At 59.1% G+C, this 57,032-nt stretch carries 49 protein-coding genes and 3 pseudogenes (2 of these 52 only partly in view); 22 read left to right on the plus strand and 30 right to left on the minus strand.

Translation table 11 applies throughout. The features are described 5' to 3' along the window. Nucleotides 1–170: the 3' end of a TonB-dependent receptor PqqU gene (pqqU, locus tag C2E16_RS10525; protein WP_376783270.1), read on the plus strand. 1,978 nt of this gene lie to the left of the window's left edge; only the last 170 of its 2,148 coding nucleotides appear in the window; its start codon lies beyond the left edge, outside the window; it ends in the stop codon at nt 168–170. Nucleotides 171–224: 54 nt separating this feature from the next. On the opposite strand, the gene C2E16_RS10530 is transcribed toward pqqU, so the two are convergent. Further along, the gene (locus tag C2E16_RS10530) at nt 225–773 is read right to left on the minus strand and encodes a helix-turn-helix domain-containing protein (RefSeq protein ID WP_038626110.1); all 549 of its coding nucleotides are present in this window, start codon (nt 771–773) and stop codon (nt 225–227) included. An 80-nt stretch (nt 774–853) separates the two neighbouring features. On the opposite strand from C2E16_RS10530, the gene C2E16_RS10535 reads away from it, so the two are divergent. After that, nucleotides 854–2,032, plus strand: a complete 1,179-nt coding sequence (locus C2E16_RS10535; protein WP_052133897.1) for a benzoate/H(+) symporter BenE family transporter — start codon at nt 854–856, stop codon at nt 2,030–2,032. 478 nt (nt 2,033–2,510) lie between these two features. On the opposite strand, the gene C2E16_RS10540 is transcribed toward C2E16_RS10535, so the two are convergent. Beyond that, on the minus strand, nt 2,511–2,693 hold the full coding sequence (locus C2E16_RS10540) for a con-10 family general stress protein (protein ID WP_038626107.1): 183 nt from the start codon (nt 2,691–2,693) through the stop codon (nt 2,511–2,513). Nucleotides 2,694–3,008: 315 nt separating this feature from the next. Here C2E16_RS10540 and C2E16_RS20830 point away from each other — a divergent pair, with 315 nt between their 5' ends. The 4 genes from C2E16_RS20830 (at nt 3,009) to C2E16_RS10555 (ending at nt 10,121) form a co-directional block, all read left to right on the plus strand. Further along, nucleotides 3,009–3,179: a hypothetical protein gene (locus C2E16_RS20830; protein WP_156462394.1), complete on the plus strand. Its 171-nt coding sequence runs from the start codon at nt 3,009–3,011 to the stop codon at nt 3,177–3,179. 170 nt (nt 3,180–3,349) lie between these two features. Then, nucleotides 3,350–4,729, plus strand: coding sequence for an SrfA family protein (locus C2E16_RS10545; protein WP_038626106.1), 1,380 nt, complete (start codon nt 3,350–3,352; stop codon nt 4,727–4,729). A gap of 2 nt (nt 4,730–4,731) precedes the next feature. Further along, complete coding sequence (locus tag C2E16_RS10550) at nt 4,732–7,701, plus strand: virulence factor SrfB (RefSeq protein ID WP_104951495.1); 2,970 nt, start codon at nt 4,732–4,734, stop codon at nt 7,699–7,701. After that, on the plus strand, nt 7,698–10,121 hold the full coding sequence (locus C2E16_RS10555; RefSeq protein ID WP_104951496.1) for a virulence factor SrfC family protein: 2,424 nt from the start codon (nt 7,698–7,700) through the stop codon (nt 10,119–10,121). The genes C2E16_RS10550 and C2E16_RS10555 overlap by 4 nt, the downstream gene beginning before the upstream one ends. Before the next feature lie 99 nt (nt 10,122–10,220). On the opposite strand, the gene C2E16_RS10560 is transcribed toward C2E16_RS10555, so the two are convergent. From C2E16_RS10560 to C2E16_RS10575, 4 genes are all read right to left on the minus strand, one after another. Further along, entirely contained in the window at nt 10,221–10,481 is a 261-nt protein-coding gene (locus C2E16_RS10560; RefSeq protein ID WP_103790976.1) for a barstar family protein, read from the minus strand. 12 nt (nt 10,482–10,493) lie between these two features. Then, the gene (locus tag C2E16_RS10565) at nt 10,494–10,943 is read right to left on the minus strand and encodes a ribonuclease domain-containing protein (protein WP_038626099.1); all 450 of its coding nucleotides are present in this window, start codon (nt 10,941–10,943) and stop codon (nt 10,494–10,496) included. Nucleotides 10,944–10,991: 48 nt separating this feature from the next. Beyond that, nucleotides 10,992–12,347, minus strand: a complete 1,356-nt coding sequence (locus C2E16_RS10570; protein WP_052133896.1) for a glycoside hydrolase family 28 protein — start codon at nt 12,345–12,347, stop codon at nt 10,992–10,994. A gap of 136 nt (nt 12,348–12,483) precedes the next feature. Continuing rightward, nucleotides 12,484–12,837 (minus strand): helix-turn-helix domain-containing protein, encoded by a 354-nt coding sequence (locus C2E16_RS10575; protein ID WP_038626097.1) that lies wholly within the window; start codon nt 12,835–12,837, stop codon nt 12,484–12,486. A gap of 247 nt (nt 12,838–13,084) precedes the next feature. Here C2E16_RS10575 and C2E16_RS10580 point away from each other — a divergent pair, with 247 nt between their 5' ends. Next, nucleotides 13,085–13,327 (plus strand): hypothetical protein, encoded by a 243-nt coding sequence (locus C2E16_RS10580; protein WP_038626095.1) that lies wholly within the window; start codon nt 13,085–13,087, stop codon nt 13,325–13,327. Nucleotides 13,328–13,362: 35 nt separating this feature from the next. On the opposite strand, the pseudogene C2E16_RS21130 reads toward C2E16_RS10580, so the two are convergent. The 4 genes and pseudogenes from C2E16_RS21130 to C2E16_RS10600 all read right to left on the minus strand — a co-directional run. Beyond that, nucleotides 13,363–13,557: pseudogene (locus C2E16_RS21130) on the minus strand (alpha/beta fold hydrolase); the annotation flags it as partial. A gap of 156 nt (nt 13,558–13,713) precedes the next feature. Next, the gene (locus tag C2E16_RS10590; protein WP_038626093.1) at nt 13,714–14,199 is read right to left on the minus strand and encodes an RrF2 family transcriptional regulator; all 486 of its coding nucleotides are present in this window, start codon (nt 14,197–14,199) and stop codon (nt 13,714–13,716) included. A gap of 221 nt (nt 14,200–14,420) precedes the next feature. Then, nucleotides 14,421–15,610: pseudogene (locus C2E16_RS10595) on the minus strand (MFS transporter). A 14-nt stretch (nt 15,611–15,624) separates the two neighbouring features. Beyond that, a complete protein-coding gene (locus C2E16_RS10600) occupies nt 15,625–16,485 on the minus strand; it encodes a helix-turn-helix transcriptional regulator (RefSeq protein ID WP_052133894.1) in 861 nt (286 codons plus the stop codon). 116 nt (nt 16,486–16,601) lie between these two features. Between C2E16_RS10600 and C2E16_RS10605 the strand changes: the two genes are divergently transcribed. From C2E16_RS10605 to C2E16_RS10615, 3 genes are all read left to right on the plus strand, one after another. Further along, entirely contained in the window at nt 16,602–18,026 is a 1,425-nt protein-coding gene (locus C2E16_RS10605; protein WP_038626091.1) for an MFS transporter, read from the plus strand. 364 nt (nt 18,027–18,390) lie between these two features. Then, nucleotides 18,391–18,645, plus strand: coding sequence for a hypothetical protein (locus C2E16_RS10610; RefSeq protein WP_038626089.1), 255 nt, complete (start codon nt 18,391–18,393; stop codon nt 18,643–18,645). Nucleotides 18,646–18,906: 261 nt separating this feature from the next. Next, the gene (locus C2E16_RS10615; RefSeq protein WP_038626087.1) at nt 18,907–20,088 is read left to right on the plus strand and encodes a sugar transporter; all 1,182 of its coding nucleotides are present in this window, start codon (nt 18,907–18,909) and stop codon (nt 20,086–20,088) included. A 149-nt stretch (nt 20,089–20,237) separates the two neighbouring features. Here C2E16_RS10615 and rhaM read toward each other — a convergent pair whose 3' ends face one another. From rhaM to rhaB, 4 genes are read right to left on the minus strand one after another with little or no spacing between them, the layout of a single operon-like run. Further along, nucleotides 20,238–20,552: an L-rhamnose mutarotase gene (rhaM, locus tag C2E16_RS10620; RefSeq protein WP_038626086.1), complete on the minus strand. Its 315-nt coding sequence runs from the start codon at nt 20,550–20,552 to the stop codon at nt 20,238–20,240. Further along, complete coding sequence (gene rhaD / locus C2E16_RS10625) at nt 20,542–21,384, minus strand: rhamnulose-1-phosphate aldolase (protein WP_038626085.1); 843 nt, start codon at nt 21,382–21,384, stop codon at nt 20,542–20,544. The genes rhaM and rhaD overlap by 11 nt, the downstream gene beginning before the upstream one ends. Before the next feature lie 10 nt (nt 21,385–21,394). Continuing rightward, nucleotides 21,395–22,651 (minus strand): L-rhamnose isomerase, encoded by a 1,257-nt coding sequence (locus tag C2E16_RS10630; RefSeq protein ID WP_038626084.1) that lies wholly within the window; start codon nt 22,649–22,651, stop codon nt 21,395–21,397. Continuing rightward, on the minus strand, nt 22,648–24,120 hold the full coding sequence (gene rhaB / locus C2E16_RS10635; protein WP_038626083.1) for a rhamnulokinase: 1,473 nt from the start codon (nt 24,118–24,120) through the stop codon (nt 22,648–22,650). Before rhaB ends, C2E16_RS10630 begins: the two co-directional genes overlap by 4 nt. Before the next feature lie 298 nt (nt 24,121–24,418). Between rhaB and rhaS the strand changes: the two genes are divergently transcribed. Both rhaS and rhaR read left to right on the plus strand, forming a co-directional pair. Beyond that, on the plus strand, nt 24,419–25,243 hold the full coding sequence (gene rhaS, locus C2E16_RS10640) for an HTH-type transcriptional activator RhaS (protein WP_038626082.1): 825 nt from the start codon (nt 24,419–24,421) through the stop codon (nt 25,241–25,243). 12 nt (nt 25,244–25,255) lie between these two features. After that, entirely contained in the window at nt 25,256–26,128 is an 873-nt protein-coding gene (gene rhaR, locus C2E16_RS10645) for an HTH-type transcriptional activator RhaR (protein ID WP_084970984.1), read from the plus strand. Between the two features lie 52 nt (nt 26,129–26,180). On the opposite strand, the gene rhaT is transcribed toward rhaR, so the two are convergent. Beyond that, nucleotides 26,181–27,215: an L-rhamnose/proton symporter RhaT gene (gene rhaT / locus C2E16_RS10650; protein ID WP_038626078.1), complete on the minus strand. Its 1,035-nt coding sequence runs from the start codon at nt 27,213–27,215 to the stop codon at nt 26,181–26,183. 396 nt (nt 27,216–27,611) lie between these two features. Between rhaT and aldA the strand changes: the two genes are divergently transcribed. Further along, the gene (gene aldA / locus C2E16_RS10655; protein WP_038626075.1) at nt 27,612–29,054 is read left to right on the plus strand and encodes an aldehyde dehydrogenase; all 1,443 of its coding nucleotides are present in this window, start codon (nt 27,612–27,614) and stop codon (nt 29,052–29,054) included. 114 nt (nt 29,055–29,168) lie between these two features. Here the strand turns inward: aldA and C2E16_RS10660 are convergent, their stop codons facing one another. The 5 genes from C2E16_RS10660 to C2E16_RS10680 all read right to left on the minus strand — a co-directional run bounded on the left by C2E16_RS10660 (nt 29,169) and on the right by C2E16_RS10680 (nt 34,946). Then, nucleotides 29,169–30,092, minus strand: a complete 924-nt coding sequence (locus tag C2E16_RS10660; protein ID WP_038626073.1) for a LacI family DNA-binding transcriptional regulator — start codon at nt 30,090–30,092, stop codon at nt 29,169–29,171. Between the two features lie 27 nt (nt 30,093–30,119). Beyond that, nucleotides 30,120–31,514 carry a glycoside hydrolase family 1 protein gene (locus C2E16_RS10665; RefSeq protein WP_038626071.1) on the minus strand — a complete coding sequence of 465 codons (1,395 nt, stop codon included), beginning with the start codon at nt 31,512–31,514 and terminating at the stop codon, nt 30,120–30,122. A gap of 13 nt (nt 31,515–31,527) precedes the next feature. After that, nucleotides 31,528–32,862 carry a PTS sugar transporter subunit IIC gene (locus C2E16_RS10670; protein ID WP_084971367.1) on the minus strand — a complete coding sequence of 445 codons (1,335 nt, stop codon included), beginning with the start codon at nt 32,860–32,862 and terminating at the stop codon, nt 31,528–31,530. Continuing rightward, nucleotides 32,862–33,182, minus strand: coding sequence for a PTS sugar transporter subunit IIB (locus C2E16_RS10675; RefSeq protein ID WP_038626067.1), 321 nt, complete (start codon nt 33,180–33,182; stop codon nt 32,862–32,864). Before C2E16_RS10675 ends, C2E16_RS10670 begins: the two co-directional genes overlap by 1 nt. Before the next feature lie 180 nt (nt 33,183–33,362). Further along, a complete protein-coding gene (locus C2E16_RS10680; RefSeq protein WP_084971365.1) occupies nt 33,363–34,946 on the minus strand; it encodes an ABC transporter substrate-binding protein in 1,584 nt (527 codons plus the stop codon). 124 nt (nt 34,947–35,070) lie between these two features. On the opposite strand from C2E16_RS10680, the gene pepT reads away from it, so the two are divergent. Then, entirely contained in the window at nt 35,071–36,297 is a 1,227-nt protein-coding gene (gene pepT / locus C2E16_RS10685) for a peptidase T (protein WP_084971363.1), read from the plus strand. Between the two features lie 4 nt (nt 36,298–36,301). Here pepT and C2E16_RS10690 read toward each other — a convergent pair whose 3' ends face one another. Both C2E16_RS10690 and C2E16_RS10695 read right to left on the minus strand, forming a co-directional pair. Then, the gene (locus C2E16_RS10690) at nt 36,302–37,084 is read right to left on the minus strand and encodes a transporter substrate-binding domain-containing protein (protein WP_084971361.1); all 783 of its coding nucleotides are present in this window, start codon (nt 37,082–37,084) and stop codon (nt 36,302–36,304) included. An 18-nt stretch (nt 37,085–37,102) separates the two neighbouring features. Then, nucleotides 37,103–38,272: a methionine aminotransferase gene (locus tag C2E16_RS10695; protein ID WP_084971359.1), complete on the minus strand. Its 1,170-nt coding sequence runs from the start codon at nt 38,270–38,272 to the stop codon at nt 37,103–37,105. A 124-nt stretch (nt 38,273–38,396) separates the two neighbouring features. Between C2E16_RS10695 and C2E16_RS10700 the strand changes: the two genes are divergently transcribed. Next, nucleotides 38,397–39,251, plus strand: a complete 855-nt coding sequence (locus C2E16_RS10700; RefSeq protein WP_038626057.1) for a LysR substrate-binding domain-containing protein — start codon at nt 38,397–38,399, stop codon at nt 39,249–39,251. A 1-nt stretch (nt 39,252) separates the two neighbouring features. On the opposite strand, the gene C2E16_RS10705 is transcribed toward C2E16_RS10700, so the two are convergent. The 4 genes and pseudogenes from C2E16_RS10705 to C2E16_RS10720 all read right to left on the minus strand — a co-directional run bounded on the left by C2E16_RS10705 (nt 39,253) and on the right by C2E16_RS10720 (nt 45,670). Next, on the minus strand, nt 39,253–40,920 hold the full coding sequence (locus C2E16_RS10705; RefSeq protein WP_104951634.1) for a methyl-accepting chemotaxis protein: 1,668 nt from the start codon (nt 40,918–40,920) through the stop codon (nt 39,253–39,255). A gap of 176 nt (nt 40,921–41,096) precedes the next feature. After that, on the minus strand, nt 41,097–42,611 hold the full coding sequence (locus C2E16_RS10710; protein ID WP_084971279.1) for a carboxylesterase/lipase family protein: 1,515 nt from the start codon (nt 42,609–42,611) through the stop codon (nt 41,097–41,099). Between the two features lie 270 nt (nt 42,612–42,881). Further along, nucleotides 42,882–44,224: pseudogene (hglS, locus tag C2E16_RS10715) on the minus strand (2-oxoadipate dioxygenase/decarboxylase HglS). Nucleotides 44,225–44,359: 135 nt separating this feature from the next. Continuing rightward, on the minus strand, nt 44,360–45,670 hold the full coding sequence (locus tag C2E16_RS10720; RefSeq protein WP_038626052.1) for an MFS transporter: 1,311 nt from the start codon (nt 45,668–45,670) through the stop codon (nt 44,360–44,362). 325 nt (nt 45,671–45,995) lie between these two features. Between C2E16_RS10720 and C2E16_RS10725 the strand changes: the two genes are divergently transcribed. Next, complete coding sequence (locus tag C2E16_RS10725; protein WP_084971281.1) at nt 45,996–46,919, plus strand: LysR substrate-binding domain-containing protein; 924 nt, start codon at nt 45,996–45,998, stop codon at nt 46,917–46,919. Nucleotides 46,920–46,959: 40 nt separating this feature from the next. Here the strand turns inward: C2E16_RS10725 and smrA are convergent, their stop codons facing one another. Next, nucleotides 46,960–47,523 carry a DNA endonuclease SmrA gene (gene smrA / locus C2E16_RS10730; RefSeq protein WP_038626048.1) on the minus strand — a complete coding sequence of 188 codons (564 nt, stop codon included), beginning with the start codon at nt 47,521–47,523 and terminating at the stop codon, nt 46,960–46,962. 32 nt (nt 47,524–47,555) lie between these two features. Here smrA and C2E16_RS20555 point away from each other — a divergent pair, with 32 nt between their 5' ends. The 3 genes from C2E16_RS20555 (at nt 47,556) to uspE (ending at nt 49,744) form a co-directional block, all read left to right on the plus strand. Beyond that, complete coding sequence (locus C2E16_RS20555; protein WP_144380559.1) at nt 47,556–47,816, plus strand: hypothetical protein; 261 nt, start codon at nt 47,556–47,558, stop codon at nt 47,814–47,816. A gap of 104 nt (nt 47,817–47,920) precedes the next feature. Then, nucleotides 47,921–48,673 carry an FNR family transcription factor gene (locus C2E16_RS10735; protein ID WP_038626046.1) on the plus strand — a complete coding sequence of 251 codons (753 nt, stop codon included), beginning with the start codon at nt 47,921–47,923 and terminating at the stop codon, nt 48,671–48,673. Between the two features lie 117 nt (nt 48,674–48,790). Next, nucleotides 48,791–49,744 (plus strand): universal stress protein UspE, encoded by a 954-nt coding sequence (uspE, locus tag C2E16_RS10740; RefSeq protein ID WP_038626045.1) that lies wholly within the window; start codon nt 48,791–48,793, stop codon nt 49,742–49,744. A gap of 83 nt (nt 49,745–49,827) precedes the next feature. Here the strand turns inward: uspE and pntB are convergent, their stop codons facing one another. Both pntB and pntA read right to left on the minus strand, forming a co-directional pair. After that, the gene (gene pntB / locus C2E16_RS10745) at nt 49,828–51,216 is read right to left on the minus strand and encodes a Re/Si-specific NAD(P)(+) transhydrogenase subunit beta (RefSeq protein WP_038626043.1); all 1,389 of its coding nucleotides are present in this window, start codon (nt 51,214–51,216) and stop codon (nt 49,828–49,830) included. Nucleotides 51,217–51,227: 11 nt separating this feature from the next. Continuing rightward, the gene (gene pntA / locus C2E16_RS10750) at nt 51,228–52,757 is read right to left on the minus strand and encodes a Re/Si-specific NAD(P)(+) transhydrogenase subunit alpha (RefSeq protein ID WP_038626041.1); all 1,530 of its coding nucleotides are present in this window, start codon (nt 52,755–52,757) and stop codon (nt 51,228–51,230) included. Nucleotides 52,758–53,270: 513 nt separating this feature from the next. Here pntA and ydgH point away from each other — a divergent pair. Together ydgH and C2E16_RS10760 are read left to right on the plus strand one after the other, a co-directional pair. After that, entirely contained in the window at nt 53,271–54,224 is a 954-nt protein-coding gene (gene ydgH, locus C2E16_RS10755) for a DUF1471 family protein YdgH (protein WP_038626039.1), read from the plus strand. Between the two features lie 210 nt (nt 54,225–54,434). After that, nucleotides 54,435–55,826, plus strand: coding sequence for an amino acid permease (locus C2E16_RS10760; RefSeq protein ID WP_038626037.1), 1,392 nt, complete (start codon nt 54,435–54,437; stop codon nt 55,824–55,826). Here the strand turns inward: C2E16_RS10760 and C2E16_RS10765 are convergent, their stop codons facing one another. After that, nucleotides 55,827–56,240, minus strand: a complete 414-nt coding sequence (locus C2E16_RS10765) for a hypothetical protein (RefSeq protein WP_038626035.1) — start codon at nt 56,238–56,240, stop codon at nt 55,827–55,829. It abuts the gene before it with no gap. A 178-nt stretch (nt 56,241–56,418) separates the two neighbouring features. Here C2E16_RS10765 and rstA point away from each other — a divergent pair, with 178 nt between their 5' ends. Then, on the plus strand, nt 56,419–57,032 hold the 5' portion of the coding sequence (gene rstA, locus C2E16_RS10770; RefSeq protein ID WP_038626033.1) for a two-component system response regulator RstA. 112 nt of this gene lie beyond the right edge of the window; 614 of the gene's 726 nt are visible here — the first part of the coding sequence; the start codon lies at nt 56,419–56,421; the stop codon falls past the right edge of the window.

A 57,032-nucleotide genomic window follows, 5' to 3' on the forward strand; every position in this document is an offset into this window, starting at 1 on the left:
AGTTCCGTTCCGGCGGCTGGGTGCTGGATCTCTTTGGCCGCGTCGATAACCTGTTCGACCGCAGCTATGTCGGCTCGGTGATCGTTAATGAAGGCAATGGCCGCTACTTTGAACCGGCGCCGGGCCGCAACTACGGCGTGGGCGCTTCACTGAGCTGGGAATTTCAGTAACGCATCGTCAGGCCGGACAATCCGGCCTGACGGTTTCACCGTTTTGTCCGGCTTTTACGGACGTGGATAGTGGATCAGATCGTGGATCAGCGTCCGCCCGTCACTGCGATTGCGGTAGGCGTGCGGCGCATCGGCGTTGAAACGCAACACCTCGCCCTGCCGCAGCAGATGCCAAACGCCTGCGATCTGCACCTCCAGCTCGCCGTCGATCACCACCACATGCTCGATCACGCCCGACGCGTGAGGCGCGGACTCGCTGAACGCGCCTGCGGCGAACTCAATCGCCAGCAGATCGAACCCCAGTTCTGCATCGAAATCGACCAGCGGCGTCACTTTCATCTGTGCGTTCTGCTGCTGAAACGGCGGCCGCTGCGCTGCGCCGCTGTTGACGTCTGCGGGCGTGATAAAGCGTGAGAACGGCACCGCGAAGCCGGTGGCGATTTTCCATAAGGTCGCCACCGTCGGGCTTGATTCGCCGCGTTCGATCTGTCCCAGCATCGCCTTGCTGACGCCGCTTCGCTCCGCCGCCTGCGTCAGACTCCAGCGCCGCTCGGCGCGCAGCGCCTTCAGCGTCTGCGCCAGGTGTTGCGCTAAAGCTTCCATCTTCTCTCCCGTGGCCTGCTTGTGCGTTATAACGCACAGTGGTATGTTGAGCGCTATAACGCACAGGGAGCAAGCATACTATGGCATTGGCGCAGCGTGAACAGCCGTTTAGCTTTACCCTTATCATCGCCGGTTTTGTGGCGACGCTGGTCGGCTATGCCAGCTCGGCGGCGATCGTTTTTCAGGCCGCTGAAGCCGCAGGCGCGACGCCGCAGCAGATCGGCGGCTGGCTGACCGCGCTGGGCCTGGCGATGGGCATCAGCTCGCTTGGCCTGTCGATATGGTATCGTCAGCCGATTCTGACCGCCTGGTCGACGCCCGGCGCCGCGATGCTGGCGACCAGCCTGCACGGCGTCACGCTGTCGCAGACCATCGGCATCTTTCTGTTTACCAACGCGCTGATTGTGCTGTGCGGCGTCACCGGCCTGTTCGCCCGCCTGATGAAACTGGTGCCGCAGGCGATTACCGCCGCAATGCTGGCGGGCATCCTGCTGCGCTTCGGCCTGGAGGCGTTCGCCGCTTTGCAGGTCGATCTGGCGCTGTGCGGCACGATGTGCGTAAGCTGGCTACTGGCGCGCTGCCTGCTGCCGCGCTACGCCATTATTATTACGCTGCTGGCGGGCCTGATGTTGGCGCTGGCGCGCGGCGATCTACATATCGCCCAGCCGCTGATGACGCTGCGCTGGCCGGAGGCCGTGATGCCGGGCTTTTCGCTGGCTTCGCTGTTGGGCGTCGGGCTGCCCTATTTTCTGGTGACCATGGCGTCGCAAAACGCGCCTGGCATTGCGACATTACAGGCGCACGGCTATCAGCCGCCCGTCTCGTCGTTAATCAGCTGGACGGGCCTTATCGCCCTGCTGCTGTCGCCGTTCGGCGGCTTTTCCGTCTGCATCGCCGCCATTACCGCCGCTATTTGCATGAGCGACGAGGCGCATCCCGATAAAAATCGGCGCTGGATCGCCTCGGCCATTGCCGGTCTGTTTTATCTGTTGGCCGGGCTTTCAGGCGGTGCGGTCGCGCTGCTGCTCACCGCGCTGCCGCCGACGCTGATTCATACGCTGGCGGGTCTGGCGCTGTTGGGCACGCTGACCGGCAGCATTCAGCGCGCGCTTGAGCAGGAAAATAGCCGCGATGCGGCGATGATAACTTTTTTAATCACCGCTTCCGGCATTACGCTGGCCGGTATTGGCGCCGCCTTTTGGGGATTATTTGCGGGCGCGGTCGCCTGGCGCCTGTTAAGCCTGCGGCGGCGGGATTAGGCGCCAGCTTTGCTCTCCCGATTATTTTACTTTGCTCGCTATTTGATGTGCGCTTATTACATTGTCGCGAAAAATGGTATCACCTGCGCCACTCATCAGACCTCATTCCAGCGCTCCTGAAAAGCGCCCCGGTTCCAGGCGGCAGGATTAATTATCCGGCTTCGCTAATAAGAACAAGAAGTTAATTACGAAGGTTTCAGGCAGGCGAAAAATAGGGTTGTACAAGACCGCAGTCTCTTGTCCAGGTATAGCGTTTTCACTTGCTCAGATATGCGATCGTTTATTGGCGGCGCTTTTTTATACTGACTGAAAGATGTCTATTTTACCTTGTGAATAATGAAAGATAATAATTAAAATCTAATTATAAAGAGGTAGGCTGAGAAATTAATTTTCTACGTATGAAATAAAACACTCCGGCTTAATTAAATAAATCAGGCCGGAGTGAAAAGGCGTTAAAAAATGGAATTGAAATTAATATTTATTCGGCGGGTTTACGGCCTCCGCCGTGGCTGTTCTGACCGCCCTTGCGCCCCGCTTCAGACGCCTTCTGCGGATTGTTTTTGAAGTTGCCGCCACTACGCTGGCCCCCCTTCTTACCTGCTTCAGATGCACGCTGCCGATCGTTTGCGAAATTACCTGCACCACCACGATATTGCGTCATAACAATTCCTCTTTTTTTAACATTCAAGTCGTCAACTTACTCCACACAGGAGATAAGCAAGCGGAACAACGTTATTAAATGTAGAAGCTGACCAACGAAGTGCAACTATTTTTATTGCGTTCAACCATCGTCCAAAAAGGTATAAGCAGTGACGCCACAGTTGTTTTAATTAACTAATTGCCTGAAAAAAACATAATACCCAGACCATTTAAGATTATTCCTAAAAGAATGAAAATTAAGATGCAAGCCCGTTTTTTTTCGTTAATCTCATTCGGGCTTGAACCGATACTCGGTAACTTCTAACAAGGGTGGATCATGTCGATAAAATGGTTCCGCTCAGACAGCGTGTGTCGCCAGAGAAAATTCATCCCCTTTATTATGGGGAACGTGGTTTTTCTTCTGCTGGAGGATGGCGGCACGTTGGTACGCTCGCGGCTGTGGCTCAAACGATACGCGCGCTTTTTTACCGAAGCCGATGCGCCCTAATGCCTTACAGACGGCCCGTTGCGGCTGGCTTGCGCGTTGCCATATGAATATCAATCAAATACGCGCTCTTTTCTGACGTTTGATTTGCCTCATGCACGGATAAAATCAACCGAATCGCCGATACCACACGATTTTCTGCCTCTGGCAGCGTCAAATAAGGGCCCTCACAGGTGGCAAAAACATTCTTACGCAGCGGAAACCTGGATGCCGTACTCGCTTTAGGTGAAAACGGCCAGCCAGTTTACCTTTCTGCGCTTCAGCTCCGCGAAACGCTACGCCTGCGCAAGCAGCAAAAACTCGCCGACTGCCTGGCAATTCCGCAGGCCAATGAGCGCGGCGACCGAATTGACTGGTACGCCCCCTTCTCTGGTCGGGTAAAATCCTGGAACGCCGCCAGCGAAAGCGAACGCCAGCAGGCGCTGAGCCAGCTGGAGAATCATCAACAAACGCTGACGGCGATCAGCCAGCGCGCGCTCAACGCCGATAAACCGGCGCTGAAACTGTTCGGTGCGCTGCTCAGTAAAGCCTTTCAGTTTCCCGATCGTCAATATGTCTATCTGGTGGATGGCCGTCCCGTCATCACCTTCTGGGGCTTCGTCGAGCTGGATAAGCGTTCACGCAGCGACGCGCTCGCGTGCCTGCGCGCCACCTTACAGCCGGAGCCGATTGACGATGAGCCGCTGATTGCCGCCCCGATGCCGAAAGTCGCCCCTACGCCTCAGCCTGAGCCGGTTATCACGCCGCCTGAACCTGCGCCCGCCGCGCCGCGCGCCTCCGCGCCCGTCAGCGCTTATCAGGCGATAACCGAACTCAGCGACGATGAGCGCGAAAGCGAAGACGCGCCGGTGGACACCGCGCCGCCTGCCGCGCCCGCGAAGCGCTCGCGTCGCCTGCTGTGGGTCGTTCCGCCGCTGGTGCTGGCGGTTGCCGCCGCGCTGGCGGTGAACTTCTGGCCGCATCTGGCTAAGCACGTGCCCATCGCCGCGCCGGAAAGCGTGCCAGAAGCGGAAATTAAGCCGCACGTCATTATTCCGGTGGCGACCCAGGCGAAATCACTGGCGCTGCGCGATACGCTGCCGCTGCGCAACGCCACCGTAGTGACGCCAGCGCCGCCTGAAACGCCGCCGCCCGCCCCCGCACCCGCGCCTGCGCCCGCCGCGCCGGTAGAGAAAGACGCGCTGGTGATGCCGCCGCCCGCTGTGCGCAACGGTTCGACGCGTTTTCTTGACGGCACCTGGCGCGTTACGTTGCAGCTCAATAATATGCGCGGTTTCAAAGCGCCCACCCTGCGCTATCAGTTCCGCGACGGCAAAGGCACCGCCACCATTGTTCAGGGCGACGGCACGCGCTGTAAGGCGGAGACCACCGCTGGCCTGATGAGCTCAGGCAACCTGGTTATCAACAGTCGTTATACCGCCCGCTGCGTTAACGGCACCCGTTACAAAATGCCGCAACTGGTATGTAAACAGGGAGATGGCGCCGCCGTGTGTGAAGCGCAATTTGGCAATGATGTCACTTACCCGATGTCGATCAAGCGTGAGAGTAAATAAGAATGCTGGCGCCCATCACTGATTTTAAACAGAAAATTACCCTGATTGCCGAAAGCGGCATCCAGTTTCTTGATTTCGCTATCTGCCTGAACGACAGCCAGCCTCGCAACTTCGTGCGCCAGACGGCCAACGGCCCGCTGCTGCGCGTGATGCCGGACGCCGCCAGCGGCCGCTTTCTGCTGCCGCAGGAGAACGGCGCGGCGCCCGAAGTGGTGAAGCCGGAGTGCTCCACCACGCTGGCGCAGTCGCTCGAGCTGCTGGCGGGCCTCTGGCTGCCGCTGCCGATCCTGCGCTGCGCCCCGCCGCGTCAGTTTATCGGCGGCCCGGAAAACTGGGCGCGCCTGCAGGTCGTGGCGCTGGATAAGCCTGACGCGGAAGGCAATACGCACCGCGTAATTCTGGCATTCGATACGCAAACCTGTACCGACGAGAGCGATGAGGCGCATTTAATGCTGACGCCTGACGACGCCAACAACGGCGTCGGCTTCGCGCTGGCCTGGCATAACTATGAGCTGGGCGAATTCCTCGATCTCACCTGGGTTGACGGCTGGCTGCGCGAAGTCTTTACCCAGCGCGCCGCCGAGCAGGAAGCACGTCACGCCCACGAAATCAAAATGGCGCTGCGCGAGTTTGAATATCAGGCGCACTATCTCAACCTGCTGGAGCTGCTGGGCACCCAGCTGGCGCTGACCGATATTCGCGTGCTGACCGCTACCCTGCAAGAGCCGGTAGTGAATGTCGATCTGATCCTCGACGTCGGCAACTCCCATACCTGCGGCATTCTGGTGGAAGATCACCCTGACGAAGTCAACGGCCTGAAGCAGACCTATGAGTTACAGCTGCGTGACCTTACTCAGCCGCACCACATCTACAATGAGATGTTCGACAGCCGCGTCGAGTTCGCCGAAGCAAGCTTTGGTAAAAAGAACTTTTCCGTCGAAAGCGGCCGTGACGACGCCTTCGTCTGGCCGTCTCTGACGCGCGTAGGGCGCGAAGCGAGCCGGATGGCGTTGCAGCGCGCCGGCACTGAAGGCGCCACCGGCATCTCCAGCCCGCGCCGCTACTTGTGGGACGAGGCGCGCTACGCCGCCGGCTGGCGCTTTAACCGCGCCGACCGCGTCGAGCCGCAGGCGATCGCCGAACCCCTGATGACCCTGATTAACGATGAGGGCGAACCGCTGTGGCAAGTCGAGGAAGATGAGCGCCTGCCGGTTTTCTCCGCCCACTACAGCCGCAGCTCGCTGATGACCTTCATGCTCAGCGAACTGCTGGCGCAGGCGATGATGCAGATGAACAGCGCCGCCCAGCGGCAGAAAATGCCGCACAGCTACGCGCCGCGTCAGCTGCGTCATATAATTCTTACCCTGCCTTCGGCGATGCCGAAACCGGAGCGGGAGATTTTCCGCCGCCGCATGCAGGACGCCATCGCGCTGGTGTGGAAAGCGATGGGCTGGCATCCGGCCGACGCCGGTTTCGAGCGTGACAGCGACAAAGCGCTGAGCGCCCGTCCGGTGCCCGACGTGCAGATGGAGTGGGATGAAGCGACCTGTGGCCAGATGGTTTATCTGTTCAACGAAACTCAGGTGAATTTCGCCGGACGCGCCGAAGCTTTCTTCGCCAGCATGGCGCGCCCCGACCGCTTGCGCGACGCCAACGAACCGGCGGGCAAAACGCTGCGCATCGCCTCGATCGATATCGGCGGCGGCACCACCGACCTGGCGATCACCCACTATGCGCTGGACGACGGCCAGGGTAACAACGTGAAAATCAATCCGCGCCTGCTGTTCCGCGAAGGCTTCAAGGTGGCGGGCGACGACATTCTGCTGGATGTGATTCAGCTCTACGTGCTGCCGGCGCTGAACGCTGCGCTGAAACAGGCGGGCCTGGCGAATCCCGACAGCCTGCTGGACAAGCTGTTCGGCTACGACGGTCGCATGGACGGCTTCTCCACGCTGCGCCAGCAGGCGACGCTCCAGCTGTTTATTCCGCTGGCGCAGGCGGTGCTGGAGCGCTATGAAAACTACGATCCGCTCGACGTCAGCGCGGAGATCGAAGCGCTTTACGGCGAACTGCTGACGCAGCGTCCCGGCGCGGCGGTGCTGGACTACATCAACGGCGAGGTGCAGCGTGCGCTCGGCGGCCAGCAGAGCTTCGATATTTTGCAGGTGCCGATGGTGGTCAGCCTGAGCCAGCTGCACGGCGAATTCCTCTCGCACCGTATGGCGATCGTGCCGGCGCTGCGTTCGATGGCGGAAGTGGTGTCGCTCTACAGCTGCGACGTGCTGCTGCTGACCGGCCGCCCGTCGCGCTTCCCCGGCGTGCAGGCGCTGTTCCGTCATCTGCAACCGCTGCCGGGCAGCCGTATTCTGTCGCTGGAGGGCTACCACACCAGCGACTGGTATCCGTTTAATAAAATGGGCCGCATCGATAACCCGAAATCGACCGCCGCCGTTGGGGCGATGCTCTGCCTGCTGGCGCTCGATTTACGGCTGTCGAGCTTCTGGTTCAAGGCGGGCGATTTCCAGCCCTACTCGACGATCCGCTATCTCGGCATGCTGGACGACAACCATGCGCTGACCGGCGATAACGTCTGCTACAGCGAAATCGATCTGGACGATCCGAACTGGACGCCGGACCGTAAAAGCAGTTTCCAGATCCGCGGCAACGTTTGTCTCGGCTTCCGGCAGCTGGATAACGACCGCTGGCTGGCGTCGCCGCTCTACAGCCTGACCATCAACGACGCGCAGCTGGCGCGCAAGATCGCGGGCGACAGCGTGCTGCGCGTGAAGCTGGCGGTAGAGCAAGGCGCACAGTCCGGCTCGCCGGAGCGCTTTGTGCTGGCCGACGCGCGTCTCGATGATGGTACGCGCGTGCCGTTATCGCAGCTTAGCCTTAAACTGAATACATTGTCCGCGAGCGGCAATGCCAATGCCCAATACTGGATTGACAGCGGGAGCGTATTTAAGAAATGAAAGCCGTTACGCTGAATCAGCAGGCCTCGCCCTTCAGCCAGCAGGTTGAGGAAATGAACAGCGGCATCGATCGGGCGTTAGCCTGGATCGATAGCCAGCGCACGCACTCATCGCGTCTCGATATGGAAGCGGATGGCCTGAAACTTTCTTTGCGTCGCGGTAAATATCAGCTGCGCCAGATGCAGCGCGCGCAGCCCGGCGAAAGCACCATCGGCTTTTACGGCCTTTCGCAGGCGGGGAAAGCGTCGCTGTTGCAGGCGCTGGTCGGCGATGCACAGGGCCGCCTGACCACGCAGCTGGCGGGCAAAGCGATCGACTACCTCACCCATATCAATCCCGGCAATCAGGATTACGGCATGGCGACCCGCTTCAGTCATGTACGCGACGTGGAAGACGCCGTCAGGCCGCTTTCGCTGACGCTGCTGAGCGAAGCGGAAATGACGCGTATGGTGCTGATGGCCTTTCTGCAACAGCCGAAAGGCGACAGCGAGGCGAAAATTCTGGAGGCGCGGCTGGAGCATTTGCAGCGCCTGCGCCAGCCGCAGCCGGTCAGCGGCTTCGCCAGCGATGAGCTGGTGGCGCTGTGGGACTTCAGCCGTCGCCAGGACAGCGGGCGCATGGCGCTGCTGAACCGTCATTTTTGGCCGCAGGCGTGCGAACTCGCCCCCTGGCTGAGCGTGGACGACCGCGCCCAGCTGTTTGCGCTGCTGTGGAATGATGATGAGACGCTGACCGCGCTCTGGCGTCAGCTGGCGCATACGCTGCACGCGCTGCATCATGCGCCGCGTGTTCAGGCGCCGCTCTCGCTGTTGGTGGATGAATCGTTGCTGCCCGCAGAGCTGCTGTTCAGCAACGCGGCGGCCACGCTGAACGGCGCGCAGGAGCGCCTGGTGGAAGTGGCGCCCTGCGTCGCCGATCGCGCCGTGCGCCCGGTGGCGCTCTCGCTGGCGGAATTGCAGCTGCTGACGCTGGAGGTGCTGATCCCGCTGTCGACGCCGCCGCGCCAGGCGCTGTTCGACCTGGTCGAAGCGGTGGATATTCCCGGCTACGGCGCCGCGCTGGATGAAGACGCGCGCTATGAACAGGCGCAGGCGGCGAGCCGTCATCCGCTGGCGGCGCGCCTGATGCGTGCCCGTCGCGCGCTGTTTCTGGAGTTTTACGGCGAGCGCCAGGGGCTGGATCGCCTGCTGGTCTGCACCGCCGCCAGCGAACGTCAGGACGCCAGTCTGGTGGGCCGCATGCTGACCCAGTGGCTGAAAACCATGCAGCGCGGCGACGGCGATAAACTGAAAGCGCAGAAACCGGTGTTGATCTGGGCGGTCACCCGCTTCGATGGCCGCTATCTGCAGAAAGTGAATATCGATGAAGCGGTGCAGCGACGGACCGGCGTTGCTGGCAGCGACTGGGGATCTATGCTGGCGCAGGATGCAGGCGGCATCGAACGTATGGCCGTGTGGCTGCAGGCGGAGGTGAGACAGCAGGATCGCCTGACGCGTCTGAAAGAGGGTTTACAGCGCCTGCGTCTGGAGCTGGGCGATCGCCTGCTGGCCAACTGGGCGCAGCCGATGAACGATGTACAGCAAAAGCAGCAGATCGCCGACAACCTGCTGAAGGCGCTGCAAACCCGCACCGGTCTGCATGGCGAGCTGCTGGAGCGGCTACAGCCTTCGCGCGAGCAGCTGCGCGCCATCTATCTGCTGCCGCAACAGCAGCAGCTGGCCGCCGCTGGCGCGCAGCACGCGCCCGCCGCGCCGAATCTGCCCAGCAGCCATTTCGGCATCGGTTTCGAATTCGATCTGTTCAGCAGCCAGCCTGCCCCGACGCTGGCCAGCGACGCTGAAGAAGCGGCGCCCGACAGCGACAGCCTGTTCGCCCATAACGTACAGCGCTACTGGATACATCATCTGCGCAGCCTGCCAGATAACGACGGCCTGCTCTCGCTACTCGGCGTCAGCAAAAGCACGTTGCAGATGCTGGTCGAGGAACTGATCACCGCCAGCTTCCGTCTGGATGTCGCTGGCAGCCTGCTGCGCACGTTGACCGAACATGAAGCGGCGAACGCGCCGCGCGAAGGGAAAGTAGACAGGCAGGTGTCGCGCGCGCTGACGGTGCTGGGTGATTTCGTCGCCTGGCTCGGCTTTCTGAAGCGCGACGCAGCGGAACGTCCCGACAGCCGCGTCAACCGCGGCCATAAGATTTTCGCGCAGCCGCAGACGCCCGCTGTCAGCTTCGGCGCGTCGCAGCGTTTGACGCGCCTTTCCGCCGCGCCAGCCAATACCACCGCGTTTTATATTTATGACTGGCTGGTTGGGCTGAACACCCTGATCGTGGAAAACAACGGCTATGCGGGCGGCAGCGATATCGACGACGACGCGCGCCAGCCTTTGCAGCAGGCGCTGAAATTGATTCAGTCCTGTTGATTCAGTCCTGATGTTACCGCGCCCGGCGGCAAGGCGGGCGCTGACCTGTTCAGCCGGGCGGCTTACGCGCCCGGCCTCGCTTCATTCCTCGCCATCTTTTCAGCAATAATGCAGCGCAAGCTCGCCCTGCAACGCCCGCTGCGCCTCTTCCAGCAGAGCAAAAATCGCTGCCAGCTCGCCGCACCGGTCGGGCGCAGGCGCATGGCACAGCACGATGCGCGCGGGCAACGCCATTTCGCCGGTCAGCGCGTCCCACAGCGCGTCAAGGTTGGCGCCGAAATGGGCGCCCACACCGCTCTGTTCCGCAAAGCAGCGGTAAAATTCGGCACGGCTGGCTATCGTTGAAAAATCAAAGCGCATCTCCAGCACAGGCTACTCCAGACGTTGAAACGTGCGGTAATGATCGGTAGTCAAATAAATAAGCCCGTCGCTGGAATAAAGCAGCCGATCGCTGCGGCGGCGGCCGCAGCGGTAGTTAACGTCCGCCTCATACCAGCTGCGTCCGGCGCGCGCAGGCAACCCGCCTTCGCGATTTGAAAAGCGATCGCCGCCGATGGCGCGGCCCGGCAGCATCTGGCAGAGGTTGCCCTTTGACGGCTCCCAGCCCTGACGGCGCGCCTGCGCTTTGGTCAGATAGTAGTCCGGCAGCCGCTGATGCTGACGCAGATAGTCTGCGACCTGCCGATCGTCGGTCAGTGCGCTGATATCGTTTTTCGCCACCGCCGCAGGCGTGGCGGCCTGATGCGCGTTAAAGTGGGGACGCAGGCCGATAAAGGCGGCGGCCAGTACGAAAATCAGGCCGACCCAGAGTTTTTTAGACATAGTTTTCAACAGCTAAATAACGAGACGGTCACTATAGCAGCCTCATGGTCAGACCGAAACGTCCGGCGCGTCGTCGCACTCCCGTTTCACAATAAGCTGTGGATGCCAGCCCGGCGGCAGCGGTTCAGGACGGCGGATCTGCACTTCGCTCAGGCTTAATGCCGTGACGCCGCAGGCGTAAAAGCCCGGCATGCCGCCGGGCCAGGGCTCCACGCCCCAGGGACGCTGGGTGGCGGGATTGATGGCGTACGCATTGTCTAATCCCATGCCGCCCGGATTAGCCTGATTACAGGGCGGACGAATGTCATACCAGCCCTGCTCCGGGTGGACGCAGTTAAGCTGATCGATCAGCAGATGGCTGAAGCTGATATGGTGCAGCGCGCCGGGAATTTCGCAGTGCAGATTGATCGCGCCCTGCATGGTGCCGGTCAGATGGCTGAACGCCACCCAGGCGATTTCGCCGGGCGCGACGTCAGGATGGCGCGGACGCACGGAGATAAATACCGGATCGGCCTTTCCCCAGTGCACCGGCGGTCCATAAATGCAGTTAAAGGTGATGTGGCTGAAGGCGAGCCGCCGGAAGTGGCCGCCGTCGCGGCTCAGCAGGCCGATGCCGCGGTTGGAGTCAAGGATAGTGCAGCCGGTTACGACCACGTCTTCAATATCATCATGGGTTTCCGTGCCGATCTTCAGCGCGCAGCTATTGGAGCGCAGAATGGTGCCGGTCACGGTGATATGTGTCGCCGGACCGCGCAGCGGCGCGGGCTTGTACGTGGTTTTGATGCAGATACCGTCATCGGCGGCGCTGAAATAGCTGTCGCTGATATGTACGTAACGGCAGCTGTCGATATCCAGCGCGTCGGTATTGGCCATGGTGAGATCGTTATCGATGCACAAACGGCTGATGCGCACCTGCTCGCAGCTCACCAGATGCACCGTCCACATCGGCGCCTGCTCGATGGTAAAATCCTGCAATGTGATCTGACGACACGCTTCCAGCACCAGTATGCGCGGCCGCTCCGGCAGCGGCAGCCGGTAACCCTGATTGTCCGCCTCGGCGGCGAACCAGGCGGCGGCGTTGCCGTCGATGCGCCCTTTTCCTTCAATGGTGATGTTTTTTTTGTGGCTGGCGTAAAGCAGCACGCGCGATGAACATTCCGCCTGGCTTTGCGCTTGATGGGTGTAATCTTCCGGTCGACTACTGGCGATCAGCGTGGCGCCTGCGGCAAGGTGCAGCGTCAGGTTAGCCGGGAGCGCCAGCGAACCGATCAGATAAGGTCCGGGAGGGATATAAAGCATGCCGCCGCCGCGTGAGGCAACATCGTCGAGCGCACGTTGAAAACAGAGAGTATCGGGGGTTTCGCCATCCGCAGCGGGATGATAGTCGTCCAGGGAGATAAGCATTCAGTACGTCCCAGAAGAAAACGGTGCCGTTATCCCAACACAGCTTTTATTGAAACGCTATTTCAAAAAGGTGATGCCGTAAAGAAATGTGAAATATTTCACAACGCGGGCCGGGAAGACCGGCCCTGGCGCTTACTCAGCTTTGTAATGATTTGCTGTGCTGCTGAACAACGCTGCGGCGCCATGCGCCCGGCGCTTTGCCGAACTGTCGTTTAAAGCTGCGGTTAAACGACTGCTGCGAATCGAAACCCAGCGAAATAGCGACGTTCAGGATAGGTTCGTTGCTGGTCGTCAGGCGATCCGCTGATTTTTTCAGCTTCTGCGAACGAATGTACTCGCCCAGCGGGTAGCCGGTATGCTCTTTAAACATTCGCTGCAGATGCCATTTCGAATAGCCGGCGCGTTCGGATACCGTATCGAGATCCAGCCTGCCTTCGATATTGTTGTCAATCCAGTCGATTAAATCGTGAATAAAGGCGTCACTTCTCATATTTCTCTCCCGTCGCCAGGGCTAATGGTATCAGTATCAGTTGCAGTTACACTTTAACGGTGACTGAATTTACCGGAAATTGCAAATTATATTGATACATTAAATGCAGCCAGGTCGTCCGCTGAGTGTTAAAGCCCTCTTTCCTCATCAGTTAACTCTTTGTCAGTAAAGAAATAAATATTTGCACCTCAGGAATAAAGAGATTCTGCCGATACCATTGATAGGTATGAGTTGGCGGAGTACAGGTATGTGGTTTGTTGTGTCTGAAGTGGAAAAAATTACCCGCAAATCGCGCGGACAACTGGAAAATGCAATGCGTTCTGGGCTGCTGGCGTGGCGCGTTTCGGAACGGGGCCAGGTTGAGATCGAACTCAACAGCGTGCTGAAGACGTTTGTTGGCGAACAGGCTGGCGCGGCGACCAGCGACGAGGTCAACCGCCGCCTGGAGCAGCAATGGAAATGGCTATGGCATCCGCGCGTGGCGCGCTAACTGTCCCGTTCCGCTGCCGCAGGTTTTGCTAACTCTTAGTCTCGTCTGACGTTAGCATTCAGAAACTCGCGGATGGCGGGAATAATCTCCTGTGCGTGCGTCTCTAACGCAAAGTGGCCAGTATCGTAAAAACGAATATCGGCATCAGGAATATCCCGCTTCCATGCATGAGCGCCAGCGGGAAGAAAACAGGGATTGTTTTTATCCCAGACGGCCAGCAGCGGCGACTCTCGCCTTTTTCCTGCTTAGCCTTGGCACAGTGCCGATGTGTTTATTGAATATATTTTTTAGTATGTTGTAACTAATATCACCATATCATTCGAACCGTACCTGCCTTCTTTGCGGGCCACAGAAAACAGGCGCCGTCCGCAATAAAAAAGCCGCATTTAGCGGCTCTTTTTACAGATGATTTCCGGTTCAGGCTCAGGCACCGCCTCGCAGCCGCTGGTATCTTTTTTCTTAAGCTCCTCCAGCGCATCGGCGACGGTGCGCTTTGCCAGCACCTTCAGCGAGGCCTCTTCCGCCTCTTCCGCTATCGCCTTGAAATACCAACAGGCATTGGCGCTCACCACGCAGCGCGCCGGCACTTCCGGTCGCGACGCCCAGATTTTCTTATCTTCGATCACCGAAACATAAATATCGCGCAGCGTAATCTGATCGGCGGGACGTCCAAGATGGATAGAGCCAGTACGGCCAAGAGTGGAAACAATGATGCCGTCGCGTGTGAGCGGCACCATCAGCTTACGAATAAAGCTGGGGTTCGCTTCCAGACCATACGCCAGTATGGCGCTGGTGGAGCGTTTACCCGACTGCTCCGCCATCGCTACGCTTAATACCATCTGCAAAGCTGTCGGGAAGCGGTAATCTAACATTTCATCATCCTGAGTTGCGGCGAATATTGTTCTTTTTGGCGCCACGGCTGTGAAGAATCAATGCGAAATAATATAACAAACACTGTTGCTTTTTTGAAGAAGAGTGCCCGTGCAACGCACATAATCACAATTCAGCACGCCTTCAGTTAACGAAAACTGTCGCCAGGCGAGATTTTTCGCCAGCCAGAGACAGACGGCTTTCCTGCCCTGACGCTGCGGTTTCACACTGACGGTTCCGCCTCTTTGCGCGGCAGCTGCGCCTTCAATAGCAGCGTCAGCACCACGTTGATCAGCGCCAGCGCGCACAACACCAGCAACGTGATCTGCGCGCCAAAAGCATGAAAAACCCAGCCGCCCATCAGCGGCGTCAATGCCTGGCCAATCAGCGCCGGACGCGCCATACGTCCGGTGATCAGCGCGTAATCCTCCGCGTTGACCAGCACCAGCGGCAGCGTACCACGCACAATCGCGCGCAGGCCATTGCCCGCGCCGTAGATCAGCATACTGACGATCGCCAAATAAGGAAACAGCGTGAGCATCACCAGACCCAGCGCGACCAAACCAACGGAAAACAGCGCCGTCCAGATGGGATGACCGCGCTTAAAGGCGATATCCACTACGCGCGACGCAACCTGGCATGGCCCAGCACCGCGCTGACGGCCAGCGCGCCAGCTAGCGTGTAACCCTGCGCCTGCAGTAGCGCGATCAGTTGTACCGAGATAGCGGTCATAATCACCGACGCGAGGGTGAAAATGGCGCACAGCAGCCAGAACAGACGTCCCGGCAGCGCGCTTTCGCCCTTTGGCGCGCGGCGATCGACCGGTGCTTTTTTGCCGCCGCCGGCCGGCAGAGCGAACAGATAAGCCGGGAAAACGCAGCACAGCAGCAGCGCGGCATAGGCGAAACAGGCGTGACGCCAGCCCAGCCACTCAATCAAAAAGGCGCAAAACGGCCAGACCAGCGTAGTGCAGAAGCCGGAGATCAGTGTAATGCTGGTAATGGCGCGGCGCGCGGCTCCGCCGTACAGCATGCCGAGCGTGGCGAACAGCGCATCGTACAACCCCATCGCCATCCCGACGCCAATAAGCGCCCACGCCAGCAAAAACAGCCACAGCGCATGGCTCAGCCCGATCAGGGTCAGCCCCGCCGCAATGACCGCGCCGCTGGCAGCCAGCATGGCGCGGCCGCCGGTGCGGGCGATAATACGTCCGCTTAACGGCGCCAGCAGCCCGGAGATGAGGATCGCCAGCGACAGCGCGCCGTAAATCCACTGCTGCGACCAGCCGGTCTCATGGCTGACCGGCGCGGCCAGCACCGCCATAATATAAAAAGAGCCGCCCCAGGTGACGATTTGCACCGCGCCCAGCGCGACTGTCCCGGCAAGGCCGGGCAAGGCGATTTTCTGTTGCAATCCTTTGTTCTCGCTTAGTCAGAAGAGGTGATGTGCTGTAACGCGCGGGCGCTGGCCTCATCGTCCGGAATATAGACCATCAGTCGATCGCCGTTGCGCGGCGCAGACCACCAGTTATTCTGCCGCAGCGCCAGCCTGCCGACCTGCGGGTGCTGGAAATATTTGACGCGGTTTTCGATGCTGCGCAGCTCGTAGCTCTGCCAGGTGTCACGAAATTCAGAGGAATGGGTCAACAATCGCTCCAGAAAGCCTTCCCAGACCGGATCGCCCAGATGTTCGCCCATCTGCGCGCGGAACATCGCCACCATTTGCGGCATCACATCGTGCCAGTCCGCCACGGCGCTGCGCCAGCCGGGATGGTTAAACGCCAGCCACATGCAGTTGCGCTCCTCTTCCGGCAGCGTTTCCACATCCACATTCATCAGACGCGCCCAGGCCTGGTTGTGGCCCATAATATCGAAACGCTGATTTTGCACTACCGCCGGCAATGGATTCAGACTGTCCAGCATAATCCGCGTGTGCGCCGAGAGACGTTCGCACGCTTTTGCCGCGCTGCCTGCGCTCCAGACCTGTCCCGCGAGGCGAAAAAGGTGCTGCGTTTCTGCCTCGTTACACTGTAACGCAGCCGCGATCGCCGTCAGCGTTTTGGCTGAGGCTTTGATTTCTCTTCCCTGCTCTAGCCAGGTATACCAGGTCACGCCGACATCGGCCAGCTGCGCCACCTCCTCGCGTCTTAGCCCCGGCGTACGGCGGTGGCGCATACGTGGCAGCCCAAGCCGCACCGGATCAAGGCTCTCGCGTCGGCTACGTAAAAATTCGCCCAGCAGACGATGGTTCGATTTTTCCTGGATTTCATTACGGGTCGCGTTGGTCATTTCGTCCTCTTTCTGCACAGGCAGGTAGCGCTGGTACCATGATAATCAAGAACTGGTACCCGTTTAATGAATCGCTGATGCTATGCCTCACCTGTGACAAAAACAAGAGAAGCATGATGAATACAACAACGTTAGGACGGGCCGGACTTATCGTGTTGCTGGCCGGGCAGTTGCTGCCGATGATCGATTTTTCCATTGTTAACGTTGCCCTCGACGCCATGTCCGCCAGTCTGCGGGCGTCGGCCATCGAGCTGGCGCTGATTGTGGCGATCTACGGCATCGCGTTCGCCGTCTGCCTGGCGATGGGCAGTCGGCTGGGCGACAATTTTGGCCGCCGTAAAATATTTATTACCGGCGTGTGGCTGTTTGCCGTCGCTTCGCTGCTGTGCGGCGTGGCGACCGATGTGAAAACGCTTTTGCTGGCGCGGGCGTTACAGGGCGCAGGCGCGGCGCTGGTGGTGCCGCAGATCCTCGCTACGCTGCACGTCACCCTTCATGGACGCGCTCATGCCCGCGCGATCGGGCTTTACGGCGGTATTGGCGGGCTGGCTTTCATTATCGGTCAGGTGATGGGCGGCTTTTTGATTGGCGCGAACGTGGCGGGTTACGGCTGGCGCAGCGTTTTCCTTATCAACCTGCCGGTTTGCCTGGCGATTCTGCTGACGGCGCGACGCTTTATTCCTGAAACCCGCAATCCTGAGCCGCTGCCGTTAGATATCGCCGGCACGCTACTGCTGGCGGGCGCGACGGGCAGCCTGATGGTCGCGCTGGCGCTGGGGCCGGTGCTGCACTGGACGTGGCCATGCCTGCTGCTGCTGGCGCTGTTTCCACTGCTATTACTCCAGCTGTGGCGTACCGAAGTCGCGCTGGAAAAACGCGGCGGCGCCCCGCTGTTGCCGCCGCTACTGCTACGGTTGCCCAGCATGCGTTTCGGCATCAGCCTGGCGGTGCTGTTCTTCAGCTGCTGGAGCGGCTTTATGTTCGCCGTCGCGCTGACGTTGCAGTCGGGCGCTGGCATGAGCGCCTTTTCTTCCGGCAACGCCTTTATCGCGCTCGGCGCCGCCTATTTCCTGGTCTCGATTAGCTCGACCCGCATTGTGGAGCATCTGGGTAAGCGCGCCACCCTGCTGCTGGGTTGTGCGATTCAGATGAGCGGTCTGCTGCTGCTGATGGCGACCTTTTACTACGGCTGGGCAACGATCGGCGTACTTATCCTGATGCCCGCCACGCTGGTGATCGGCGGCGGGCAGGCGCTGATCGTCAGTACCTTTTATCGTATCGGCATGGCCGACGTGCCGCGCGACTACGCAGGCGCGGGCAGCGCTACGCTGTCGACGGTGCAGCAGGCGGTCTTTGGCATGGGGCCGATGGTGCTGGGATCGGTATTTACGCAGATGCTGCTGCAGGGCGACTATCGCCATGCGGTGCTGGCAACCCTGGCAGCAGAGTGGCTGCTGATGCTGGCGCTGGTGGCGCATACGCTCTGGTCGCGCCGTATCTTCGCCGTTCCGTGCCGGCAAACCACGGCGCCGCTGGAATAAAGATCGGGGCCGGGTTATTCCGGCCTTTTATTTCAGTTATTCACAGCGCGAGGAATAAATTGCTACTTACTCATAAATTCTGAATATCAAAACTATAATCATTCGAATAATTTGAAAATGTTTCTTCGTGTCGTTGATTTTATTTTATGGGACGCCAGGAGTGATTAGTTATCATTTTTGCTAACCGTCTCATCCTCACCAACCAGAATAAATTAAATCTTTGTTATTATTAAAATTATTATCATCAAAAAAGCTTTCTGCTTCTCTTTTTTTCGCTGAAAAATAACGGCAATTGGCATTTTGTAGAAATCCGCTATATTAAAATCATTATGTTGCAATTTATTTCACAGCAAAGGGGTTGAAGATGGCTAATTACTATTATGTTAATAAGAAAGCGGGGATGGCGCGTATTCATCTGGTACATACCGCCAACTGCTCTCGCTTGCCGCCATTAGAAAATCGTTTTTTTCTCGGCACATTTTACGCCCAGCTGGATGCAGTAAAGCAGGCGCGCAAATACTATCCGCAAGCTGAAATTTGCGAAAACTGCGGCCAACGCCCGATTAAGAAATCGACAAGAAAGATCGCACTGCCCTCTGCGCTCCAGTTCTCCTGTTAAAACCCGTTCTTAACACGCCAGCGCCGCGCCGTTAAGCCAGTGCGCGGCGCCTGAAAGCACGTGAATGAAGCTTATCTGTCCAGCTTTCTGAAGACGCGGCGCTGCTATGCGCCTGCAATGGACGATAATTTTTTTAACCTCCCTGTTTCGCTCTTGCTATAAATCGACCACAATAGACCACAAATGTGATGCACATCACTCTTTGGTGATAAATGCATCAATCCTGTTTACTGTTTTAGCGTCTGGCATTGATTTAATCCCATGCAAACACCTGTATCCCGCAAAACGGCCTGGCTACGCGTTGTCCTTCTGGCTGTGGCAGCTTTTATTTTTAACACCACTGAATTTGTGCCGGTGGGTCTGCTTTCTGATATCGCCGCCTCATTCTCAATGAAAACGCCGGAAGTCGGTGTAATGCTGACTATTTACGCCTGGGTGGTGGCGCTAATGTCGCTGCCGCTGATGCTGGCGACGCGCAATATGGAGCGTCGACTGCTGCTGACAGGCATTTTTATCATCTTTACCCTGAGCCATATTCTGTCGCTGATGGCGTGGAATTTTTGGGTGCTGGTGGCGTCACGCATCGGCATTGCGCTGGCGCATGCGGTATTCTGGTCCATCACCGCCTCGCTGGCGATCCGCGTCGCCCCCGCTGGTAAAAAAACCCAGGCGCTGAGTATGCTGGCGACCGGTACCGCGCTGGCAATGGTGTTAGGCGTGCCGATTGGCCGCATTATTGGTCAGTATCTGGGATGGCGCATCACCTTTGGCATGATTGGCGCTTCGGCGCTGGTGCTGATGCTGATGCTGATTAAGCTGCTGCCGAAGCTGCCCAGCGAGCATACCGGTTCGCTCAGCAGCGTGCCGATGCTGTTTAAGCGCCCGGCCCTGGTCAGCATGTATCTGCTGGTGACGCTGGTGGTGACGGCACACTACACCGCCTACAGCTATATCGAGCCGTTTATGCAGATCATCGCTTCTCAGGGCGAGAACTTCACCACCTTCCTGCTGTTGATCTTCGGCTCTGCGGGCATTGTGGGCAGCATTATCTTTAGCGTGCTGGGCAATAAGTTTCCTTCCGCGCTGCTGCTGAGCGCTATCGGCTTGATTACGCTCTGTATGGGACTGCTGCTGTTCGCGGCGGTGCATCCGTTCGCGGTGTCGGTGCTGTGCATTATCTGGGGCATGGGCATGATGACCATCGGCCTGGCGATGCAGGTGCGCGTGCTGTCGCTGGCGCCGGACGCCACCGACGTGGCGATGTCGCTGTTTTCCGGCATCTACAATATCGGCATCGGCGCGGGTGCGCTGCTCGGAAACCAGGTGAGCCTGCACTTTAAGATGGCGGATGTCGGCAACGTTGGCGCGATCATCGGGCTGCTGGCGCTGTTCTGGTGCATTTTCATCTTCCGTCGCTATCCGCAACTGCGCAGCAACGGCTGATAAACCTAAAGAGGGCGGATAGTAATATCCGCCCTCTTTTATTTCAGCCTCGCCGGTTCCGCTGCATCCCTGTGCTACGCCCCTCTCCGTATCGCTTTTCAGCATGCGGGTGGGTTGCCGGCCAACGTTTCAAGCCAGGCGCGTCAGCGCTACGCCAGATAAAAAACTTCTTTTAACGGCTGGCTTACCGGGCTGTTATCAGGGTTCGCAGGCATCAGCTCGCGCATTGACGCCCACCAGCGCTGACACACCTCTGTCTGCGCCACCGCTTCCCAGCGCGCCTCTGATTCTATTTCCACACAGGCAAACAGCAGGCTGCGGCGCTCATCGAGAAAAATGCTGTAGTGATGCGCGCCATGTTCCTTTAACGTTTGCTCCAGTTCCGGCCAAATAGGCGAATGCCGCTGCTGATAGGCTTGATGACAGTGCGGGTAGACCTGCATCACAAAGGCTTTACGCAACATGAGCCGGCCCCGTGTCCAGTGCCGCCTGCCACGGGTTAACGTTAAAGCGTTTCCCCAGCGCGATCAGCTGTTCGGTGGTGATGCTCTGGCGCAGACCGCCCATCGATATCACCTTCACCAGTACCTCGGACGACTTCTCGGCAGTATCGATCAGGCCGAAGGTCTCATCCAGCGTCGGCCCGGCGCCGAAGATGCCGTGGAAAGGCCACATCACCAGACTGTGAGACTGCATCTGCTGCGCGGTGGCGTCGCCTATCTCGTCGGTGCCGGGTACCATCCAGGGCACGATGCCGACGCCGTCGGGAAACACCACCAGGCACTCGGTACTGCCTTCCCACAGCAGCCGGGTAAAGCGCGCCGAGTCCAGCTCCACCACATAGCTCAGCGCCATAAAGTTGGTGGCGTGGCAGTGCATGATTACCCGATCCGCGCCGTTGGTCAGCTGTTTGCGCACGCTGTGCGACTGAAAGTGCGAGGCCAGCTCCGAGGTCGGCACGCCGCCGTTCGTCAGCCCCCAGTGAATTTTATAAGAGAGGCCCTTTTCATCCACCTGCAGCAGCGCCAGACTGTCCGCCGGATCAAGCTGAACGTTGCGAAAAAACTTACCGGAGCCGGTGACGATAAACCAGTCGTTCGCCAGGCCCGGCGCCGGGCGGCTGAGTTCAATGCAGCGCGGATCGGCGACGAAATCCTGTTTAAAGGGCGCCACCTCTTCCGGCAGCAGACGCATGGTGACGTTGCCGCCGTTGCGTTCGTCCCACCCCTTCAGCCACATATCGCTGGTGGCCTTCACCATTCCCTGGACGAACCAGGAAGAAAGAATCGATTGCATAGCGTCATCCTTACCGTTGACTGAGGGTCTGTTCTTCATAGTCGCGCACGTTGCGCAGCCAGCCTGCATCCGCCGGGACATCATGGCGCAGGCACCACATCTCCCATACCGCCTGCCAGGGCAGCGACTTCTGTTCTTCCAGCAGCGCCAGGCGCGCGGTATAGTCGCCCGCCGTCTCCAGCGACCGCAGCTTGTCGGTCGGTTCCAGCAGCGCCCGCAGCAGCGCTTTTTTCGCGTTGCGTGTGCCGATCACCCAGGCGGCGATGCGGTTAATCGAGGCGTCGAAGAAATCGAGGCCGATATGCACTTTATCGAACAGCTTCTGCCGCACGATCTCTTGGGCGATCGCCTGGGTTTCATCATCCAGCAGCACCACATGATCGCTGTCCCAGCGCACCGGGCGACTGACGTGCAGCAGCAGGCGCGGCACGTAGAGCATGACGGTGGAAATTTTGTCGGAGATCACCTCGGTGGGATGGAAATGGCCGGCATCCAGCGTCAGCGCGGTTTGCCTGCTGGCGGCGTAGCCCAGGCAGAATTCGTTTGAGCCGACGGTATAGCTTTCCGCGCCGATGCCGAACAGCTTGCTCTCCACCGCGTCGATATGATGCGCCGGATTAAGTTTCTCGATCAGCACTTCATCCAACGACTGCATCAGCCGCTGGCGCGGCGCAAAGCGATCGATAGTGAGATCTTTCATCCCGTCCGGCACCCAGATATTCATTACCGACGGCGTGCCCAGCTGTTCACCGAACCACGCAGAGATTTTACGGCTGGCTTTACAGTGATCGATCCAGAACTGACGGATGCCCGCATCGGCGTGAGAAAGCGTAAAACCGTCCGCGCTCAGCGCATGCGAAAAGCAGGTAGGGTTGAAATCGAGGCCGAGCTGACGCTCTTTCGCCCAGCTCACCCAGTTAGCGAAGTGCTGCGGTTCAATTTCATTGCGATCCACCGGTTTGTCGCTTTCAAGATAGATGGCGTGCAGGTTGAAGCGTTTCGGGCCGGGGATCAGCCCCAGCGCCAGATCCACGTCGGCGCGCAGTTCGTCGGCGTTGCGCGCGCGTCCCGGATAGTTGCCGGTGGCCTGAATGCCGCCGGTCAGCGCGCCCTGCGGGTTTTCAAAGCCGCGCACGTCGTCGCCCTGCCAGCAGTGCATGGAAACCGGAATCTTATCCAGCTGGGTTATGGCGGCTTCGACATCGACGCCGGTATCGGCAAATCGCTGTTTCGCCAGTTCAAAAGCCTGTTCTGTAAGCCTGGTCATAAGCATAATTCCTTACGCGGTTGTTTCAGCGCCTGAAAACGCGACCAGCCGTCGGTTAGCGCGCTGTCTGTGAGAGGGTTAATCAGTCGGGATGGAAAATTTTGCGCAACGCAGCGGCGGAAAGCCTCGACGTCCGCTAGCTCGCCGCGGGCGATCAGCTGACTGCCGATATTGCCGAGCGTGGAGGCCTCGACCGGCCCGATGCTGACCGGCAGCTGGCAGGCGTTGGCGCAGAGCTGGTTCAGCAGCGGGTTTTGGCTGCCGCCGCCGACAATATGCAGACGGCTAAAGGGTGACCCGCGCAGCGCCGACAGCTCCTCCATCACCTCGCGATAGAGCAGCGCCAGGCTGTCGAAAATGGTCCGCGCCAGCGCGACCGGGCTGTGCGGCACCGGCATCGCCTGTTCCGCGCAGGCGTCCTGAATTTCGCGCACCATGCTGGCCGGATTGATGTAGCGGGCGTCGTTGGCGTCGATAATCGCCTGACAGGCGGGATAACGCGCGGCTTCCTCGATCAGCGCGCAGAGGTCTTCAATTTGCAGCTCGTCGCAGACGCGCTGCAGCAGCCACAGCCCCATAATGTTTTTCAGCACGCGGTAACGCCCTTCCGCCCCGCCTTCATTGGTGATATTGGCGCTCAGCGCGGCGGCGCTGTTGAACGGCGTCGCGCTTTCAAAGCCGAGCAGCGACCAGGTGCCGGAGCAGAGATAAGCCTCATCGGACGCGCCCAGCGGCGTCGCCAACACCGCGCTGGCGGTATCGTGCGTGGCGACCGCCACCAGCGGAATGCGCAGTCCGCTGCGGCTCTGCCACTCGCCGACCTGCGTTCCCGGCTGACGCGGTTTGCCGAACCACGCCGCACGCGCGCCCGCCCAGCGGAGCAGTTCGCTGTCCCATTCGCCGGTTTTCAGGTTAAGCAGCTGCGTGGTGCTGGCGTTGGTGTACTCCCAGTTAAGCTGTCCGGTTAGCCGGTATTGCAGATAATCCGGGATCATCAGCACATGGGCGACCTCGTCCACCAGATCGGGATGCGTCTGGCTAAAGGCGCGCAGCTGATAAAGCGTATTAAAAGGCAGAAACTGGATGCCGGTATGTTGCCAGATAAGATCGCGTCCCAGCTCGCGCTGCGCCTGCGCCATCAGGCCGTGGGTGCGCTTGTCGCGGTAAGAGACCGGCAGGCCGACGCGCTCGCCCGCCTGGTTCAGCATCACTACGTCCACGCCCCAGGTGTCGATGCCGATGCTCTCCGGCACGATCCCGCTCTCCAGCAGCTGCTCCAGTCCGTCACGGATCGCCTGCTCCAGCGCGTCGATATCCCAGCAGTCATACCCTTCCGACTGATGACGCCGGTTGGCGAAACGGCCAATCTGCTCCAGCGTCAGTGATTGCGCTTCCGGCTGGTAGCGCGCCAGCATGATGCGGCCGCTCGAGGCGCCGAGGTCGATGGCAACAAAATTGCGGTGCGTCATAAGATTCGCTTCCTGATGAAACATGCTCACCAGTGTAAAATGCTGCGAATTCGCCACCTTACTGACACTGCCACTCTTTGCGTCCGGCTGGCAGGGGCGTCAAGAAAGACGTGAAGCAACTCACAGTTCTGTTTTTCACTCGTCTGACATAACGATGTGACACTTGCCGCAATTCTGAAGATTTTCAGCTGTTTCTTGAAAAATTAACCGCTTAAGCCTGTTTTGCGGTGCAAAATTCAAGGTAAGTTAAGCCCGCGCTGGCTAGTATCGGTCCCATGCAGAATAACGAGGACGTATCATGACCGTGTTACACAGCGCTGACTTTTTTCCTGACGGCGACCTGCCGGTGGCGGTTGAGCCGCGAGCGCCGCAGGGCGTATTCCCGGAACACCACCATGATTTTCATGAGATCGTGCTGGTGGAACAGGGGGCGGGCATCCATATCTTCAACGGCCAGCCTCAGTCGCTGTGCGGCGGCTGCGTCTGTTTCGTGCGCGATCACGACAGGCACCTTTATGAGCAGACCGAGAACCTCTATTTAACCAACGTGCTGTGGCGCGGCCCGCAGGCGTTTCGCTTTCTCGCCGGGTTACAGGATCTGCTGCCGCAGGAACACGATGGCCGCTACCCTTCTCACTGGCGCATCAGCAATCGGGTGATGGCGCAGGCGAAGACGCTGGTGGCGCAGTTGCAGGAGCCCGACGGCGGCGACGCCACTGAACAGCGCGTGCGGCAGGAGCTGACCTTTATGCAGCTGCTGGTGCTGCTGCGCCAGGGCTGTCGCGAACAGGAGAGCGACGCGCAGGAGGCGCGGCTGCTGCGGCTGCTTGACTGGCTGAATGAACACTACAGCGAAGATGTCGACTGGGATGCGCTGGCCGATCGCTTTTCGCTGTCGCTGCGCACGCTGCATCGTCAGCTGAAGCAGCAAACCGGCAGCACGCCGCAGCGTTATCTGAACCGGCTGCGGCTGTTGCAGGCGCGGCACCTGCTGCGCCACAGCGATATGCGCATCACGGATATCGCTTTTCAGTGCGGATTCGGCGACAGCAACCATTTTTCGACGCTGTTCCGCCGGGAATTTGGCTGTGCGCCGCGCGCCGAGCGACAGCAGATGTGGTAAAGGGAGAAAAATATGGCGCTGATACTGGCGAAAGCGGACTACTTTCCCTCGGAGGCGATGCCGGTCGCGGTGGCCGATCGTGCGCCGCAGCCCTCTTTCCCGCCGCATCGCCATGAATTCAGCGAAATCGTCATTGTCTGGCGCGGCAACGGCCTGCATGTGCTCAACGACCGCCCCTGGCTGGTAACCTGCGGTGACCTTTTCTACATCCAGCACAGCGACTGCCACAGCTACGAGTCGGTAAACGATCTGGTGCTGGATAATATTCTCTACTGTCCTGAACGCTTTCGCCTTGGTCTCGACTGGTCGCAGCTGCTGCCGCTGGACGACGCCGACTACCGCGCTCACTGGCGTTTAACCACGCGCGGCATGGCGCTGGCGCGCGGCGTGATTTTACAGCTGGAGCAGGAAAGCCGTAAAACCGACCTGCTCTCCATGCAGCTGGCGGAGGCGCTGTTTTTGCAGCTGGCGCTGATTTTACGCCGCCACCGCTACGTCGCCGAGCGCGCCGGGGAACTGCCCGAAGGCGAACAGCTCGATCTGCTGATGTCGGCGATTCAGGCCAGCACCGGCCGCCCCTTCGATCTCGCCGCCTTTTGCCACCACAATCAGCTCAGCGAACGCGCGCTGAAGCAGCTGTTTCGCCAGCAAACCGGCATGACGATTGGCCACTATCTGCGTCAGCTGCAGCTCTGTCAGGCGAAATATTTGCTGCGCAGCACCGACCTGCTGATTGGCGAGGTGGCGGCGCGCTGCGGCTTCGACGACAGCAACTACTTCTCCGCCGTGTTTACCCGCGAAACCCATTTCACCCCCAGCGCCTGGCGTCAACGCTTCGAGCGCGCCGGTAAACATGCACAGCCGGTGATTGAACGTCAAAAATAACATGGCCAGGCGCATCGCGCAGATGATCTGCGCGATGCGCTTGTCGCGCCGTTTAGCCCGCCATGCCCATGCCGACGATATTCGCCGCGAGGATAATCACCAGGCATCCGACTGACAGCACGCTGACCGGGCGACGTCCAACCGCATGCCACTCTTTCATCAGCAGCCCGACAATGCCGCCGCACAGCACATAAAGACTCATATGCAGCATCCAGCTGACAAAGTCATACTGCGCCGGAATATTGGCGTGTCCCCAGGCGTAGAAGAAAAACTGCAAATACCACATCAGACCGCCCAACATGGCGAAGGCGATATTGGCGCCCAACAGCGGCTTCGCCAGCGAAAAGTCGGCGCGGATCGACAGCGAAGGCTTCACCGCCAGGCGGATAAAGCAGTACGCCAGGTTGACCAGCGCGCCGCCGCCCATGATCACCACATAGCTGGGCAGCGCCACGTAAAGCGGATTGATCCCTGCGGCGGCGGCCGCTTCGTGCATCGGCTTCGCCGCGTCCATGGCAAACGACATCCCGGCGGAAAATATGCCGCACAGCACCGCCAGCACCAGCCCTTTTTTCAGATTGAACTCCTCGGCGCTAATGCCGAGCGCACGCTCTTTCAGGAAGCCAGCGCGCGAGACGATTGCGACGCCCACCAGCGCGATCAGCACGCCCAGCAGCGTCATGCGGCCGCCGGTGGAGCTGAACAGCACCATAAAGCGTCCCTGCAACAGCGGCGTCATTAGCGTACCTACCACCAGCGTAATGCCGATAGCGATGCCGATGCCCATCGACATGCCGAGATAGCGCATCGTCAACCCGTAGTTGACGTTGCCGATGCCCCACATGGCGCCGAAGAGAAATACCGGCGTCAGCTGCGCAAGTGAAAACTGCTGATAGTAACTCCAGAAATCAGGCAGCAGCACGGCGCTGACCGCCCAGGGCAGAATCAGCCATGACATGACGCCGCCCACTGACCACATGGTTTCCCAGGACCAGTGCCTGACGCGTTTAAACGGGGCATAAAAGCAGGCGGCGCTGGCGGCGCCCACCAAATGCCAGAAAATGCCGGCAAGGATTGCGTTGTTCATCGTTATTCCTTAGTAGGGTTGAGGCCAGCAGGAGAAGGTTCTCCCGGTTACCGCGAGTCTAAAGAGTTCATTTCCTGGTCAGCCTTTCGCTGACTGCCCGCCTGTAGGGCACTGTGGCAAAAATAAGCAGGTGGGCTCGATATCGATCACAAATTCATTACATTGTCGCCGCCGGGACGCAGAAGTGAACTGATACCCTAACCGCTTAACCTGAAAGCTAATTTTCTTCTTATGCCGTTCTGCGCAGCTTGATCCGTGCATTTTTGCCATTTCACAAAACCGCATGGCAATCAGAAGAAGGTGTTCCGCACCTTCCCAGGTCAAGGTGGAAAAAATCAACAGTTTTATATCTTTTTGTTAACAACAGATCGCAGGATTAATAACGGAGAGCGGCAGATGACCACCAGTCAAAAACAGATGTTTATCGACGGCGAATTTCAGTCTCATCAGGGCGCGTGGATTGAGGTGATCAACCCGGCGACGGAAGCGGTCATCGCGCAGGTGCCGGAAGGCAGCGCGGAGGACGCGCGCCGCGCTATCGACGCCGCCGCCGCGGCGCAGCCGGGCTGGGAAGCGCTGCCAGCAGTGGAGCGCGGCGTCTGGCTGCATAAGATCGCCGCCGGGATTCGCCAGCGCGAGGCGGAGCTGACCGCCACGATTGTCGCCGAAGGGGGCAAAACGCAGGGGCTGGCGCAAACCGAGGTGCTGTTTACCGCCGACTACCTGGACTATATGGCGGAGTGGGCGCGCCGTTACGAAGGCGATATCGTGCAAAGCGATCGCCCTAATGAAAATATCTTTGTGTTCAAAAAGGCGATTGGCGTCACCACCGGCATTCTGCCGTGGAACTTCCCCTTCTTTCTTATCGCGCGTAAAGCAGCGCCAGCGCTGATTACCGGTAATACCATCGTGCTGAAGCCCAGCGAAGTCACGCCGGTCAACGCGGCGATCTTTGCGGAAATTGTCCAGCAGGTCGGGCTGCCGAAGGGAGTATTTAATATCGTTTTCGGCTATGGGCCAGTCGTGGGCCAGGAGCTGGCCGCCAACCCGAAGGTAGGCATGGTGAGCCTGACCGGCAGCGTCAACGCCGGGATTCAGACGATGACCGCCGCCGCGCAGAACGTGACCAAAGTGTCGCTGGAGCTGGGCGGCAAAGCGCCCGCTATCGTCATGAACGACGCCGATCTCGATCTGGCGGTCAGGGCGATTGTCAACTCGCGCATCATCAACAGCGGCCAGGTGTGCAACTGCGCTGAGCGGGTCTATGTGCAAGAAGGGATCTATGACGCCTTTATGACGCGCCTGTCCGCCGCCTTCAGCAAAATAACCTGGGGCGATCCGGCGGAACAGCGCGACATCGATATGGGGCCGCTCATCAACGCTGACGCCCTGAAGCGCGTGGAGGAGAAAGTCGCGCGTGCCATTGAACAGGGCGCGCAGCTGGTCACCGGCGGCAAACGCGCCGGGACCACCGGCTATTTTTTCCAGCCGACGATTCTGAGCGGCGTGAAGCAGGAGATGACGATTATGCGCGAAGAAATTTTTGGCCCGGTACTGCCGGTGACGACCTTCAGCACGCTGGACGAGGCGATCGCGCTGGCTAACGACAGCGAATACGGCCTGACCTCTTCACTCTATACGCAGAACCTGAATACGGCGATGGTTGCCCTGCGTCAGCTGAAATTTGGCGAGACCTATATCAACCGCGAAAATTTCGAGGCGATGCAGGGATTCCACGCTGGCTGGCGCAAGTCGGGCATTGGCGGCGCCGATGGTCGGCATGGGCTGGAAGAGTATTTACAGACGCACGTCGCCTATTTGCAGTTCAGCCAGTCCTGAGAGAGGAGTCACGCGGCGCAGTCCGAAGCCTGTCGTTAAAGTGACGTTGTCACCATAGCGCCGATGCATGCCTCGGCGCTTTATGCTGCTCGCCCGCGCCGCGTTTCAGGCCGTTCAGGGAGCAATCAGGCTGCCGCGCAGCGGTGGAAAAGCGACATTTTCACCGCCGATCAGCTGCAACGCACGCTGCGCCAGCATATCCAGCGGCCACGCCATCTGCGGCATCTCCGGCGCGCCGACGACCGGCACCGCGCCGTCGAGGCTGAAAACCATCACATCCTGCGGCACCTGACGCTGAAAGCTGCGCAGCAGCGCAATCGCCTCGCGGCTTTTGATATAGTCGGAGACCAGCAGCGCGTCGAAGGCGATATGACGATTGATCAGGGTTTGCAGCGCCACGCTGACCGATTCCTCCTCGCCGCACACCAGTTGACGATTATAGGGCTGCGCCACGCTTTCCAGCGCCTCGCAATAGCCCGCCAGCACCTGCTCCGCCGCCTCGCCGTGGCTGAAGTTGAACAGCACGATTTTGCGTCGCTGCTGGCTGAACAGATAGTGACAGGCGGTCAGGCTGGCGAACTGATAGTCGATCGCCAGCTGCGGCCCGTCGCCGCCGTCGAGACAGTCGATCAATACCGCCTGCTTCGCGTCGTCGGGCAGCGCGAAGCGCGCGCCCACTACCATTACCGCGTCGCAGCGCCCCGCTCCCAGCTCCTCCATCGCCTGCGACACCGCCGGCGCGCTGTTGGCGAAGCGCAGCAGCAGATGTTTGCCGTCCTGACTCAGCGCCTTTTCCAGCGCCTGCAGATAGCCGGTCGCCTGCTGCACATGCTCGGTCGCGCAGATGACGCCGACGCAGTGCGTTTTCTGGCGGGTAAGCGACTGCGCAATAACGTTGGGCTTATAGTTCAGCTTCTCAACGGCGCGCAGCACGGCGTCGCGGCTCTCCTCTTTAACGCCCCGGCTGCCGCTCAGCACCCGGGAAACGGTCGCTTTCGATACTTTTGCCAGGCGCGAAACATCATTAATACTCGCCATAGATCTCCGTTGTTCTCCGCTCTTTCGCTATTTTTCAGCCAGCGTAAATCCATTCTCGCTGGCGACGCGCGCAAACCACTCACCGCTTTTTTTCACGCGGCGCTGCTGACTGTCAAGATCGAGCTGCACAAAACCGTAGCGGTTTTTATAGGCGTTGCTCCACGACCAGTTATCAATAAAGGTCCACATATGATACCCCAGGCAGCGCGAACCTTCCTGTAGCGCGCGGTGCAGCCAGATCAGATGATCGCGCACGAACTCGATGCGGTAATCATCCTCAATGCGGCCATCGCGGGCAAAACGCTGCTCGTCCTCCACGCCCATGCCGTTTTCAGAAATAAAACAGCGCGGGTTGCCGTAGTTCTCCCGCAGATCGCTGAGGATGTCGTAGATGCCCTTCTCATAGATCTCCCAGCCGCGATACGGATTCATTTTGCGGCCCGGCATCGCGTAGTGATCGAAAAACCATTCCGGCATAAAGGGGCTGTGCGGATTGATCAGCGAATCGCGGCATTTCACCCGTCGCGGCTGATAGTAATTGACGCCGAGCAGGTCGACGCGCCCCGCCGCCAGCAGCGCCTCGTCGCCAGGCTGGCAGACGGGCAACTGCTGATGCTCTTTCAGCAGCGCCACCAGCTCTGCGGGATAGCGTCCCAGCAGCGCCGGATCGAGAAAGCTGCGGTTGAAGAAGAGATCGGCGATGCGCGCCGCCTTCTCATCCGCCGGATGCGTCGATCGCGGATAAGAGGGCGTCAGGTTGAGAATGATGCCGATCTCGCCGCCGTAGCCGCCCTCCCGGAAGCGTCGCACCGCCAGCGCGTGCGCCAGCATAGTATGCCAGGCAACGGTAGCGGCGCGCTGGAAATCGACCACATTCGGATAGTGAAAGTCGTAGAGATAGCCTCCTTCCACCGGCACAATAGGCTCGTTAAAGGTAAACCAGTGCTTTACCCGATCGCCAAACAGCCGGAAGCAGGTTTGCGCATATTCAGCGTAGGCCTCCACCACGTCGCGGCTTTCCCAGCCGCCCGCCTGCTGCATCGTCATCGGCATATCGAAATGAAACAGGTTGATAAAGGGAGTAATCCCCTGGCGCAGCATTTCGTCGATAATTTGGTTATAGAACGTTACCGCCTCCGGGTTGACCGCGCCGCGCCCGTCCGGGATCAGGCGCGACCAGGCGATCGAGGTGCGGAAGGTATTGTGCCGCAGCTGTTTCAGCAGCGCGATATCCTCGCGCCAGTGCTGATAAAAGGTGGAAGTGTGCGCCGGACCGATCTGGCGGTGAAAGCGCGTCGGCGCCTCCTCGAACCAGCGATCCCAGACGGTGGCGCTTTTGCCGAAGTTCAGGCTTTCGCCCTCGGTCTGCGGCGCGCTGCTGGCGCTGCCCCACCAGAAATCTTGCGGAAACTGATAATCCATTTAACGGTTCCTCTCAGGGTGTTTGTAAACCGGCGCCGGGCGCCGCAGCCGCCTGTTGGGCCTGCGCCTCCTGCTCCTGGCGCAGCAGGCTGCGCTCCCATGCCTTAACGAACGGCAGATAGATCAGCGCGGAAAGCATCATGCAGAACAGGCACATGATTACCGGGCTAAAGGCCCCGTTAGCGGCCCACGAAGCGCCGATCGGCGCAGGCGTAGTCCAGGGCGCCATCGACACCACCTGCGCCACCCAGCCCAGTTTGGTCGCGGTCCAGGCGAAGACGGCATTGATCATCGGCACCAGAATAAACGGCAGGAAAAACAGCGGGTTCATAATGATCGGCATGCCAAACAGGATCGGCTCGTTAATATTGAAGAAACTCGGCACGATGCCCATTTTGCCAATGGTGCGCAGGTGCGCGGCGCGGCTTTTCAGCAGCAGGAACGCCAGCGGCAAGGTAGAGCCGACGCCGCCAATCAGCAAATAGAAGTCCCAAAAGCCCATCAGATAGGTGTGCGGCAGCGTCTGCCCCGCCTCCAGCGCCGCCTGGTTCGCCGCCAGGTTGGTCAGCCAGAACGGGTTCATAATACCGGTGACGATCAGCGCGCCGTGAATGCCGGCGAACCAGAGGATCTGGCAAATCAGCACCGACAGCAGCACCGCCGGCAGGGTGTCCGAGGCGGAAACCAGCGGTTGTAGCAGATGCATAATCGCTTCGGGAATGATCATACCGGTCCAGGAGGCGACCAGCAGGTTGAGCGGATGCAGCGTCGCCACGATCACAATCACCGGGATAAGAATTTCAAACGAGCGCGCCACGCCGGTCGGCACCTCTTTCGGCAGGCGGATAGTGATGTTTTTGCGCTTAAGCAGCGCATAAACCTCGGTGGTGTAAATGGCGGTGAGAATGGCGGTAAAGATGCCCTGCCCGGAGAAATAGTCGGTGGCGATATGACCGTCATGATAAGGCGCGGCCACCAGCAGAAAGCCCATCAGCGCCAGCAAACCGGTCATAACCGGCTCCAGCTTATAGTGGCGCCCCAGACTGGCGCCGATGCCGGTGGAGATAAAAAAGGTCATCACGCCCATGCTGAGATAGTAAGGCAGCATCAGCTGATCGCGATGGCGCAGCGAGAAGTCGAGCCAACCGCGGGCGAAGGCCCACTGGCTGTCGGCGGCGAACGGCAGAAAGATAAACACCAGCATAAAAGAGCCGATGATCATAAACGGCAGCGCCGCGACAAAACCGTCGCGGATGGCGATTACATGCCGCTGCTGACCCACCGCGCCCGCCAGCGGCGTGATCTTACGTTCGATGACATTAATTAAGCCCTGGTAAAGTGACGACATTATGCCACTCCTTTTTGCGCGATCAGTTGCAGGGCGTAATCCAGCACTTTATCGCCGCGCATAGTGCCGTAGTCCATCATGTTAATGGTGGCGACCGGAATCCCGGCGCTTGCGGTTTTCGCCGCCAGCGTCTCCTGCATATATTTCACCTGCGGGCCCAGCAGCACCACGTCATAGCCTGAGAAACGCTCATCGAATTCGGTGGCACTGAAGGCGGCGATATCCGCTTCCAGCCCGCGTTGCGCGGCTTCGTCCTGCATTTTTCTCACCAGCATGCTGGTGGACATTCCGGCGGAACAGCAAAGCATAATCTTGTACATGGCATGCGCCCTCTCACGGTTTCGACCTTCTTATAGGAAACAAAACGGAAACCGGTTTCCATGGTCGGCATAACAATTTGCGAGAGAGTTCATAATTCACTGTCGGGAAAAGAAACAGGCTGTGATTTTGTTCACGAAAATTAATCAATCAGGCGACGCCGGACGGCGCCGCCCTGGGAACTATTTGATATCAACCTGATAGAAAATATGTTTGCCAAAGGGATCGATCTGATAGCCGCTAACGTTGTTACGCACCGGTTCGAAGATAGTCGAATGGGCGATCATCACCGCCGGCGCCTGGTCATGCATTATCTGCTGCGCCTGCTGGTAAAGCGCGACGCGGCGGCCGTGATCCTGTTCGGTGCGCGCGGCATTGATCAGCTTTTCAAACGGCTGATAGCACCATTTGGCGGAGTTGGAGCCGCCGTTGGCGGAGGTACAGCTGAACAACGGACTAAAGAAGTTATCCGGGTCGCCGGTGGCGGTGGTCCAGCCCATCAGCGCCGCCTGATGTTCGCCGTTTTTCACTCGCTTCAGGTACTCGCCCCACTCATAGCTGACGATGCGCGCCTTGATGCCGACGGCGGCCCAGTCCGCCTGGATCATCTCCGCCATGCGGCGCGCGTTGGGGTTATAGGGACGCTGCACCGGCATCGCCCAGAGATCGATGGTAGTGCCGGGCTTAACGCCCGCCTGCTGCAACAGTCGCTTCGCCTGTTGCGGGTCCCAGGGGTAATCCTTCAGCCCGCTGTCGCTGCTCCAGACATCCGGCGGCAGCAGGTTTTTCGCCACGCTGCCGGTGCCGTGAAAAATGGCGTCGATGATTGCTGGCTTATTGATCGCCAGGGTGAGCGCCTGACGCACTTCAACCTTATCCAGCGGCGGTTTTTGCGTGTTAAAGGCGAGAAAGCCGGTGTTCAGCCCTGACTTCTGCATCAGCGTCAGGTCGGGATTCTGACGGATACGCGGCAGGTCGGCGGGGTTGGGAAACGGCATCACCTGACATTCGTTTTTCTCCAGTTTGGCGTAGCGCACCGAGGCGTCCGGCGTAATGGTGAATACCAGCCGATCCAGCTTCGCCTTGCCCTGCCAGTAGTCAGGAAACGCCTTGTAGAGAATGCGCGAATCTTTTTGATACTGCACCAGCTGGAACGGCCCGGTGCCGATCGGCTGCTGGTCGACGCGCTCCGGCGTGCCCGCCTTCAGCATGTGATCGGCATACTCGGCCGAGTGGATTGAGGCGAAATACCAGGCGAGATCGGCGAGAAACGGCGCTTCCGCATGGGCCAGCGTGAAGCGCACGGTATGCTCGTCCACCTTCTCGATTTTCTTGATCAGCTTGCCGAACTCCAGGCTTTCAAAATTGGCGTAGGTGCCGCCCGAAACCTTATGGTAAGGGTTATTGGGGTCCATTTGCCGCATAAAAGAAAAGATCACATCGTCGGCATTTAAAGGGCGCGTCGGCGTAAAATCTTTGCTGCGGTGAAACTGCACGCCTTCGCGCAGGTAGAAGGTATAAACCGTGCCGTCCGGCGAGATCTCCCAGCGCTGCGCCAGACTCGGCTCCAGCTCGGTGGTGCCGGTTTTAAATTCCACCAGCCGGTTGAAGATGGGCACCGCGCTGGCGTCGACGCTGGTGCCGGACGTATAGAGCTGGGGGTTAAAGTTCTCAGGCGATCCTTCCGCGCAGTAGACCAGGGTTTTCGCTGCCGCCGTGGCGCTGAACAGCAGCATCAGCGTCGCACACGTTACTGTTTTTTTCATCTCCACCCTCACTTTTCGTTGACTTTTCCCGCTGGCGATGTGTAAAACAAATTAACATCTGGTTAATAAATAACACGTTTTCTTCACCAACAGAATGATGAAAACGCCACAATAAGGAAGCGCTATGACCGACAGGCTGGCCCGTCAGTTAACCGACCGTTTTTACCGTTATCTCGCCGTCAGCAGTCAGAGCAACGCGCATGCGACCACCCTTCCCAGCACGCCGGGACAGCAGCAGATGGCGCAGCTGCTGGCGGAAGAGCTGCGCGCATTGGGTCTGCAACAGGTGGAGATCGACGCGCACGCCACGGTCACCGCCGTGAAGCCTGGCAACCGCCCCGCCGCGCCGCGCGTGGGCTTTATCACCCATATTGATACCGTTGACGTCGGCCTCTCCGCCGATATTCATCCGCAGACGCTGCGCTTTAACGGCGAGGATCTCTGCCTGAACGCACAGCAGGATATCTGGCTGCGCGTCGCCGAACATCCGGAGATCCTGCCCTATCGCGACCAGGAGATTATCTTCAGCGACGGCACCAGCGTGCTGGGCGCCGATAACAAGGCGGCGGTCAGCGTAGTGATGACGCTAATGGAGAACCTGCGCGGCGACCATGGCGATATCGTCGTCGCCTTTGTGCCGGATGAGGAGATCGGCCTGCGCGGCGCCAAGGTGCTCGATCTGGAGCGACGCTTCAACGTCGATTTCGCCTGGACCATCGACTGCTGCGAACTGGGTGAAGTGGTGTATGAAAACTTCAACGGGGCGGCGGCGGAAATCCGTTTTACCGGCGTGCCGGCGCATCCGATGTCCGCCAAAGGCGTGCTGGTCAATCCGCTGCTGATGGCGCACGATTTTATCGCCTGTTTCGATCGTCAGCAGACGCCGGAGCATACCGAAGGGCGCGAAGGCTATATCTGGTTTAACGAAATAAGCGCCAACGCCAACGAAGCGCGGCTGAAAGCCTCTGTTCGCGATTTCGACCTGACGCGCTTTGAACAGCGCAAGCAGGAGATCGCCGATGCGGCGCGGCAGATCGCCGCGCGCTACCCCACCGGCGCCGTCGAGGTAACGGTAAAGGATATCTACAGCAATATCAGCAACGCCGTCGGCACGGATCGACGCGCTATCGATCTGATTTTCGCCGCCCTCGACGAACTGCACATTACGCCGAAGGTGGTGCCGATGCGCGGCGGCACCGACGGCGCGGCGCTCTCGGCGAAAGGGCTGCTGACGCCCAACTTCTTTACCGGCGCGCATAATTTCCATTCGCGTTTTGAGTTTCTGCCGATCCCGTCGTTCGTTAAATCATACCAGGTGGCGGAAAAGCTCTGCCTGCTGGCGGCGCGCTGAGGCGTTACGGCGCGGCGACGCTGACGTCGATGCCTGGGAAAAATTTCTCCGCCAGCTTTTTCACCGTGCCATCCTGCTGCACTTTGCGGATGACCGCATCCAGCGCCGCCTTCCGTTCCGCGTCCGCCTTGCGCAGGCCGAAGCCGATGCCGGAGCCGAGAATAGCGTCATCCTCGACCGCCTTGCCGATAAAGGCGAAATCTTTACCCTGCGGCTTATTAAGGAATCCCGACTGTCCGGCGGCCGACATCACCAGCGTGCCGTCCAGTCGCCCGGCGACCATATCGTTATAGACCTGATTCTGATCCTGATAGGCGGTGACAGTGACGCCGTACGGCTCCCAGTGCTGTTTGGCATAGGTTTCCTGAATCGATCCTTGCAGCACGCCGATGGTTTTGCCCTTCAGCCCGGCGGCGTCCGGCTGAAGTCCGGCGTCGCGGCGCCCCACCAGCATGCTGGGGATGCGGTAGATTGGCTGGGTGAAGGCGATGCTTTTCATTCGCGCCGGCGTAATGTTCATCGCCGAGTTGATCGCATCGAATTTTTTCGCCATCAGGCCGGGGATCAGGGCGTCAAAGCTGCTTTCTACCCAGCTGCATTGAAAATTGCCCGCTGCGCAGATCGCTTTGCCCAGCTCGATATCAAACCCTTCCAGCTCGCCCTGCGCGTTGCGGCTTTCAAACGGCGGATATTGCGATTCCAGCCCGTAGCGCAGCGTCTCCTGCGCGCCCGCCTGCAATGCGGAGAAGAGACCCAGCGCCAGGCAAAGCATGTTTATCTTGTTCATATTTTTTCCTCAGGAGTGTCAGCGCGGTTTTAACAAGCAGAGCGCCTGCGCGCCCGCCTGTAACGTCGCATCATCTTTAGCGAAAGAGAGCCGGATGAGCCGGTTATCGGTGCCGTCGGTATAAAAAGCGGAAAGCGGAATAGTGGCAACGCCATGCTCGATAATCAGCCGTTTTACCATTTCGCTATCGCTTTCGTCGCTGAAATGACCGTAGCTGGCCAGCATAAAAAAAGAACCCGCCGCCGGAAGCAGCTGAAACGGCGACTCCTGCAACAGCGAGGCCAGCAGATCGCGCTTGCGCTGCCAGAAGGCGGGAAGCGACTGGTAGTGCGTCGGCTCCTGTAGCCAGGCCGCCAGCGCCACCTGCATCGGCGTATCGGCGGCGTACATCAGAAACTGATGCACCTTGATTACCTCGCTCATCAGCTCTGCCGGCGCGAGACAGTAGCCGACGCGCCAGCCGGTGACGTGAAACGTTTTACCGAACGAGGAGACGATCACGCTGCGCTGCGCCAGCTCCGGGTGGGTCGCCATACCGTGATGCCGACGCCCGTCAAACAGCATATGTTCATAGACTTCATCCGACAGGATCACGATGTCGCTATGGCGGGTCAGCGCGGCGAGCTGCGTCAGATCCTCCGCGCTTAGCGTCTGCGAAGTGGGATTATGGGGCGTGTTGATGATGATCATGCGGGTGCGCGGCGTGATGGCGGCGCGCACCTCATTCCAGTCGATGGCGAACTGCGGCGGCGCCAGCTTGAGCGCCACCGGCGTCGCGCCCTGCAAACGCACCACCGGCGCATAGCTGTCGAAGGCGGGTTCGAAAAAAATCACTTCGTCGCCGGGATGCACCAGCGCGGTGATGGCGGCGTAGATCCCTTCGCTGGCGCTGGCGGTAATCAATATTTCGCTGGCGACATCGTAACTTTGCCCATACAGGCGCAGCACCTTTTCCACCAGCGCCGCTTTCAGCGGCAGATAGCCGGTCATCGGCGCATATTGATTATGGCCGTCGCGCATCGCCTGACTGACGCGCGCCACCAGCCCCTGGTCACAGGGAAAGTTCGGCGCGCCCTGAGAGAGATTAATCGCGCCGTGCTGCGCCGAAAGCTGCCCGATCACGCTGAATATCGTGGTGCCCACGTCCGGCAATTTTGAACGATGGGTTACCGTCGAAGCCACAGTCATAGTTTTCCCTAATGAATAAATATACAAATTAAATCTATATCCATTCAAACCGGGCCCGCTTGTGGCGGCAAGCGAATTGTGATCATAATAGCCATGCATAAAACTCATTGCTCGGGGAAACGCCATGTCCCGCCAGTCGCTGCCGCTAAACGCTATCCACGCTTTTCTGGTGGTCGCGCGCCACCTTAATCTGACGCGCGCCGCCGACGAACTCTGCCTGACGCAGGGGGCGGTCAGCCGCAAAATCGGCGCTCTGGAGAGCTGGCTGGGTTTCGCGCTGTTCGACAGACATGCGCGCGGGCTGCATCTGACGCCGCGCGGCGCGGCGCTGCTGCCGCAGCTAAAGCAGGGCTACGAGCTGATGCAGAACGCCGCCGAGCAGGCGCTCGATGCCGGCGGCGCGCTGCGCCTGCGCGCTCCGACCTGCGCTATGCGCTGGCTGCTGCCGAAACTGGTGCAGCTGGAGCAGCAGCATCCCGATCTGCACGTCTCGCTGACCACCACCCTGTCCCATAATCAGCAGCTGGAAAATTTCGATGCGGCAATTTTGTATGGCGCGCCGTCGGCGGGCGCGCATCTGTTGTTTGAGGAGCGAATAACGCCGGTCATGGCGGAAAGCCTGCTGCGCAGCGCGGGTCCGTTGCAGATAAGCGATCTTGCCGGCTTTACCTTTCTGCATCCTTCGGAAGATGATCGCGACTGGCGACGCTGGCTACAGGCGCAGGAAGTGACGCTGCCGATGCGGCGCAATCAGCACTTTTCCACGATGGATCTGGCGACGGGCGCCGCGATTGAAGGGTTTGGCGTCACCGTCGCCGACGTCACGCTGGTGGAAAGCGATCTGGCCGCGCGGCGGCTGGTCGCCCCGTTTGCCGCCAGCGTCGCCACCGGCGCGGTTTACAGTCTGATTAGCCGGATGGAAAAAGAAACGCCACCGCATCTTGCGACGCTGGTGGCGTGGTTGTGTCAGACGGTATGAATCAGAAAGAGACCCAGTCGTCCGCTGCGCTGCTGCTGGCGCTGGCCGGTTTCAGGCGCGTCGGGGCGCCTTTCAGCACCGGCGATTTCACCGGCTCGACGGACTGGCCGCTCTCCGCCGACAGGCGGAACTTCGCCACCGAACGCTGCAGATCTTCGGTCTGACGCTCCAGCGCGCTGGCGGCGGCGGAAACTTCTTCCACCAGCGAGGCGTTCTGCTGCGTCACGGTATCCATTTCAGCGACGGCGGTGCCGACCTGCGCAATCCCTTTGCTCTGTTCTTCCGATGCGGCGGCGATCTGCTTCATGATCTCGGTAACGTCGCCGACCGCTTTCACAATGGCGTTCATGGTGCTGCCCGCTTCGCTCACCAGCTTCGAGCCGGTGTCGACGCGCTGCACCGAGTCGCCGATCAGCGTTTCGATCTCTTTCGCCGCTCCGGCGCTGCGCTGCGCCAGATTGCGCACCTCGCTGGCTACGACGGCGAAGCCACGGCCCTGTTCGCCCGCACGCGCCGCTTCAACCGCGGCGTTGAGCGCCAGAATGTTGGTCTGGAAGGCAATACTGTTGATCACGCTGGTGATCTCTGCGATTTTTTTCGAGCTTTCTGAGATGCCGGACATGGTGTTGACCACGTCGCTCACCAGCTTGCCGCCCTGACCGGCGGTCAGCGAAGCGTTGTCCGCCAGCTCGCTCGCCTGACGCGCGTTATCGGCGTTGAGCTTCACCGTCGCCGTCAGCTGCTCCATGCTGGCCGCGGTCTGTTCCAGCGCCGCCGCCTGCTGCTCGGTACGGGAGGAGAGATCGTTGTTGCCCATCGAGATCTCCGCCGCGCCGCGGTAGATATTCTCGGTGCCGCCGCGAATGGCGCTGACCGCTTCACGCAGACTCTCCTGCATGGCGCGCAGCAGCGGCACCAGTTTACCAACGCAGTTGCGGCCAAATTCGTCAATCGGCTGGCTCAGATCGCCGTCGGCGATTTTACGGAAGTGGTTGCGCAGCATATCCAGCGGACGCACCAGCATGGTGACCAGATAGCGATCGGTAAACAGCAGGATCAGCAGACCGCAAATGACCGCCGCGATAATGGTGATGCGGGTAATCACGGTAATACGATCGACGGTGACGCGCGTCTGGTCAAGCATAATGCCCGCCGCCGCGGTATATTTTTCCGACAGCGCGCCGAATTCGCGACTGAGCGCCGGCGTGACGCCGTTGGCGTGGCGGCGATACTCTTCTACCGTGCCCTGCTGCGCCAGCTGCATCTGCGGCCGCACGCCCTGTTCCAGCAGCTTCGCCCAGCTTTCCTCCACCGCGGTGGAGGTCGACGCATCCATCGGCCCCGGCGCCGCCGCTTTAAACAGCTCCAGCTGCTTCGCCATGCCGTCCAGCGCTTTTTGCACGTTGTCGAAGGCCGCCGCATCCGGCGTTCCGCCGGCGGCGCGCGTTTCCATTACGCGTGAAAGACGCGTGACAAAGCGGAAATATTGATCGTTCCCTTTGCTGAGGATATTCATCTGCGCCACCAGCTGGCGGTCAATGCTGTTGCCGTCGCTCAGGGCGTTCAATGAGTGTACGCTGTACATGCCCACCGCGGACCAAAGTAAACAAAACAGGCCAAGAATAGAAAGCATTACGGCGCGTATGGTGAAGTTCTTTAAAAGCTGCATAGCTGCCTCAATTCGGTCAATAACCATCAAATGTTCCGCCACCGGGCGGGCTTATCGACTGTTATCGGCAGCTTTTGCAAAACTTATACTGTTTTATAACATCTTTAACAGATGCCGGTTCAGCGCTGACCGCAGCGGCCGCTATGCCGCTGCGCAGGGTGGTACGCGCGGCGCGCTTACAGCCGCACCATTGCGCGCACCAGCAACCGCAGCAGCCTCAAACGCAGGCGCATAAAACGCGTCTGCGGAACGATAGCCGCTTCCCCTTTCATGCCGAAACGCAGAGTAGTGTCCTCGCCCGGTCGCCAGGCGGGCCAGAGGACTTCGCCCTGCAGCTGATGGGAGAACTCGGTGGCGTCATGGGCGAAGCGCAGCCAGTATTCACTGACGCGCCGGGCGAACGTCCGATCGTTATCGGTAAAGGGCCGGTTCGCCTGCTGCGGGTTTTCCGCATTCAGCGTGTCCATCACGTAGGGAATTTCACTGCCGTGCCAGCTGCCGTTGGGGCAGAGATCGCGCGAGTTCTCCGAGACATAGTCAAAGTAGTAACGCCAGCCCGGCACGCCGCGGCGATACTGCGCATTCACCGCCAGCCAGGTCATGGTGCCGAACGCCATATCGCGCGCCACTTTTCTGCCGAGACGGCGATCGTCATGCTCGTCATAAAGCGATTTGATCATTTTCAGCAGCAGCGGCCGCCGCGCACGCAGTTTGGCGATGGTGGCGACAGGATCGACGCCGAAAAACTCCAGCACGCTCGCCTCGTCGCTGTTGTAGCCGATCATTAGCGGATAACGGTGCTGACGCGCGGCGGCGAACACCTCCACCACCGGCTTCGGCAACACGCGATCGCCCGCAATAGCGACCGGGCCGTTGCCAAGATGCGGCGGCAGCGTCCAGAAGCTGTCCGCAGGCAGCGCGCGCAACGCTTCCGCCGTAGCGTTTTTCAACCCCAGGTGATGCGCCGCCGCCACGCCGCTTGCCAGCGCCTCGCTGCGTTTTTTATCCGGCAGGCTGTAGGCGCTCTGCACGATGCCTTTATGAAACAGCCCCGCCGCCAAAGGCGAAGCAAACAGCGACAGCACGCTGCGGCCGCCGGACGATTCGCCAAAAAGGGTGACATTGCGCCGATCGCCGCCGAAGGCGGCAATATTGCGTTGTACCCATTGCAGCGCGGCGATCTGATCCAGCAGGGCGAAATTATTGATCGCCTCGCCGGGCGGCGATTCCGCATCCAGCGCCGGGTGCGCAAAAAAACCAAGATGGCCGAGCCGATAGTTGATGGTGACCACCACCACGCCGCGCGCGGCCAGCGGTTTGCCGTTATAGGGACTGAGCGAACCCGCGCCGATAGTAAAGCCGCCGCCATGTATCCAGACCATCACCGGCAGCGGGCGCGACGGCTGAATTTCCGGCGACCAGACATTCAGATAGAGGCAGTCTTCACTGAGCTGGCCGGGATCACCGCCGCCCGCCAGCACACAATATTCGCGATTCTGCCAGCTGGCGTTGCCCCACTGCGTCGCATCGCGCACCTCTTTCCACGGCGTCGCCGGGCGTGGCGCGCGCCAGCGCAGCGGCCCCGTTGGCGGCGCCGCATAGGGAATACCCTTGAACACAAAAATGCCGTCATCAATCGCGCCGCGCAATGCACCCTCAGCCGTGAGAATTCTTAAAGGTTCATTCTTCATTATTTTTTCCATCGTAAAGCACGGGCATATTATTCGCAGGCTTATTTTTATTGTCTATGGCAGACGCCATTTTGCAGATTATACCGATAAGCACAGCCGGTTATGCTGGTTTCGTCGCCAGTAAAGCGGCGATAAGCAGGTCAGGCGGGCTGTAGACCGAACAGAAAGGAGATTCAGCCAGGGAAAGCGCAGGAAAAACTGCGGAAAAAGGAAGACGCAGGCCCGGCGGACAGCCTGCGTCGTAAAAGTAAAAACGGATAGCCGAATGTATCAGGCATTCAGGCCGCAGCGTCGCAGGCTTTCCGCCTGTCGCGCGGCGTAGAGCGACATTTCATCAGTGATTTCGCAACCCAGCGCCGCTTCAAAATCAGCGCGGCTCGCCTGCATGGAGAAGCGCTCCTGCGCCCCTCGCCCAGGTTGGACTGGAAGATGCCAGCGGCGCTGACCGGTAAGAAATCCTCATAGATTTGCGGATCGGCCGTTAGCATTCCCTTCTCAATTAGCGTTTCGCAATCCGCATCCGGCGGCACGCCCTGCCGTCGCCCTTTTTCCGTCAGGCGATACTCAAACCAGGCGAGTTGCTGCTGACGCAGTTCGCGTTCGTTGTCCGGGAACTCGCTGAAGATGCGCGCCAACTGCTGCTGATGCTGCTGGTTGTCGCCGCCGCCGCTGCCCGCCTGCGCCAGCAGCCGGTCGTAACGCTCCCGGCCAGCAGGCGTCAGGGCGACGCCGCGCTGCTCGATCTCGCCGAAGCGGGCGGTATGACGCCCCTCTGCGCCATCCTGAAAGATAACCGGCTCCTCCAACGCTTTAAAGCTGGTCTGCCGCAGCAGCAGCGGCACCTGACGGCGCGGCGGCCCTTCGATAATCGCCTTCGGCGTAATGCCATATTCAGGCATTAAGGCCTGCGCCCGATCGATATCGAGCGTGCGCGGCGTAAGATGGTTGATATGACAGCCAGGGAAGCAGACCACGTCGGCGATCAGCCGGTGCTGCTGATGCAGCGCCTCCCAGGTGGCGCGGTCGACGATGGTTTGCCGATGCCAGCGGAAGGTTTCCAGCGCTTCGCGCACAAATTCTTCGGCGCTCTGCTCGTCGAAGCCGCCCGTGCGCTGATGCTCTTCAATCAATGCCAGACAGCGCGGCGTAAAGATACGCCTTTTCGCCAGAATGGCCGCGGCCTGCTCGCGCAGCGCGCGATCTTCAATCAGCTCCAGCCGCAGCAACGACGTGAACAGGCGAAACGGATTGCGGCGCAGCGCATCCCCTTCATGCGGCCGGAACGCCGTCGAGTGAACCGGCACGCCCGCTGGCGCCAGATCGTAGTAGCCGACCGGATACATGCCCATAATGGCGAACAGCTGGCGCAAGGTGCTGAGTTCCTGCGCGCTGCCGACGCGGATGGCGCCGTGGCGCTCCACGCTCAGGCGCGCCAGTTCATCCGTCGCCGTCAGCCGCTCGGCCAGCGCGTTGTCCTGCGCCAGCACCTGCTGATTGACGTCCGCCACCAGCTGCAGCAGCGTGCCATACTGCGGCACTTCCTGCTGATACATCGTGGACATCGCCTGAGAAAAACGTTCACGGAGAATATCCGCGCTGACAAACTTTTCCATAGCCTCGCCTTTTTTGCGCTTACCTGATGCCACTGTAGAGCAAGCAAAAACGCGGCGGGAAAATCTTGTTAAATTTGTGATCGCCCTGGTGAAAGCCGCGCGACGACGACTGTCACGCACGCTTTACAAAAGGCATTACCCCCAGCGCTGCTTCGCTATCAGCATCAGGGTGGTCAGCACCGCGGGCAACGCCAGCAGCATAAATATCTGGCTGAATGACCAGCCCAGCGTCAGCATCTGCGCGCCGACGACGGCGCTGAGGATGGCGCCGATGCGCCCGATGCCGTGCATCCAGCTGGAGCCGGTGGCGCGCGCCTGGGTCGGATAGTAGCTGGCCGCCAGCGCGTTCATGCCGGTGTTGGCGCCGTTAAAGCAGAAGCCGCAGCAAAAAGCGATGGTCGCCATCAGCAGCGGCTGCGCCGGCACGCAGCCCAACAAAATGGTGGCCAGCGCGCCGCCGAAATAGATCGCCGCCAGCGCGAGGTTAGCGTTGACCCTGTCCATCAGCCAGCCGGCGAACAGCGACCCGACCGTGCCGCCCGCCTGATACATCGCGGTGATCAGCGCAGCGGCGGTAACGCTCAGCCCCAGATCGCCGATCAGCGCGGGCATCCAGCTGCCGATAAGGTAGACCAGAAACAGCCCCATAAAATAGCCGCCCCACAGCATCAGGCTGCCGAAGCGGTACTGCCCTGACAGCACGGTGCCGATGGCGCCAGCGTCCTGCGTTAAAACAGGGTAAAGGAAGGTGCTGTGGGGAGACGTCGCGCCGGGCCACATTTTTTCCACAATCGCCCGGATGCGCCACGCGGGCGCCTGCTGCGCCAGCAGAAAACGTACCGATTCCGGCAGGTAGCGCAGCAGCAGCGGCAGCAACAGCAGCGGCAGGATGCCGCCCATCAGCAATACCGCGTGCCAGCCGAACGTTGGGATCAGCCAGGAGGCGGCCACTCCGCCGCTGGCGGCGCCGAAGGTAAAACCGCAGAACACCACGGTAATCAGGAAGGCACGCTTACGCTCAGGGGCATATTCCGACACCAGCGTGCCGACGTTAGGCATCGCCGCGCCCAGCCCCAGCCCGGTCAGCAGGCGAAACAGCATCATCTGTTCGATGTTTTGCGCCATCGCCGTCGCCAGCGTCCAGACGCCGAAAAAGAAGACGCTGCAGATGATAATCCAGCGACGACCATAGCGATCCGCCAGCGGTCCGGCACACAGCGCGCCCAGCGCCAGCCCTACCAGCGCCGCGCCGATCGCCATGCCTAACTGATGGCTGGTTATCGGCCACGCGCTGCGCAACGCGGGGGCGATAAACCCCATCAGGGCGATATCCATGCCGTCCAGCGCGACGATAATAAAGCTCAGCGCAATAACGCGTCGCTGGAAAGCGCTAAGTCCATGTTGGTTAATAAGCTGACGAACATCAATTGCCTTTATGCTGTCCAGATCCTACTCCCTGTAACTGGTTAACGGACGCTGCGTCCTGTCGCGATAAAACGGCCTATAATAGCGAAACGCAACCGCTTGCGGCTATGACTTTGCCGCTATATGAAATTTTCTCAACACATTGCGCCGCCTTTGCTGTACAGCGCTAACCGCCCGGTTCCATGCGAAAAAGTTATGGTGAGAGCGGCTTTAATTACTTCCTGACCCGAAAATTGGCCGATTTTCTGCTCATGGGGCGAGAATGTTAATATTAATTTGCAATTAAGTTAACAAAATCGTCGTGAGACGCTTGCTTAATGTCTGCTGGCGTCTCTACTCTCTCTTCATGGACAAAAACTACCTGTTTAATCAGCGCATCCGTCTGCGCCATTTACATACTTTCGTTGCGGTCGCACAGCAAGGCACGCTGGGGCGCGCCGCGGAGACGCTCAGCCTGAGTCAACCCGCGCTGTCAAAAACGCTTAATGAGCTGGAGGAGCTTACCGGCGCGCGTCTGTTTGAACGCGGTCGGCTGGGCGCGCAGCTCACCACTATCGGCGAGCAGTTCCTGACCCATGCGGTCAAGGTGCTGGACGCCCTGAACCATGCCGGGCAGTCGTTCGCCAATCCAATCGGCGATCGACCTGTAATGATTCGTCTCGGCGCGTTGACCACCGCAGCGATGGGTATGCTGCCGCAGATCCTCGATCGCTTTCACCAGCAGCAGCCGCAGGCGACGGTGCAGGTGGCGACGTTGCATAATAATGTGTTGCTGGCAGGTCTGAAAGCGGGTGAATTCGATATCGGCATTGGACGCATGGCGGATGCCGATATGATGGCCGGGCTCTCATACGAGCTGCTGTTTCTGGAGTCGCTGCGGCTGGTAGTCAGACCGGAACATCCTCTTCTAAGTGACAACGTCACGCTATCCCGCGCGTTGCAATGGCCAGTGGTCATTTCACCTGAGGACACCGCGCCGCGCCGTATTGCGCAGGCGATGATGGATGAACAGGGTTGTACGCTGCCGCCTAACTGCGTCGAAACCTCCTCGACCTCGCTGGCGCGTCAACTGGCGCTGCGTTACGACTACGTCTGGTTTGTGCCTTCCGGCGCGGTAAAAGAAGATTTACTGCACAATTCACTGGCCGCGCTGCCGATCGCCTCGCACGGTCCCGGCGAGCCGGTAGGCATTATTACCCGCTCCGGCCATCCTTTATGTCTCAGCGCAGAGATTTTGCTGGCGACCATCCGTAAATGTCATTCGGTCTAGCGATAATCAGCGGCTGGCGAACGCCAGCCGGAAGGTGGGATTAACGGCTGCGTTTCGCATGCCGCTCACGGTTATCAAGCCGCGCTTTTTCCGTTTTACGCATGCCGACATAAATCGCGCCGCTGCCGCCATGCTGCGGCTGCGCGATGCAAAACGCCTGCACATCTTCAAACTGCTGTAGCCAGCGCGCCAGATAGCTGCGCACGATATTGGCGTGGGACTCATCCTCCCGTCCTTTGCCATGCACGATTAGCAGGTTGCGCAGGCTGTCCTTACGAGCCTCCATCATAAAAGCGAACAGCATCTGACGGCAGTTTTCTACCGGCTGGCGCAGCAGGTTAAGGCGGGCGTCGAGCGGATATTTCCCCAGACGCAGCTTATCCAGCACGCCCTGCTGAATGCCTTCGGCTTTATATTCCAGAGGGTCGCTGAGCGGAACAATATCGAGGTAGCCTCGGGTCAGGAAGTTTTCCATTTCCTCATTCGCTGACTGCCGCGGCGCTTTGGGCGTCGGGGTTTTCAGCCAGTGAACATTTGCGCAATCTTTCAGCGGGGTGACATCTTCCATGGCGTCACGAAACAGATCTTTATCGTCAAGGTTCATGGGGCCTACCTCACGCCTGATATGTCGTGGCAATGCACGAAGAAGAAAAGTATTGCAGAGTCCCGGCAATTTTAACCGATAAGCGACCTGTTGCCAAAGGCGGTAAACGCGCGCTGCGGCCCCCTCCTTTCCGCTGCTTTTTTCATCACCCTGCCGGTGCTTTTTTAACAGGTTACTTAAGTGTTAAAAATGCATTTTCATCTGAGCCCGGCAGGAAAAGCGCTTCAACTTCACTGATTAACAAAATAATGCACATTTTTTACCCTGACGATTACATTGAGTTTATTGATTGATAACATCCCTGATTTTTATGCGGTTAAATGTGCGTTTATGCATTCCATTTCGCTCACGAAGAATGTTAAAATTGACCTCAGTCAATTATCGTCGAGGATGTATGATGATCCCGGAAAAACGAAGCATTCGTCGTATACAGTCTGGTGGATGCGCAATCCATTGTCAGGACTGCAGCATCAGTCAACTTTGTATTCCCTTCACGCTGAATGAACATGAGCTGGACCAGCTGGACAACATTATCGAGCGTAAAAAGCCGATTCAGAAAGGTCAGGCGCTGTTTAAAGCGGGTGATGAGCTGCGTTCGCTTTACGCCATTCGCTCCGGGACCATTAAAAGCTACACCATTACCGAACAGGGCGACGAGCAGATTACCGGCTTTCACCTTGCTGGCGACCTGGTCGGCTTTGACGCCATCGGTTCCGGTCACCACCCCAGCTTCGCGCAGGCGCTGGAAACCTCAATGGTATGCGAAATTCCGTTTGAAACCCTGGACGATCTTTCCGGCAAAATGCCTGCCCTGCGTCAGCAAATGATGCGTCTGATGAGCGGCGAAATCAAAGGCGACCAGGATATGATCCTGCTGCTGTCGAAGAAAAATGCCGAAGAGCGCCTGGCGGCCTTTATCTGGAATCTGGCGCGTCGCTTTGGACAGCGCGGCTTTTCCCAGCGCGAATTCCGTCTCACCATGACGCGCGGCGATATCGGCAACTATCTCGGCCTGACGGTGGAAACCATCAGTCGCCTGCTGGGTCGCTTCCAGAAAAGCGGCATGCTGGCGGTTAAAGGCAAATATATCACTATCGAAAACCATCCCATGCTGGCCGAACTGGCGGGCCAGAGCCGCGGCGCAGCCTGATATCTCGCCGGGTCACTATTTGTTATTTTATTGATCCGGCTAGAACTTTTTCACTTTTTCCTGACCTGTTAATGGGCTATCTTTAGCTGACACGCTCTGGTGTTAGGAGAAGCCGTTATGGTTAAGTATCAAAACATTCTGGTGGCGATAGATCCTGAGCAGGACGATCAGCCCGCGTTACGCCGGGCGGTCTACCTTAATCAGCGTATCGGCGGGAAAATTAAGGCTTTTTTGCCCATCTATGATTTTTCCTATGAAATGACCACCCTGCTCTCTCCTGATGAGCGCACCACCATGCGTAAAGGGGTGATCAGCCAACGGACAGAATGGATTCGCGAGCAGGCGCATGCGTATCTCGAAGCGGGCGTCGATATCGAAATCAAGGTTGTCTGGCATAACCGCCCTTTCGAGGCGATTATTCAGGAAGTCCTCTCCGGGCAACACGATCTGGTATTAAAAATGGCGCATCAGCACGATCGGCTGGAGTCGGTGATTTTTACTCCAACCGACTGGCATCTGCTGCGTAAGTGCCCCTGCCCGGTCTGGATGGTGAAAGATCAGCCCTGGCCGGAACAGGGCAAAGCGGTGGTCGCCGTTAACCTCGCCAGTGAAGAACCCCATCATGATGAGCTGAACCAGAAGCTGATCCGTGAAACCACCGAACTGGCGGCAATGGTTAACCATACCGAAGTGCATCTGGTCGGCGCTTACCCGGTTACTCCGATTAATATCGCCATCGAACTGCCCGATTTCGATCCCAGCGTTTACAACGACGCTATTCGCGGCCAGCATCTGGTGGCGATGAAGGCGCTGCGGCAGAAGTTCGCCATTGATGAAAAGTTCACGCATGTCGCCAAGGGGCTGCCGGAAGAGGTGATTCCGGAACTGGCGGAACATCTGAACGCTGGCGTGGTGGTGCTGGGCACCATTGGCCGCACCGGGCTTTCCGCCGCGTTTTTAGGCAATACCGCCGAACAGGTGATCGACCATCTACGCTGCGATTTGCTGGTGATCAAGCCCGATAACTTCGCCTCGTCCATTGAGCTGGACGATGACGACGACGACGATTAACAGCGGTTATTGTTTTATTGCTGGCAAAAATAAAGCTGCCGTCAGTGCGAAAACCGACGGCAGCTTTTTTATCGGGCAAGCCCTTACAACGCCTTCAGAATCGCCTCGACGCTGGCTTTGGCGTCGCCAAACAGCATTTGCGTGTTCTCTTTAAAGAACAGAGGATTCTGCACGCCGGCGTAGCCGGTATTCATGGAACGTTTGAATACTACTACGTTTTGCGCTTTCCACACTTCCAGTACCGGCATGCCGGCAATCGGGCTGCGCGGATCCTCCTGCGCGGCCGGGTTGACGGTATCGTTCGCGCCAATTACCAGCACCGTATCGGTATCGGCGAAATCATCGTTGATCTCGTCCATCTCCAGCACCACGTCGTAAGGTACCTTCGCCTCCGCCAGCAGCACGTTCATATGACCAGGCAAACGTCCCGCTACCGGATGAATGCCGAAACGCACATTGATGCCGCGCGCGCGCAGCTTTTCCGTGATCTCCGCAACCGGATACTGCGCCTGCGCCACCGCCATGCCGTAGCCTGGCGTAATGATCACCGTGGAAGAGTTTTTCAACAGCTCGGCGGTATCCTGCGCGTTGATTTCGCGATATTCGCCGCTCTCCTCGTCTTCCGTCGCAGCGCTGCTGTCGGTGCCGAAGCCGCCGGCGATCACGCTGATAAAGGAGCGGTTCATCGCCTTGCACATGATGTAAGAGAGGATGGCGCCGGACGAACCGACCAGTGCGCCGGTCACGATCAGCAGATCGTTACTCAGCATAAAGCCCGCCGCCGCTGCCGCCCAACCAGAATAGGAGTTCAGCATGGAAACCACGACCGGCATATCTGCCCCGCCGATCGAGGCCACCAGATGCCAGCCGAAAGCGAGCGCGATCACCAGCATAATCAGCAACGCGAAGATTTGCAGCCCGACGCTCTCTGTGCTGACGAAAGTCCACAGCAGCAGGAAGGAGACTACCAGCGCCAGCAGGTTGAGCTTGTGACGATGCGGCAGCATCAGCGGACGCGATGAGATTTTGCCGCGCAGCTTGCCGAAGGCGACGACCGAGCCGGTAAAGGTGACCGCGCCGATAAAGATGCCTAAGAAGATCTCCGTCAGGTGAATATTCTGCATCACCGCATCAAGACCCGGCCCGTGATCGATATAGCTATTGATGCCGACCAGCACCGCGGCCAGGCCAACGAAGCTGTGCAGGATCGCCACCAGCTCCGGCATTTCGGTCATTTCGACTTTCTTCGCCAGATGGATGCCGATGGCGCCGCCGATCACCATCGCCAGTAAAATCCAGCCGATGTTGCCAGCGTCGGGACCAAAAATGGTCGCCAGCAGCGCGATGGCCATCCCGGCCATGCCGAAAATATTGCCCTGTTTCGAGGTCTCATGCTTCGAAAGCCCCGCCAGGCTGAAGATAAAAAGGATTGCGGCAACAATATATGCTGCAGTAACTAATCCGCCAGACATGTTGTTACCCCTTAGTTCTTACGGAACATTTTCAGCATGCGCTGAGTCACGGTGAAACCGCCGAAGATATTGATGCTGGCGATCAGCACGGCGATAAAAGCCAGGAAGGTGACCCAGCCGCCGTGACCGATTTGCAGCAGCGCGCCGACCACAATAATCCCTGAAATCGCATTGGTGACCGACATCAGCGGCGTATGCAATGCGTGGCTGACGTTCCAGACCACGTAATAACCCACCACGCAGGAGAGCGCGAACACGGTAAAGTGCGACAGGAAGGCGGCGGGCGCGACGTTTGCCAGGCAGGCGAACAGCACGATAGCCAGCGCCAGCAGCAGATATTTGCGCCAGGGCGAGGTGGGCTTCGCGTCTACCGGCGGCGCGGCGGCGGCAGGCTGCGCCGCTTTCGGCGCGGCGGAAACCTGAATCGGCGGCGCCGGCCAGGTAATTTCGCCTGCGCGCACCGTCGTCACGCCGCGGATCACCACATCCTCAAAGTCGATATGGATTTCACCGTTCTTCTCTTTGCACAGCAGCTTCAGCAGATTAACCAGGTTGGTGCCGTAGAGCTGGGAAGATTGCGTAGGCAGGCGGCTCGGCAGATCGGTATAGCCGATGATTTTCACCCCGTTGTCGGTCGTGGTGACCCGATCCGCGACCGTCAGTTCGCAGTTGCCGCCGGTTTGCGCCGCCAGATCCACAATGACGCTGCCGGATTTCATGGAAGCGACCATATCGCGGGTGATCAGTCGCGGCGCCGGTTTGCCGGGGATCAGCGCGGTGGTGATAATAATATCCACCTCTTTCGCCTGGGCGGCGAACAGCGCCATTTCCGCTTCGATAAACGCCTCGGACATCTCTTTGGCGTAGCCGTCGCCGCTGCCCGCTTCCTCTTTGAAATCGAGCTCCAGGAATTCGGCGCCCATGCTTTTCACCTGCTCTTTCACTTCCGGGCGGGTATCGAAAGCACGCACGATGGCGCCCAGGCTGCGCGCCGCGCCGATGGCGGCGAGACCGGCGACGCCTGCACCGATCACCATCACTTTCGCCGGCGGCACTTTGCCCGCAGCGGTGATCTGGCCGGTAAAGAAGCGGCCGAATTCATGCGCCGCTTCCACGACGGCGCGATAGCCAGCAATATTCGCCATTGAACTGAGCGCATCAAGCGACTGCGCGCGCGAAATACGCGGCACCGCATCCATCGCCATTACATTGATCTTGCGTGCGGCCAGCTTTTCCATCAGCGCCGGATTTTGCGCGGGCCAGATAAAGCCGATCAGCGTGGCGCCTTCACGCAGCAGCGCGATCTCTTCATCATCAGGCGCATTCACTTTCAATACGATATCGGCCTGAAACGCCTGCTCACGATCGACCAGTTCGGCGCCAGCCTGCTGATAAGCGCTATCTTCGAAGCTGGCCGCCTGGCCCGCCTGCTGTTCGATTGCCACGCGAAATCCCAGCTTCAGCAGCTGCTCCACCGTTTTAGGCGTTGCGGCCACGCGGGCTTCGTTGGGCAACCGCTCTTTGGGTACTCCAATTAACATAGTTTTCCCTTTCATCGGTTAGTGATGACCCTGAACGGCGGGCACGGTATCCGCTGTTCGCTTCGGACTTTGTATCAAAGTGTGTATAACCTACTGAATATATGTCTGATAATCTACCTGTAACCGGACCTGCGTCACTTTTCATGCAAAAATGCAGCGCAGACGCGTGCAGGCATTATTTTTACCGTTTAAATAGCGTTTTTTTAGTGATATCTCACTGTTGAACCGGGTGGCAAACAGAATATCAGCCGCAATTTCACCCTTATTTAACAATCACTTAACCAAATAAGTTGTATCATCAATCAGTTAAAGCGGTAACCGCAGCGTAAAATGCGCTAAAAACCGCACCGTCGGACGCCGCCTTTTTATGATTAAACCGGCGCGTCTGAATGGCATAAATTGGCTGAGACAGCGGCCATTATTACATGCAATAATCGGCAGCTAATCTGTTACACATCAAGAGTCCAGCACGTTTTCGTACTCAATTTTGGCGTAAGGCGAAGGATTATTTTTATGAAGCTGAAGAACACTCTTCTGGTGACCGCGCTGTTGTCATCAATGACGCTAACCGCTCAGGCGGCGCAGGAGCTGTCACCAGAAAAAGCGGCCGCGTTAAAACCATTCGAACGCATTAATATCACCGGTCGTTTCAATTCCATCGGCGACGCAACCGATGCCGTTTCTAAACGTGCGGATGAGCTGGGCGCCGCCTCCTTTTATATCGTCGGCACCAGCGACGCCACCGGCAACAGCGGCAACTGGCGCGTCTCCGCCGATCTCTATCGCGCCGATGCGCCCGCGGCCGACACCCGTCGCAGCTATCGCTACTTCAGCGGCGTGAAAGAGCTGCCGAAAGCGGAAGCCTACGCGCTGGAGCCTTTCGATACGGTCTCCGTCAGCGGCTTCTATCGCAGCCAGCCGGACGTTAATGACGCCATCGGCAAGGCCGCGAAAGAGAAAGGCGCGGCAGCCTTCTTTATTGTGCGCCAGATTGACGCCAACAGCGGCGGCAATCAGTACATTACCGCCTACGTCTATAAAGCCGACGCGCCGAAACGCCAGGTGCAGAGCCCGAACGCCATTCCGCGCAACTCCGAAGCGGGCAAAGCGGCGCTGGCCGCCGGCGGCGTAGCGGCGAAGCAGGTTGAACTGCCGGGCGTCGCTTCTTCCGAAACGCCAAGCAATAAGGTGGGCCGCTTCTTTGAAACCCAGACTTCCACAGGCGAGCGCTATACCGTACGCCTGCCGAACGGCACGGAGATCCAGGAAGTGAACGCTATCACCGCCGCGCAGATGCAGCCGTTCGATACCGTCACTTTCACTGGCCACTTCGGCACGCCGACGGAAATCTCCGAAGCGGTGGCCAAACGCGCCGCGGCGAAAGGCGCGAAGTTCTACCACGTGACCCGTCAGTGGCAGAACCAGAGCGGCGGCAACCTGACCGTGACCGCCGATCTGTTCAAATAATCCACACCCGGAGCGGCCTCCCCGCCGCTCCGTAACATTCTGAATAATCTGTAGCGCTTTTTGCATAGACACGCATTGCGCGACAGCCCCGCACTCCGTAAAATCGCCGCCTTATTTCAGCGGAAACGAAGGCCTCTTTCGCTTCACGCCTGATGAAAAGTCAACCGCAACGCGGTTCCCTGGTTATTTATTCTGTTTCAGGACGGTTTTTTGGACAAAAAATTAGGCCTTAGCGCGCTGACCGCGCTGGTTCTCAGCTCAATGCTGGGTGCAGGGGTTTTCAGCCTGCCGCAAAATATGGCGGCCGTCGCCAGCCCCGCCGCATTGTTGATCGGCTGGGCTATTACCGGCGCAGGCATCCTTTTTCTTTCGCTGGCGCTGCTGCTGTTAACGCGCCTGAAACCGGAACTGGACGGCGGCATATTTACCTATGCCCGCGATGGCTTCGGCGAGCTGGTAGGCTTCAGCTCCGCCTGGGGTTATTGGCTGTGCGCGGTGATCGCCAACGTCTCCTATTTGGTGATCGTTTTCTCCGCGCTGAGCTTTTTCACCGATTCGCCCGGCCATGTGGTGTTCGGCGATGGCAATACCTGGCAGGCGATGCTCGGCGCGTCGTTGCTGCTGTGGCTGGTTCACTGGCTGGTGCTGCGCGGCGTGCAGACCGCCGCCAGCATCAACCTGCTCGCCACGCTGGGCAAGCTGGTGCCGCTCGGCCTGTTTATCGTGCTGGCGATCATCGCCTTTAATCTCGATCGTTTCCGCTTCGATTTCACCGGCATAGAGCTGGGCAAACCGGTCTGGGAACAGGTTAAGCAAACCATGCTGATTACGCTGTGGGTGTTTATCGGCGTGGAAGGCGCGGTGGTGGTGTCGGCGCGGGCACGCAACAAGCGCGACGTAGGCAAAGCGACGCTGCTGGCGGTGCTGGCGGCGCTGAGCGTTTATCTGCTGGTCACGCTACTGTCGCTGGGCATTGTGCCGCGCGCTGAGCTGGCGGAGATGCGCAACCCGTCGATGGCCGGGCTGATGACCAAACTGATCGGCGCCTGGGGCAATGCGGTCATCGCGCTTGGGCTGGTGGTTTCGGTGTGCGGCGCCTACCTGAGCTGGACGATCATGGCGGCGGAAGTGCCTTTTATCGCCGCGCAGCAGGGGGCGTTTCCGCGCAGCCTGAGCAAGCAAAACCGTCATAACGCGCCGTCCGCCTCGCTGTGGCTGACCAACGGCAGCGTACAGGTCTGCCTGATTGTGATCTGGCTGACCAATTCCGATTACAACACGCTGCTGACCATCGCCTCGGAAATGGTGCTGGTGCCCTATTTCCTTGTCGGCGCTTATCTGCTGAAGCTGGTGTGGGGCAAAGGCAAGGCGAACATGACGCTGGTGGCGCTGGGCGCCTGCGCTTACGGTCTGTGGCTGCTGTACGCTTCCGGCCCGCTGCATCTGTTGATGTCAGTGATCCTTTATGCGCCGGGGATGCTGCTGTTTTTGTTCGCCCGCCGCGGCGGCCGAGCGCTGAATGCGCTGAGCGTGGCCGAGCGCGCCGCCATCACCCTGTTGGTGATCGGCGCCGTCCCGGCAACCTGGATGTTAATGCGGTAATCAGTGTGGGGCGGCTGGAAATTGGATGGTCAGCCGTTCCTCCTGCTGGGACAGCGACAGCGGCTTGCGGTATTCATGATGAATCGCGTCGAGCTGCTCGCGGGTAAGCGGGTAAGGCAATAAAATATCAAACTGCGCGATATGCTGCTGCTCGGCTAAGGTAATCAGCCGGGCGATATTAATCTCATCGCTAACCTGCGTTGAAATGATTTGCAACGCTAATTCTTTCAGCCGCTCTGAAGGAGGCCGCTGCGAATCTGCCGGGTTACGCGTCACCATGCCGAAAATGGGCATTACGCCGTAAATCGCATCGACGAAGCTCCAGCGCTTTTTACAGGATGCAGCAAGAAAATCGGTATAATTGAAGCAGATACGATCATTTAAGACCGCTGACGCCAGCTGTTTATCTGACACCCTCACTCTCCTCCTGGCCAGAAAAAAAGGGTTACAACCTGCGTTAACAACCCTTCAGATATAATGGCATAGTTCCCCTGAGTTGTACTATACATCTTGCGTCATTTAACGGGCGTTGATGGTGGTTATTATCTGAAAAGGATATGCTGGTTTAATTCACAGCCTTATTTTTTACATCATGCATAAAATAGTTTTTGTTGAAGACGATGCGGACGTAGGCGAGCTGATTGCCGCCTGGCTGAGTCGTCATGGGCTGGAAGTGATTGTCGAAAGCCGCGGCGACCGGGCCGAGGCGGTCATTGCCCGCGAGCAGCCCGATCTGGTCATGCTGGATATCATGCTGCCCGGCAAAGATGGCATGACCTTGTGCCGCGATCTGCGCGCCAGCTGGTCCGGCCCGATTGTGCTGCTCACCTCGCTGGACAGCGATATGAACCATATCTTGTCGCTGGAGATGGGCGCCAATGACTACATTCTGAAAACCACGCCGCCGGCGGTGCTGCTGGCGCGCCTGCGCCTGCATCTGCGTCAGGCGAACGCCTCGCATCACGATGAGATCGCGCCGCTGGTCAACAGCCAGAAAGCGCTGCGCTTCGGATCGCTCACTATCGATCCGCTGAATCGTCAGGTAACGCTGGGCCAGGAGATCATCGCCCTTTCCACGGCCGATTACGATCTGCTCTGGGAACTGGCGACCCACGCCGGACAAATTCTCAACCGCGACGCGCTGCTGAAAACGCTGCGCGGCGTCAGCTACGATGGCATGGATCGCAGCATCGACGTGGCGATTTC

Source organism: Mixta calida, from assembly GCF_002953215.1.
Classification (GTDB): Bacteria; Pseudomonadota; Gammaproteobacteria; order Enterobacterales; family Enterobacteriaceae; genus Mixta; species Mixta calida.

Bases quoted from the DNA above. Each gene is read 5' to 3' on its own strand.
- C2E16_RS10735 (WP_038626046.1), top strand. From the start codon at position 47,921: ATGATCCCGGAAAAACGAAGCATTCGTCGTATACAGTCTGGTGGATGC.
- C2E16_RS10675 (WP_038626067.1), bottom strand. From the start codon at position 33,182: ATGTACAAGATTATGCTTTGCTGTTCCGCCGGAATGTCCACCAGCATG.
- C2E16_RS10690 (WP_084971361.1), bottom strand. From the start codon at position 37,084: ATGAACAAGATAAACATGCTTTGCCTGGCGCTGGGTCTCTTCTCCGCA.
- C2E16_RS10605 (WP_038626091.1), top strand. From the start codon at position 16,602: ATGAATACAACAACGTTAGGACGGGCCGGACTTATCGTGTTGCTGGCC.
- C2E16_RS10700 (WP_038626057.1), top strand. From the start codon at position 38,397: ATGTCCCGCCAGTCGCTGCCGCTAAACGCTATCCACGCTTTTCTGGTG.
- rhaD (WP_038626085.1), bottom strand. From the start codon at position 21,384: ATGCAATCGATTCTTTCTTCCTGGTTCGTCCAGGGAATGGTGAAGGCC.
- C2E16_RS10560 (WP_103790976.1), bottom strand. From the start codon at position 10,481: ATGCGCTTTGATTTTTCAACGATAGCCAGCCGTGCCGAATTTTACCGC.
- C2E16_RS10540 (WP_038626107.1), bottom strand. From the start codon at position 2,693: ATGACGCAATATCGTGGTGGTGCAGGTAATTTCGCAAACGATCGGCAG.
- C2E16_RS10665 (WP_038626071.1), bottom strand. From the start codon at position 31,514: ATGGATTATCAGTTTCCGCAAGATTTCTGGTGGGGCAGCGCCAGCAGC.
- C2E16_RS10725 (WP_084971281.1), top strand. From the start codon at position 45,996: ATGGACAAAAACTACCTGTTTAATCAGCGCATCCGTCTGCGCCATTTA.
- C2E16_RS10570 (WP_052133896.1), bottom strand. From the start codon at position 12,347: ATGCTTATCTCCCTGGACGACTATCATCCCGCTGCGGATGGCGAAACC.
- C2E16_RS10550 (WP_104951495.1), top strand. From the start codon at position 4,732: ATGCTGGCGCCCATCACTGATTTTAAACAGAAAATTACCCTGATTGCC.
- rhaM (WP_038626086.1), bottom strand. From the start codon at position 20,552: ATGTTGCGTAAAGCCTTTGTGATGCAGGTCTACCCGCACTGTCATCAA.
- C2E16_RS10630 (WP_038626084.1), bottom strand. From the start codon at position 22,651: ATGACCAGGCTTACAGAACAGGCTTTTGAACTGGCGAAACAGCGATTT.
- pntA (WP_038626041.1), bottom strand. From the start codon at position 52,757: ATGTTAATTGGAGTACCCAAAGAGCGGTTGCCCAACGAAGCCCGCGTG.
- rhaT (WP_038626078.1), bottom strand. From the start codon at position 27,215: ATGAACAACGCAATCCTTGCCGGCATTTTCTGGCATTTGGTGGGCGCC.
- pntB (WP_038626043.1), bottom strand. From the start codon at position 51,216: ATGTCTGGCGGATTAGTTACTGCAGCATATATTGTTGCCGCAATCCTT.
- C2E16_RS10705 (WP_104951634.1), bottom strand. From the start codon at position 40,920: ATGCAGCTTTTAAAGAACTTCACCATACGCGCCGTAATGCTTTCTATT.
- aldA (WP_038626075.1), top strand. From the start codon at position 27,612: ATGACCACCAGTCAAAAACAGATGTTTATCGACGGCGAATTTCAGTCT.
- C2E16_RS10535 (WP_052133897.1), top strand. From the start codon at position 854: ATGGCATTGGCGCAGCGTGAACAGCCGTTTAGCTTTACCCTTATCATC.
- C2E16_RS10710 (WP_084971279.1), bottom strand. From the start codon at position 42,611: ATGAAGAATGAACCTTTAAGAATTCTCACGGCTGAGGGTGCATTGCGC.
- C2E16_RS10660 (WP_038626073.1), bottom strand. From the start codon at position 30,092: ATGGCGAGTATTAATGATGTTTCGCGCCTGGCAAAAGTATCGAAAGCG.
- C2E16_RS10555 (WP_104951496.1), top strand. From the start codon at position 7,698: ATGAAAGCCGTTACGCTGAATCAGCAGGCCTCGCCCTTCAGCCAGCAG.
- C2E16_RS10580 (WP_038626095.1), top strand. From the start codon at position 13,085: ATGTGGTTTGTTGTGTCTGAAGTGGAAAAAATTACCCGCAAATCGCGC.
- C2E16_RS10670 (WP_084971367.1), bottom strand. From the start codon at position 32,862: ATGTCGTCACTTTACCAGGGCTTAATTAATGTCATCGAACGTAAGATC.
- pepT (WP_084971363.1), top strand. From the start codon at position 35,071: ATGACCGACAGGCTGGCCCGTCAGTTAACCGACCGTTTTTACCGTTAT.
- rhaB (WP_038626083.1), bottom strand. From the start codon at position 24,120: ATGACGCACCGCAATTTTGTTGCCATCGACCTCGGCGCCTCGAGCGGC.
- C2E16_RS20555 (WP_144380559.1), top strand. From the start codon at position 47,556: ATGCACGAAGAAGAAAAGTATTGCAGAGTCCCGGCAATTTTAACCGAT.
- uspE (WP_038626045.1), top strand. From the start codon at position 48,791: ATGGTTAAGTATCAAAACATTCTGGTGGCGATAGATCCTGAGCAGGAC.
- smrA (WP_038626048.1), bottom strand. From the start codon at position 47,523: ATGAACCTTGACGATAAAGATCTGTTTCGTGACGCCATGGAAGATGTC.
- C2E16_RS10695 (WP_084971359.1), bottom strand. From the start codon at position 38,272: ATGACTGTGGCTTCGACGGTAACCCATCGTTCAAAATTGCCGGACGTG.
- C2E16_RS10590 (WP_038626093.1), bottom strand. From the start codon at position 14,199: ATGTTAGATTACCGCTTCCCGACAGCTTTGCAGATGGTATTAAGCGTA.
- C2E16_RS10565 (WP_038626099.1), bottom strand. From the start codon at position 10,943: ATGTCTAAAAAACTCTGGGTCGGCCTGATTTTCGTACTGGCCGCCGCC.
- C2E16_RS10600 (WP_052133894.1), bottom strand. From the start codon at position 16,485: ATGACCAACGCGACCCGTAATGAAATCCAGGAAAAATCGAACCATCGT.
- rhaR (WP_084970984.1), top strand. From the start codon at position 25,256: ATGGCGCTGATACTGGCGAAAGCGGACTACTTTCCCTCGGAGGCGATG.
- C2E16_RS20830 (WP_156462394.1), top strand. From the start codon at position 3,009: ATGTCGATAAAATGGTTCCGCTCAGACAGCGTGTGTCGCCAGAGAAAA.
- C2E16_RS10610 (WP_038626089.1), top strand. From the start codon at position 18,391: ATGGCTAATTACTATTATGTTAATAAGAAAGCGGGGATGGCGCGTATT.
- rhaS (WP_038626082.1), top strand. From the start codon at position 24,419: ATGACCGTGTTACACAGCGCTGACTTTTTTCCTGACGGCGACCTGCCG.
- C2E16_RS10615 (WP_038626087.1), top strand. From the start codon at position 18,907: ATGCAAACACCTGTATCCCGCAAAACGGCCTGGCTACGCGTTGTCCTT.
- C2E16_RS10575 (WP_038626097.1), bottom strand. From the start codon at position 12,837: ATGAGAAGTGACGCCTTTATTCACGATTTAATCGACTGGATTGACAAC.
- C2E16_RS10680 (WP_084971365.1), bottom strand. From the start codon at position 34,946: ATGAAAAAAACAGTAACGTGTGCGACGCTGATGCTGCTGTTCAGCGCC.
- C2E16_RS10530 (WP_038626110.1), bottom strand. From the start codon at position 773: ATGGAAGCTTTAGCGCAACACCTGGCGCAGACGCTGAAGGCGCTGCGC.
- ydgH (WP_038626039.1), top strand. From the start codon at position 53,271: ATGAAGCTGAAGAACACTCTTCTGGTGACCGCGCTGTTGTCATCAATG.